This is a genomic window from Actinoplanes sp. NPDC051861, from assembly GCF_040681145.1.
Classification (GTDB): domain Bacteria; phylum Actinomycetota; class Actinomycetes; order Mycobacteriales; family Micromonosporaceae; genus Actinoplanes.
Map to the genome: position 1 here is coordinate 170879 of NZ_JBFAYE010000011.1, position 56565 is coordinate 227443.

General features: G+C 71.4%; 51 protein-coding genes and 5 tRNA genes (2 of these 56 only partly in view). 31 read left to right on the forward strand and 25 right to left on the reverse strand.

Features of this window, described 5'->3' with window-relative positions; translation table 11 throughout:
• A protein-coding gene (locus tag AB0M02_RS27035) for a bifunctional diguanylate cyclase/phosphodiesterase (protein ID WP_364231407.1) crosses the window boundary here: on the forward strand, nt 1-1929 show its 3' portion. 393 nt of this gene lie to the left of the window's left edge; the window shows 1929 of its 2322 coding nt (coding positions 394-2322); its start codon lies off the left edge, out of view; it ends in the stop codon at nt 1927-1929.
• Here AB0M02_RS27035 and AB0M02_RS27040 read toward each other — a convergent pair.
• The 3 genes from AB0M02_RS27040 to AB0M02_RS27050 all read right to left on the reverse strand — a co-directional run bounded on the left by AB0M02_RS27040 (nt 1889) and on the right by AB0M02_RS27050 (nt 4844).
• Nucleotides 1889-2083, reverse strand: coding sequence for a hypothetical protein (locus AB0M02_RS27040; protein ID WP_364231409.1), 195 nt, complete (start codon nt 2081-2083; stop codon nt 1889-1891). The two genes, AB0M02_RS27035 and AB0M02_RS27040, sit on opposite strands and share 41 nt — an antisense overlap.
• A gap of 69 nt (nt 2084-2152) precedes the next feature.
• Nucleotides 2153-3247 carry a phosphotransferase gene (locus tag AB0M02_RS27045; protein WP_364231412.1) on the reverse strand — a complete coding sequence of 365 codons (1095 nt, stop codon included), beginning with the start codon at nt 3245-3247 and terminating at the stop codon, nt 2153-2155.
• A 190-nt stretch (nt 3248-3437) separates the two neighbouring features.
• Nucleotides 3438-4844, reverse strand: coding sequence for an SMI1/KNR4 family protein (locus AB0M02_RS27050; protein ID WP_364231415.1), 1407 nt, complete (start codon nt 4842-4844; stop codon nt 3438-3440).
• A 233-nt stretch (nt 4845-5077) separates the two neighbouring features.
• Between AB0M02_RS27050 and AB0M02_RS27055 the strand changes: the two genes are divergently transcribed.
• Nucleotides 5078-5983, forward strand: a complete 906-nt coding sequence (locus AB0M02_RS27055) for a cation diffusion facilitator family transporter (RefSeq protein ID WP_364231418.1) — start codon at nt 5078-5080, stop codon at nt 5981-5983.
• Between the two features lie 212 nt (nt 5984-6195).
• Here the strand turns inward: AB0M02_RS27055 and AB0M02_RS27060 are convergent, their stop codons facing one another.
• Nucleotides 6196-7047, reverse strand: a complete 852-nt coding sequence (locus AB0M02_RS27060) for a hypothetical protein (protein ID WP_364231421.1) — start codon at nt 7045-7047, stop codon at nt 6196-6198.
• Nucleotides 7048-7149: 102 nt separating this feature from the next.
• Between AB0M02_RS27060 and AB0M02_RS27065 the strand changes: the two genes are divergently transcribed.
• Complete coding sequence (locus tag AB0M02_RS27065; protein WP_364231424.1) at nt 7150-7497, forward strand: DUF488 family protein; 348 nt, start codon at nt 7150-7152, stop codon at nt 7495-7497.
• A 10-nt stretch (nt 7498-7507) separates the two neighbouring features.
• Here the strand turns inward: AB0M02_RS27065 and AB0M02_RS27070 are convergent, their stop codons facing one another.
• Both AB0M02_RS27070 and AB0M02_RS27075 read right to left on the reverse strand, forming a co-directional pair.
• On the reverse strand, nt 7508-8089 hold the full coding sequence (locus tag AB0M02_RS27070) for a hypothetical protein (protein WP_364231427.1): 582 nt from the start codon (nt 8087-8089) through the stop codon (nt 7508-7510).
• Nucleotides 8090-8192: 103 nt separating this feature from the next.
• Nucleotides 8193-8858: an NUDIX domain-containing protein gene (locus AB0M02_RS27075; protein ID WP_364231429.1), complete on the reverse strand. Its 666-nt coding sequence runs from the start codon at nt 8856-8858 to the stop codon at nt 8193-8195.
• 59 nt (nt 8859-8917) lie between these two features.
• On the opposite strand from AB0M02_RS27075, the gene AB0M02_RS27080 reads away from it, so the two are divergent.
• Entirely contained in the window at nt 8918-9940 is a 1023-nt protein-coding gene (locus tag AB0M02_RS27080; protein ID WP_364231432.1) for an SPFH domain-containing protein, read from the forward strand.
• Complete coding sequence (locus AB0M02_RS27085) at nt 9937-10815, forward strand: hypothetical protein (protein ID WP_364231435.1); 879 nt, start codon at nt 9937-9939, stop codon at nt 10813-10815. The genes AB0M02_RS27080 and AB0M02_RS27085 overlap by 4 nt, the downstream gene beginning before the upstream one ends.
• 226 nt (nt 10816-11041) lie before the next feature.
• Here AB0M02_RS27085 and AB0M02_RS27090 read toward each other — a convergent pair whose 3' ends face one another.
• A complete protein-coding gene (locus AB0M02_RS27090) occupies nt 11042-11992 on the reverse strand; it encodes a right-handed parallel beta-helix repeat-containing protein (protein WP_364231437.1) in 951 nt (316 codons plus the stop codon).
• A 135-nt stretch (nt 11993-12127) separates the two neighbouring features.
• On the opposite strand from AB0M02_RS27090, the gene AB0M02_RS27095 reads away from it, so the two are divergent.
• The 3 genes from AB0M02_RS27095 to AB0M02_RS27105 are packed head-to-tail and all read left to right on the forward strand — an operon-like array spanning nt 12128 to nt 14428.
• On the forward strand, nt 12128-12730 hold the full coding sequence (locus tag AB0M02_RS27095) for a helix-turn-helix domain-containing protein (RefSeq protein ID WP_364231440.1): 603 nt from the start codon (nt 12128-12130) through the stop codon (nt 12728-12730).
• Nucleotides 12731-12752: 22 nt separating this feature from the next.
• On the forward strand, nt 12753-13397 hold the full coding sequence (locus tag AB0M02_RS27100) for a DUF4334 domain-containing protein (protein WP_364231443.1): 645 nt from the start codon (nt 12753-12755) through the stop codon (nt 13395-13397).
• Nucleotides 13397-14428 carry an NAD(P)-dependent alcohol dehydrogenase gene (locus AB0M02_RS27105; RefSeq protein ID WP_364231446.1) on the forward strand — a complete coding sequence of 344 codons (1032 nt, stop codon included), beginning with the start codon at nt 13397-13399 and terminating at the stop codon, nt 14426-14428. The genes AB0M02_RS27100 and AB0M02_RS27105 overlap by 1 nt, the downstream gene beginning before the upstream one ends.
• On the opposite strand, the gene AB0M02_RS27110 is transcribed toward AB0M02_RS27105, so the two are convergent.
• Nucleotides 14412-15263, reverse strand: coding sequence for an oxygenase MpaB family protein (locus AB0M02_RS27110; RefSeq protein ID WP_364231449.1), 852 nt, complete (start codon nt 15261-15263; stop codon nt 14412-14414). The genes AB0M02_RS27105 and AB0M02_RS27110 overlap by 17 nt on opposite strands.
• Nucleotides 15260-16273 (reverse strand): LLM class F420-dependent oxidoreductase, encoded by a 1014-nt coding sequence (locus AB0M02_RS27115; protein WP_364231451.1) that lies wholly within the window; start codon nt 16271-16273, stop codon nt 15260-15262. Before AB0M02_RS27115 ends, AB0M02_RS27110 begins: the two co-directional genes overlap by 4 nt.
• A gap of 38 nt (nt 16274-16311) precedes the next feature.
• Between AB0M02_RS27115 and AB0M02_RS27120 the strand changes: the two genes are divergently transcribed.
• Nucleotides 16312-16968, forward strand: a complete 657-nt coding sequence (locus AB0M02_RS27120; RefSeq protein WP_364231453.1) for a GntR family transcriptional regulator — start codon at nt 16312-16314, stop codon at nt 16966-16968.
• Nucleotides 16969-16973: 5 nt separating this feature from the next.
• On the opposite strand, the gene AB0M02_RS27125 is transcribed toward AB0M02_RS27120, so the two are convergent.
• On the reverse strand, nt 16974-18416 hold the full coding sequence (locus tag AB0M02_RS27125; RefSeq protein ID WP_364231456.1) for an aldehyde dehydrogenase family protein: 1443 nt from the start codon (nt 18414-18416) through the stop codon (nt 16974-16976).
• Between the two features lie 53 nt (nt 18417-18469).
• On the opposite strand from AB0M02_RS27125, the gene AB0M02_RS27130 reads away from it, so the two are divergent.
• The 3 genes from AB0M02_RS27130 (at nt 18470) to AB0M02_RS27140 (ending at nt 21442) form a co-directional block, all read left to right on the forward strand.
• Nucleotides 18470-19648 carry an acyl-CoA dehydrogenase family protein gene (locus tag AB0M02_RS27130; RefSeq protein WP_364231458.1) on the forward strand — a complete coding sequence of 393 codons (1179 nt, stop codon included), beginning with the start codon at nt 18470-18472 and terminating at the stop codon, nt 19646-19648.
• A 219-nt stretch (nt 19649-19867) separates the two neighbouring features.
• Complete coding sequence (locus AB0M02_RS27135) at nt 19868-20236, forward strand: YciI family protein (protein WP_364231460.1); 369 nt, start codon at nt 19868-19870, stop codon at nt 20234-20236.
• A gap of 3 nt (nt 20237-20239) precedes the next feature.
• Nucleotides 20240-21442: a DUF6596 domain-containing protein gene (locus tag AB0M02_RS27140; RefSeq protein WP_364231462.1), complete on the forward strand. Its 1203-nt coding sequence runs from the start codon at nt 20240-20242 to the stop codon at nt 21440-21442.
• 193 nt (nt 21443-21635) lie between these two features.
• On the opposite strand, the gene AB0M02_RS27145 is transcribed toward AB0M02_RS27140, so the two are convergent.
• The 8 genes from AB0M02_RS27145 to AB0M02_RS27180 form a co-directional block, all read right to left on the reverse strand.
• Nucleotides 21636-23141 carry a S1 family peptidase gene (locus tag AB0M02_RS27145; protein ID WP_364231465.1) on the reverse strand — a complete coding sequence of 502 codons (1506 nt, stop codon included), beginning with the start codon at nt 23139-23141 and terminating at the stop codon, nt 21636-21638.
• A gap of 140 nt (nt 23142-23281) precedes the next feature.
• Nucleotides 23282-23353: transfer RNA gene (locus AB0M02_RS27150), tRNA-Val, on the reverse strand.
• Between the two features lie 13 nt (nt 23354-23366).
• A tRNA-Glu gene (locus tag AB0M02_RS27155) sits at nt 23367-23441 on the reverse strand.
• Between the two features lie 15 nt (nt 23442-23456).
• Nucleotides 23457-23528 (reverse strand) — tRNA-Asp (locus AB0M02_RS27160).
• A gap of 8 nt (nt 23529-23536) precedes the next feature.
• A tRNA-Leu gene (locus AB0M02_RS27165) sits at nt 23537-23609 on the reverse strand.
• A gap of 140 nt (nt 23610-23749) precedes the next feature.
• A tRNA-Gly gene (locus tag AB0M02_RS27170) sits at nt 23750-23827 on the reverse strand.
• Nucleotides 23828-24076: 249 nt separating this feature from the next.
• Nucleotides 24077-24661: a dihydrofolate reductase family protein gene (locus AB0M02_RS27175; RefSeq protein ID WP_364231468.1), complete on the reverse strand. Its 585-nt coding sequence runs from the start codon at nt 24659-24661 to the stop codon at nt 24077-24079.
• 66 nt (nt 24662-24727) lie between these two features.
• The gene (locus AB0M02_RS27180) at nt 24728-25567 is read right to left on the reverse strand and encodes a helix-turn-helix domain-containing protein (protein ID WP_364231471.1); all 840 of its coding nucleotides are present in this window, start codon (nt 25565-25567) and stop codon (nt 24728-24730) included.
• Nucleotides 25568-25639: 72 nt separating this feature from the next.
• On the opposite strand from AB0M02_RS27180, the gene AB0M02_RS27185 reads away from it, so the two are divergent.
• The 3 genes from AB0M02_RS27185 to AB0M02_RS27195 are packed head-to-tail and all read left to right on the forward strand — an operon-like array spanning nt 25640 to nt 28067.
• The gene (locus tag AB0M02_RS27185; RefSeq protein WP_364231473.1) at nt 25640-26038 is read left to right on the forward strand and encodes a hypothetical protein; all 399 of its coding nucleotides are present in this window, start codon (nt 25640-25642) and stop codon (nt 26036-26038) included.
• A 14-nt stretch (nt 26039-26052) separates the two neighbouring features.
• A complete protein-coding gene (locus tag AB0M02_RS27190; RefSeq protein ID WP_364231475.1) occupies nt 26053-27303 on the forward strand; it encodes an MFS transporter in 1251 nt (416 codons plus the stop codon).
• Nucleotides 27300-28067 (forward strand): enoyl-CoA hydratase/isomerase family protein, encoded by a 768-nt coding sequence (locus AB0M02_RS27195; RefSeq protein ID WP_364231476.1) that lies wholly within the window; start codon nt 27300-27302, stop codon nt 28065-28067. Before AB0M02_RS27190 ends, AB0M02_RS27195 begins: the two co-directional genes overlap by 4 nt.
• Before the next feature lie 45 nt (nt 28068-28112).
• On the opposite strand, the gene AB0M02_RS27200 is transcribed toward AB0M02_RS27195, so the two are convergent.
• The 3 genes from AB0M02_RS27200 to AB0M02_RS27210 all read right to left on the reverse strand — a co-directional run bounded on the left by AB0M02_RS27200 (nt 28113) and on the right by AB0M02_RS27210 (nt 30610).
• On the reverse strand, nt 28113-28889 hold the full coding sequence (locus AB0M02_RS27200; protein WP_364231478.1) for an ABC transporter permease: 777 nt from the start codon (nt 28887-28889) through the stop codon (nt 28113-28115).
• Nucleotides 28886-29833, reverse strand: coding sequence for an ATP-binding cassette domain-containing protein (locus tag AB0M02_RS27205; protein WP_364231479.1), 948 nt, complete (start codon nt 29831-29833; stop codon nt 28886-28888). The genes AB0M02_RS27200 and AB0M02_RS27205 overlap by 4 nt, the downstream gene beginning before the upstream one ends.
• A gap of 138 nt (nt 29834-29971) precedes the next feature.
• Nucleotides 29972-30610: a PadR family transcriptional regulator gene (locus AB0M02_RS27210; RefSeq protein WP_364231481.1), complete on the reverse strand. Its 639-nt coding sequence runs from the start codon at nt 30608-30610 to the stop codon at nt 29972-29974.
• Nucleotides 30611-30915: 305 nt separating this feature from the next.
• Here AB0M02_RS27210 and AB0M02_RS27215 point away from each other — a divergent pair, with 305 nt between their 5' ends.
• Genes AB0M02_RS27215 through AB0M02_RS27250 form a run of 8 tightly spaced genes read left to right on the forward strand, consistent with a single transcriptional unit; the run spans nt 30916 to nt 38590 of the window.
• Nucleotides 30916-31905 (forward strand): hypothetical protein, encoded by a 990-nt coding sequence (locus AB0M02_RS27215; protein ID WP_364231483.1) that lies wholly within the window; start codon nt 30916-30918, stop codon nt 31903-31905.
• Nucleotides 31902-32741 carry a hypothetical protein gene (locus tag AB0M02_RS27220; RefSeq protein WP_364231486.1) on the forward strand — a complete coding sequence of 280 codons (840 nt, stop codon included), beginning with the start codon at nt 31902-31904 and terminating at the stop codon, nt 32739-32741. The genes AB0M02_RS27215 and AB0M02_RS27220 overlap by 4 nt, the downstream gene beginning before the upstream one ends.
• Nucleotides 32738-33676: a DUF3419 family protein gene (locus tag AB0M02_RS27225; protein ID WP_364231488.1), complete on the forward strand. Its 939-nt coding sequence runs from the start codon at nt 32738-32740 to the stop codon at nt 33674-33676. The genes AB0M02_RS27220 and AB0M02_RS27225 overlap by 4 nt, the downstream gene beginning before the upstream one ends.
• Nucleotides 33673-35076: a class I SAM-dependent methyltransferase gene (locus AB0M02_RS27230; protein ID WP_364231489.1), complete on the forward strand. Its 1404-nt coding sequence runs from the start codon at nt 33673-33675 to the stop codon at nt 35074-35076. Before AB0M02_RS27225 ends, AB0M02_RS27230 begins: the two co-directional genes overlap by 4 nt.
• Nucleotides 35076-35795, forward strand: a complete 720-nt coding sequence (locus AB0M02_RS27235; RefSeq protein ID WP_364231491.1) for a glycosyltransferase — start codon at nt 35076-35078, stop codon at nt 35793-35795. Before AB0M02_RS27230 ends, AB0M02_RS27235 begins: the two co-directional genes overlap by 1 nt.
• The gene (locus tag AB0M02_RS27240; RefSeq protein WP_364231493.1) at nt 35785-36699 is read left to right on the forward strand and encodes a hypothetical protein; all 915 of its coding nucleotides are present in this window, start codon (nt 35785-35787) and stop codon (nt 36697-36699) included. The genes AB0M02_RS27235 and AB0M02_RS27240 overlap by 11 nt, the downstream gene beginning before the upstream one ends.
• On the forward strand, nt 36696-37643 hold the full coding sequence (locus AB0M02_RS27245; RefSeq protein ID WP_364231495.1) for a hypothetical protein: 948 nt from the start codon (nt 36696-36698) through the stop codon (nt 37641-37643). Before AB0M02_RS27240 ends, AB0M02_RS27245 begins: the two co-directional genes overlap by 4 nt.
• Nucleotides 37640-38590 (forward strand): UbiA prenyltransferase family protein, encoded by a 951-nt coding sequence (locus tag AB0M02_RS27250; RefSeq protein ID WP_364231498.1) that lies wholly within the window; start codon nt 37640-37642, stop codon nt 38588-38590. Before AB0M02_RS27245 ends, AB0M02_RS27250 begins: the two co-directional genes overlap by 4 nt.
• Here AB0M02_RS27250 and AB0M02_RS27255 read toward each other — a convergent pair.
• Nucleotides 38540-39427 carry a hypothetical protein gene (locus tag AB0M02_RS27255; RefSeq protein ID WP_364231501.1) on the reverse strand — a complete coding sequence of 296 codons (888 nt, stop codon included), beginning with the start codon at nt 39425-39427 and terminating at the stop codon, nt 38540-38542. The two genes, AB0M02_RS27250 and AB0M02_RS27255, sit on opposite strands and share 51 nt — an antisense overlap.
• Nucleotides 39424-40374 carry a polyprenyl synthetase family protein gene (locus AB0M02_RS27260; protein ID WP_364231503.1) on the reverse strand — a complete coding sequence of 317 codons (951 nt, stop codon included), beginning with the start codon at nt 40372-40374 and terminating at the stop codon, nt 39424-39426. The genes AB0M02_RS27255 and AB0M02_RS27260 overlap by 4 nt, the downstream gene beginning before the upstream one ends.
• A 131-nt stretch (nt 40375-40505) precedes the next feature.
• On the opposite strand from AB0M02_RS27260, the gene AB0M02_RS27265 reads away from it, so the two are divergent.
• Genes AB0M02_RS27265 through AB0M02_RS27275 form a run of 3 tightly spaced genes read left to right on the forward strand, consistent with a single transcriptional unit; the run spans nt 40506 to nt 46701 of the window.
• Nucleotides 40506-44186, forward strand: a complete 3681-nt coding sequence (locus tag AB0M02_RS27265; RefSeq protein ID WP_364231506.1) for a helix-turn-helix domain-containing protein — start codon at nt 40506-40508, stop codon at nt 44184-44186.
• 45 nt (nt 44187-44231) lie between these two features.
• Entirely contained in the window at nt 44232-44651 is a 420-nt protein-coding gene (locus AB0M02_RS27270; protein WP_364231509.1) for a hypothetical protein, read from the forward strand.
• A gap of 1 nt (nt 44652) precedes the next feature.
• On the forward strand, nt 44653-46701 hold the full coding sequence (locus tag AB0M02_RS27275) for a DUF4132 domain-containing protein (RefSeq protein WP_364231510.1): 2049 nt from the start codon (nt 44653-44655) through the stop codon (nt 46699-46701).
• Here AB0M02_RS27275 and AB0M02_RS27280 read toward each other — a convergent pair.
• Complete coding sequence (locus AB0M02_RS27280) at nt 46691-47866, reverse strand: ROK family transcriptional regulator (RefSeq protein ID WP_364231513.1); 1176 nt, start codon at nt 47864-47866, stop codon at nt 46691-46693. The genes AB0M02_RS27275 and AB0M02_RS27280 overlap by 11 nt on opposite strands.
• A gap of 26 nt (nt 47867-47892) precedes the next feature.
• On the opposite strand from AB0M02_RS27280, the gene AB0M02_RS27285 reads away from it, so the two are divergent.
• The 4 genes from AB0M02_RS27285 to AB0M02_RS27300 all read left to right on the forward strand — a co-directional run bounded on the left by AB0M02_RS27285 (nt 47893) and on the right by AB0M02_RS27300 (nt 54891).
• On the forward strand, nt 47893-50220 hold the full coding sequence (locus AB0M02_RS27285) for a LuxR C-terminal-related transcriptional regulator (protein ID WP_364231515.1): 2328 nt from the start codon (nt 47893-47895) through the stop codon (nt 50218-50220).
• A 146-nt stretch (nt 50221-50366) separates the two neighbouring features.
• Nucleotides 50367-51539 carry a hypothetical protein gene (locus AB0M02_RS27290; protein WP_364231517.1) on the forward strand — a complete coding sequence of 391 codons (1173 nt, stop codon included), beginning with the start codon at nt 50367-50369 and terminating at the stop codon, nt 51537-51539.
• Between the two features lie 68 nt (nt 51540-51607).
• On the forward strand, nt 51608-53425 hold the full coding sequence (locus tag AB0M02_RS27295) for a dynamin family protein (protein ID WP_364231520.1): 1818 nt from the start codon (nt 51608-51610) through the stop codon (nt 53423-53425).
• The gene (locus tag AB0M02_RS27300) at nt 53422-54891 is read left to right on the forward strand and encodes a dynamin family protein (protein ID WP_364231522.1); all 1470 of its coding nucleotides are present in this window, start codon (nt 53422-53424) and stop codon (nt 54889-54891) included. The genes AB0M02_RS27295 and AB0M02_RS27300 overlap by 4 nt, the downstream gene beginning before the upstream one ends.
• Nucleotides 54892-54896: 5 nt before the next feature.
• Here AB0M02_RS27300 and AB0M02_RS27305 read toward each other — a convergent pair whose 3' ends face one another.
• Nucleotides 54897-55436, reverse strand: coding sequence for a hypothetical protein (locus AB0M02_RS27305; RefSeq protein WP_364231523.1), 540 nt, complete (start codon nt 55434-55436; stop codon nt 54897-54899).
• A 95-nt stretch (nt 55437-55531) separates the two neighbouring features.
• Here AB0M02_RS27305 and AB0M02_RS27310 point away from each other — a divergent pair, with 95 nt between their 5' ends.
• Nucleotides 55532-56565, forward strand: partial view of an Hsp70 family protein gene (locus AB0M02_RS27310; RefSeq protein ID WP_364231525.1) — the 5' portion only. 1009 nt of this gene lie beyond the right edge of the window; only the first 1034 of its 2043 coding nucleotides appear in the window; it begins with the start codon at nt 55532-55534; the stop codon falls past the right edge of the window.

Genomic DNA, 56565 nt, shown 5'->3' on the forward strand with positions numbered 1-56565 from the left:
GGCTCGGACTGGAGCCGGGTGCTGCTCGACGGCGCCGCGGTCGCCGTGGCCGGTGCCCTGTTCTTCGGGTACGTCGTGGTGGATCTGGCGCCGGCCGGCACTCCGCTCACCGACCGGTGGACCTCCGGCATCGTCGGCGTCGTCTGCCTGCTCGCCCTCGTCGTGTTCGGCAAGGCCGCGGTGAGCCCGGCCGGACGCGTGGACCCGTCCGCGCTCGCGCTGCTCGCCGGCGCCCCGCTGATCGGCCTGGGCGCGGTGGGCATCCTGCTCAGTGGGGACGAGACGGGCACCCGGCTGCTGGCGATCCTCGGCTATCCGCTCGGCGGGCTGTCGATCAGCTTGGCCGCGTACCGTCAAAGTCTTGTCCTCACCCGCAAGGGTGACGCACGCGCCGGAGCCCGGCCCCGCTGGTCCGTCGCCGACCCGGTCGTCTTCCTGGCCGTGGCCGGAACCGCGGCCCTGGTGATCACCGTCTCCGCCCGCGACCTGGACGTGCGCGGCCGCGCGGTGATCGTCGGCGCCGTGCTGATCGCCGCGATCGTGGTGACCCGGCAGCTGGTCGGCCTGCGCGAGAACCGCGAGGCGCTGCGCACCGTGCGCCGTCAGCAGGCCGAGCTGGAGCACCTCGCGCTCAGCGACTCACTGACCGGCCTGCGCAACCGCACCGGCTTCAGCGTCGCCCTCGCCGCCCGCCTCGACGAGGGACTGCCCGCCGGCGCCCTGCTGATCGACATCGACGACTTCAAGATGGTCAACGACACGATCGGCCCCTCCGCCGCCGACCAACTGCTCCGCCAGATCGCCCAGCGCCTGCTGGAGACGTGCGCGGACGGCGAGATCGCGGCCCGGCTCGGCGGCGACGAGTTCGCCGTGCTGCTCCCCACCGGCGACCCGGCCTCGGCCGAGGCGGCCGCCACCCGCTTCCAGCGCGCCGTCGGCAGCCCGGTCACCTCGGCCGGCCAGCAGCTGCTGCTGCACGCCAGCGTCGGCATCGCGGTCGCCGACGACGACGAGACCGCCGACGAGGTGCTGCGCAACGCGGACATCGCGATGTACGCGGCGAAGGAGGCCGGCAAGGCGTCCTGGGTCCGGTTCGAGCCGCAGATGCGCCAGGACATGACCACCCACGCGCGGCTGGCCGGCGAACTGCACGACGGCATCGCCGCCGGACAGCTGCGCCTGCTCTACCAGCCGGTATTCGACCTGGTCACCGGCACGATGAGTGGCGCCGAGGCTCTGGTGCGCTGGCAGCACCCGGAACGCGGCTTCGTCTCGCCGGGCGACTTCATCCCGGTCGCCGAGCGCTCCGGCCTGATCGTGCCGCTCGGCGCGTGGGTGCTGCGGGAGGCGTGCTCCCAGCTCGCCCGGTGGCGCGCCGCGCACGGCGACGACGCGATCGAGGCGATCAACGTCAACGTCGCCGTCCGCCAGCTGCGCGAGGCCGATTTCGTTGACTTCGTCGCGGCCACCCTCAGCGAGCACGGGCTGACGCCGGCCGATGTGATCCTCGAGGTCACCGAGTCGTCGGTGGTCGACGGCTGGCAGGTCCGCGACACGCTGCAGGCCCTGCACGACATGGGCATCCGGCTCGCGCTCGACGACTTCGGCACCGGGCAGTCGTCACTGAGCCTGCTGCGCGCGTTCCCGGTCGACGTCCTCAAGCTGGACAAGTCGTTCGTCGACGGCATCGCCGACGGCGCCGACCGGGGCCGGCTCGCCGTCGCCGCGGCGGTCGCCCAGCTCACCGAGCACCTGCAGCTCAAGGCGGTCGCCGAAGGCATCGAGAGCCAGGAGCAGATGGACCGGCTGCGGCAGATGGGCTACCGGTACGGTCAGGGCTTCTTCATGGCCCGGCCGCTGCCCGCCGACGAGTGCGCGGCGATGTTCGTCAGGCCCTTCGCCGGCGCTTCACCAGGTAGGGCAGGGTGAACAGGTACGCCCCGGTGAGGAAGAGCAGGGCCAGCGGCAGCAGCGGGACGTAGGACACCCACACGACCGGGTCCTCCTGCGCCAGCGCGACGATCGTGGCCAGCACGGTGATCGTGAAGAAGACGGCGGTCCAGCGGTGGAACTTGCGGATCATCGGATTCCTCCTGGAGAAGTTCGGGCTGCCCGGCACGTTATGCGCGGCCGGGCAGCCCGTGCTTCTCGATTACTGACCGATCGCGGCCAGCAGATCCTCGTAGGTCCGCCGTGACGGCAGATGGGTCAGCAGGTGCCGAATGCTCCGGTCGTCGCCGGTCTCGATCTGGCCGGCCACGTAGTTCTGGAGCGCGGTCGCCGTACCCCGGAAACTCTCGATGCTCAGCGGCGGCAGCGGACCGTAACCCTCAGCCAGCGCGCGCGGATTCCCCCCGGCCCAGCTGACCAGCGCGGCGCACAACTCCCACGCGGGCGGCAGGCCGGCGGCGTGCTCCCAGCCGCTCACCACGAGGCGGCCGCCGGCGACGCGTACGTTGCCCGGGTTGAAGTTGTTGTGGCACATCACCGGCTCGGCCGCCGGTGCCTCCGCGACCTCCCGCAACTCCAGCAGCGTGGGCACCGCAGCGGCCAGCTCCGGCGCCCACGGCGCGCCCTTCTCGGCGGCGAGCTCGGCGGCCTCCGGCCAGGTGCGACCGGAGAGCACCGTCGAGCTCCACGGGCACAGTCTCTCGCTCGGGTAGCTCAGGCTGTGCAGGACGGCCAGGATCCGGCCGGCCTCCCGGGTGACGGCCGCGTCGACCGGTGCGACCAGCGGCGGTCCGCTGCGCACCCACTCGTACACCCGCCAGCTGCTCCCCTCGATCAGCTCGGTCACCCGGCCGGCCCGGCTGCGCACCGGCGCGGGCAGCGTCACCCCGGCGCGGGCGGCGGCCTCCTGGAAACGGGCGTTCTCCTCACCGTCGGTGACCGGGTACACGTCGTCGACGGTCCGGGCCGTCCATCGCCCACGGTCGGTGATCAGCAGCCAGCGGCGTCCCATCTCGTCCGGGCGCGCCATCGAGCGCATCTCACCGTCGACCCGGCCGAGGCCGAAGCGGTCGGCGATCTGCCGGGCGAGCGCGGGCGCGGCGACGGCGGCATTCCCCTGCTGGCGGTCGACCTCGGCCTTCAGATCGGCCCAGCCGCCAAAGCCGTACTGCTCGGCCAGGCACGTCTGCGCCTCGGCGAGCGTGGCGTCCGGGTGCGTCTCGCGCAGGCCGGCGAGCAGATCTTTCGCCTGGCGGCGAAGGTGATTGATGTCGGGATTGTCGGGCAACGTCTTCACGCGGAACCACCTCACGGTCAGTGACGGGGTGGCTTCGAGCCTTCCGGCGGATCGCGACGCGTACCCAACGCGCTTCCCTCACCCTATCAATCAAATTCCATGGGTACGCGCTACGTGCTCTGCCGCTTCTAGACTCGCGACGGGACTGCGGCGCCAGGCCGCCCGGCGGGCGCCGGGACACGGAGACGGGTCACTCGGTTCGGAGGATCTCCCAGTCGAGGCGGCCCTCGTCGTCCACGGTCGGCCGGTAGCGCCCCTCGTAGGGCCGGCCCGACTCCAGTGACGCGGCGGTCTTCTCCAGCAACTCCGCCACCGACCGCGGCCACCGCTCGAAGCTCGTCCCGTCCTCCGGGTAGAACTCGCCGACCCGCCCGTGCCCGCCCGGCCGCTGATCGGTGAAGATGCTGCCGCCACCACCGTCGACGGCGAACGGGACGAACGACCGGTGCCACCAGGGGCTGTCCCTGCCCCAGTCCCCCGCGTTCGCCTGGACCCCGCAGGTGACCCGCCACTCGGCGAGGATGTCGTCGACGGAGAGCGGCGTGAAGAACGGCGGCAGGTCGAACGCGCCGTTCGACCTCGCTCCGTCGTGCCGGCGCAACGAGGCGACCAGGTCCGGCGGGAAAGAGATCGACATCTGCCTCTGCAGGTTGTCGATCCGGGGCTGCGAGGCCGGTCCCACGAGCGCGCGGGAACTCGTCGGCGCGCGTTCGGCCAGCCACTTCTCGATACGCTTCCAGGCGGCGTTCACCCTGGTCGTGGTCGCCCTGTCGGGCCGGGTGATCGTGGTGCCACGCTGGTTCTCCGGGCATTCGTCCGTGCTCGCTCGCCGCCGCACTGACACGGTTGGGGCCGGCCCGGTCGGCATCCGAGCGACATATCCGGATTTATGCGTTGTGGGGGCTGTAATGCGCTGTTGCGTGATTTCGGGGCCGCCCAGCATCGCCAGCCCGCACACCACCACGACCATCACGGCGAACACGGCCAGCAGTGCGAGCACGACCTTCCTGCCGTTGACCGTCCCGCGCGAGCCGTCGGCGGGCGGTGGCGGCTCGGCACCTGCGCGGAGCCACGGGTGCAGCCACTCCGCCGCCTCCGCCAGATCCTCGTGGTCGGCCGGGATACGCCCGGCGGGCGTCACCGGCAGTGCCGTCTCGTCCACCTCGCCGATCGTCACCACGGACGCGGAGATCCCCTGCCCGGCCAGCGCACCCAGGGCGAGGGTCGTGTGGTTCACCGCGTCCGGGCCCGGCCCGGTCACGACCACCGCCGGCGCCCTCACGGCAGCACCGAGATCAGCCAGGTTCCACCCGTCACGCCCGACCGGCATCAGCAGCCCCGCCGAACCGCCGACCAGCACCACGGGATAGACGCGCACCATCGCGACCACGAGCTGCCGAGCCTGCTCCAGGCTCAGCTCACCGATCTCGAGCAGCGCCGCGAAGTGCTCCCGCTCTGGCCCGTCACCACCCACCACGACCACAGCAACCGGCACCTCAGCCGCCGCCGCGATCACGTCGGCCGCAACCCGCCAGTCGACGTCGCCCGACGTGGCCGTGATCAACCACGGCCCACGACCAGCCCACCCCCGCTCCACAGCGGGACACTCTAGGCTTCTCCCTCCCCCACCGCTTCCCCACTCGTCGCCCCACCCCACTCGTCGCCCCACCCCACTCGTCAAGATCTTGGAGAGTTGTGCCCGTATTCGAGCCGCAACTCTCCAAGATCTCGCCGAACTCCGGGGGGCGGCAACCGCCGGAGATGTGTTGCTGCAGGTCAGCGGCATCTGCAACGTCGAGGCGGAGGCATGTTCTCACCTATGGTGACGGCATGCACAGCCACGGGCACCACCATCACCACGCAGCCCTGGAGAACGACGGCCTGCGCGCACTGTGGATCTCCCTGGTGGGACTGGGCGCGACGGCCGCGGTGCAGGCGCTGATCGTGGCGTACTCAGGTTCGGTCGCGCTGCTCGGCGACACGGTTCACAACGTGACGGACGCGCTCACCGCCGTACCCCTGGGCATCGCCTTTCTCCTGGGCCGCCGGGCCGCGACCCGCGCCTACACCTATGGGTACGGCCGTGCCGAGGACCTGGCCGGCGTCGTCGTAGTGGCGGTGATCGCCGGCTCGGCCGTGACCACCGCGTGGCTGGCCGTCGACCGTCTCCTCGACCCGCGCCCCATGACGCACCTGCCATGGGTGTTCGCCGCCGGACTGGTCGGCTTCGCGGGCAACGAGCTCGTGGCTCGATACCGGATCCACGTGGGCCGGCGGATCGGCTCTGCCGCACTGGTCGCCGACGGTCTGCACGCTCGCACCGACGGGTTCACCTCCCTGGCCGTCGTCCTCGCCGCCGGCGGCGCCCTGGCCGGCTGGACCTGGGCCGACCCGGTTGTCGGCCTGGCCATCACCGTGGCGATCCTGTTCGTGCTCAAGGACGCCGCACGCGAGGTCTACCACCGCCTGATGGACCGGGTCGACCCCGAACTCGTCGACCAGGCCGAACGCGAGCTGCTCGCCGTCGCCGGCGTCCACGACATCTCCGGCCTGCGTCTCCGCTGGATCGGCCACCGCCTGCACGCCGAGGCCGGCATCGTCGTCGACGCCACCCTCTCCCTGGTAGCCGCCCACGAGATCGCCGCCGACGCCGAACACCGCCTGACCCACGTGCCCCGCCTGACCCGCGCCACCATCCACGTGGACCCCGACACCCACCCCCACCCCGCGTGTTGAGTACGGCCCACCCACACACCCAAACTCCACACACAACCGCGCACCCCCCGCGTGTGGAGTTCGGCCCACCCACGCACCCGAACTCCACACGCAACCGTGCACCGCCATCCCGCGTGTCGAGTTCGGCCCACCTACGCACCCGAACTCCACACGCAACCGGTGCACCGCCCGGCTGGCGATCAGCGCCCCGTGGGAGGCGCCGCCGGGGGCTGTCAGAACGGGACGCAGACGAGTTCGCTGTACAGGTAGTCGATCTGGTGGGGCTGCAGGGTGTCGCTGCGGAACATTCGGCGGCGGGCGGTGTGCACGGGGAGGGCGGCTCGGGGGTGGAAGCCGGCTACGCGTGGTTCGACCAGGGTGGCGGGTATGCCGTGCCGGGTCAGCAGGTGGCTGGTGAACGGCCGGAACCGGCGGCGGAACACCTCGGGGTTGCTGACGTGCACGAGTGAGGCGAACAGTGGCAGGTTCTTCGGCCGGTCGCGGCGGAAGATCACGTAGCAGGACTCGCCGCGGGACTCGATCAGCACGTGGTGGGCGGCGAGGGTCTGGCGGTGGTCGCGGTAGATGTCGTGATCGGATCCGGTCAGCAGGCGGTCGAGGCGGCGCGGGTCGGACGTGATCCGGCCGCGTGGTGACGGCCAGGGGAGGTTGGGTACGGCCACCAGGTCGGAGTCGAGGAACTGGAAATCGAACCGTCTATTGATCGGTATGACGTTTCCGCTGGGCGACAGATCGGTGAAGTGATAACCGTCTTGGGCGAGTAGCGCTTTCAGGAGCCGTACACTTTGCAGCCGATATTCAGGAAGCACACACCAACCTCCCAGATTGCAGAATTGCTCGGTTTTTCCGGCGATCACCCGGTCGCAGTAGAACGCCAGGTAGACGCCGACGATCAGAGCGTCCACGACCAGCATGAAACCGTGATTCGGTGCTCGCACCGGCCACGGGACGGCCAGCGAATCCGCCCAGACCTGCGCCGGGAGCCGGGAGTTGAGATGCTGATGCAGGAAACGCGCCACGCCGGGAATGTTCTCGGCGAGAATCGGCAGCACGCGGATGGTCAAGAATCCTCCGTTCCAGCGGTTCCCAAAATGATGCCAGAGAATGCGCGCCACCGATGTCACGGAAAACATGACACGAATTCACGCCCGCAGTAGCATGCGGGAGTGACGATCCAGGTCAAACGGGTACACGAGGGTGCCGAACCGGCCGACGGCTTCCGGGTGCTCGTCGACCGGCTCTGGCCGCGCGGCGTCTCCAAGGGCCGCGCCGCCCTCGACCTGTGGGCCAAGGACGCCGCGCCGAGCACCGAGCTGCGCACCTGGTACCACGCCCACCCGGACAGGTTCGCCGAGTTCACCCGCCGCTACCGCGCCGAGCTGGACGCCAACCCGGACACGGTGAGCCGCCTGCGCCACCTGGCCGACGACCACCACACGGTCACCCTGCTCTTCAGCGTCCGCGACACGACGAACAACCACGCCCGGGTCCTGGCCGAGTATCTGACCGTGTAGGCAGATCCGCTCAGCCCAACCGGCGGCCTGGCCGCCGAGCGGCCCAGGCGGCGGCCGGGCCGGCGAGAGGCTCAGGCGGCACCGGTGGGGGCGTCGGAGGCGAGCCGGTGAACGTGCTGGGCGCGCCGGGACTGCCGGTGCACAGCGGCCAGGAGTGCTGCGGCGGCGGTGCACAGCGGCCAGGAGTGCTGCGGCGGCGGTGCACAGCGGCCAGGAGTGCTGCGGCGGCGGTGAGCAGTGTCAGGACGGTCCAGGCCAGGACGACCTTGCGGCTCTCGAACGAGTAGCGCGGGGTGAAGCGCAGGCCCATGGAGAGCAGCAGCACCGGCCAGACGAACAGGACCGCGGGCCACCAGCCGCGCCGGTCGTCGCGCGTGGTGAAGAAGATGCCCAGGATGGTCAGGATCAGGGCCGCGATGGTGAGGGCCTCGCGGCCGATGTGGCGCTCGGCCGCTACGAGTGATGCCAGCGCGGCTGCCGCGGCGGCGGGAGCGACGACGACGGCCGTGTCCCGCGCGACGGCGAGTGCCAGGACGCCGAGCCCGATCTGGGGCACGAGCAGGAACAGCTGTGGGTGGCGGGAGGCCGGCAAACAAGCGACCGCCTCGATCGCGCAACCCCGCGCCGTGTGCGTCAGGCGCGCTGCGGCCCCGCGCCGCAGTAGCGCCGCGAGTCTAGGAGCGGCAGAGCGCGGGTTACGCGTACCTTTGTCGCATTAAGGGTGGTTGAAGTTGCATAGCCGGACCGCGGCGGAAGAGTTGGGCCGGGCGGCCGCGGTCGCGGATGGTGGTGTGGCCGGTGGGTTCGACGAAGCCTTCGGCTGAGGTGACCTTGCGGTGGAAATTGCGGGGGTCCAGGCGGGTCTGCCAGACCGTTTCGTAGACGGCGCGCAGGTCGGCGACGGTGAACTCGGGTGGGCAGAAGGCCGTGGCCAGCGGGGTGTACTCCAACTTCGCCCGCGCCCGCTCCAACCCGTCGGCGAGGATGCGGTCGTGGTCGAAGGCCAACCCCGACTGGTCGCAGGGACGCCATTCGGCCCCGGCGGCGTCGCTTCCGGCGGTGGGCGCGGGGAGATCGGGCAGGAGAGCGAGGTAGGCGACGGTGACCACGCGATCGCGCGGATCGCGGCCCGGAGCGCCGTAGGTGGCCAGCTGCTCGAGATGGCCGGCCTGCGGATCGAGACCGGTCTCCTCGCGGAGCTCACGTCGCGCGGCGTCGCCGAGGTCCTCGTCGGGCAGCACGAAGCCGCCCGGAAGTGCCCACTGTCCCTCGTGGGGCGGGATGCCGCGACGGATCAGCAGGACCTTGAGCGCGCCCTCCCGGATGGTCAGCAACACAAGATCCACGGTGATTGCCGTCATGTTGACGATAATAGCTTCCCGGCTTTATCGTCGATCTGACGAAAAGGGGAGGGATCATCATGGCTGACGTGACACGGCGGCTGCACCTTCGCCACCTTCGGGCGGCGCCGACCAGCTGGGTCAGTCACACCGTTCGCGGGCGGGAGAAGCGGGCCGGCACCGGGCTCTCGTTCTGGTATCGGCCGCTCACCGCGGCACTGTCCGAGGTGCCGGTCGACGACCGCGAGCTGCCGCTGCTGTTCCACGCCCGCACCGAGGACTTCGCGGACGTGACCGTGCAGGCGACCGTGACCTACCGGGTGAGCGACCCGGCGGCGGCATCGGCTCGGCTCGACTTCTCGATCGACCCGTTCACGGGCGCGTGGCGCGGTCAGCCGCTCGACCAGGTGGCGGGACTGCTGGCCGAGTTGGCCCAGCAGCCGGCGCTCGACCTGTTGGCCCGCCTCCCCCTCGCCGAGGCCTTGACCACGGGCATCGCACCGATCCGGCAATCGGTGGCGGACGCCCTGGCCGCCGACCCGCGCCTGACCGAGACCGGCGTGGCCGTGGTCAGTGCGCGGGTCGTGGCGATCCGCCCGGAACCGGATCTGGAGCGGGCGCTGCAGACGCCGACCCGCGAGCAGGTGCAGCAGGACGCGGATCGGGCGACCTACGCGCGGAGGGCGAACGCGGTCGAGCAGGAGCGCGCGATCGCCGAGAACGAGCTCCAGAGCAAGATCGAGCTGGCCCGGCGCGAGCAGGAGCTGGTCGAGCAGCACGGTGCCAACGCGCGGCGCGAGGCGCAACTCGCGGCGGAGCGGGAGGAGATCGCGGGCATCGCGGCGGCCGAGCAACTGCGGCGGCATGCGGCTGCGGAGGCAGAAGCAGCGAGGGTACGCGACGACGCCCGCGCAACCGGCACCCGCGTCGTCGGTCTCGCCGAGGCGGAGGCGGAGAGCGCGCGGCTCGCGGCGTACCGTGACCTGCCGCCCGCCGTCCTGCAAGCGCTCGCGCTGAAGGAGCTCGCCGCGCACGTCCCGGCGATCGGCGAGCTGACCGTGACGCCGGACCTGCTCAGCAAGCTGGTCGGGCGGCTGGGATGAGCGGCCTCGCCCCACGGGCCGTCGTGGTGTCGCGGCCCAGTGAGCTGTCCTCGCTGCTCGCCCGCCACGGCACCCGCGGGGCGGCGGCGTTCTTCCTGAAGTCACGCGGACGGGACCTCGACGAGGTGACCGCCCGGGACGCGGCGCTGACATCGGCCCTGACCGCGGTCGGTGCGGCGATCCCGGCGGACTGGCGGCGGGGTCATGTGTCGCGCGAGGATCTGCCGCGGTTCCTGTTCGGACCGGAGGACGTGGTCGTGGTGGTCGGCCAGGACGGCCTCGTCGCCAATGTCGCGAAATATCTGGACGGTCAGCGGGTGATCGGCGTCGACCCGGAACCGGGCCGGAACGCCGGTGTCCTGGTCCGCCACCAGCCCGCGGCCGTCGCTGGGCTGCTGCGGGGAGACCTGAGCGGCGAGGCTCGGACCATGGTGGTGGCCAGGCTCGACGACGGCCAGCAACTGTACGGGCTGAACGAGATCTTCATCGGCGACGCCGGCCACCAGTCGGCACGCTACGTCCTGTCCGTGTCGTCGTCCGTGGAGCGGCAGTCGTCGTCCGGCCTGATCGTCGGTACCGGAACGGGCGCCACCGGCTGGTGCGCGTCGATCGCCCGCGACCGCGCCACCCCGCCCCCGATGCCGGCCCCGGCCGACCCCGCGGTGTGCTGGTTCGTCCGCGAGGCCTGGCCCTCCCCCGCTACCGGAGCATCCCTGGTCGGCGGGGTCCTGTCCGGCGCACAGTCGCTGGAGCTGACCAGCGAGTCGGAACGCCTCGTCGCCTTCGCCGACGGTGTCGAGGCCGACGCCCTCCAGATGACGTGGGGCCAGCGCATCACCGTGACCGTCGCCGACCGCCGGCTCCAGTTGATCTGACCGTCCTTCTCCCGCGCCACGCCGGCCCCGCACCACGCGGGCACCGCACCACGCCGGCCTCGCGTCGCGCCGGCCTCGCGTCGCGCTGGCCCCGCACCACGGCGGCCCCGCGTCGCGCTGGCCCCGCGTCGCGCTGGCGCGGGCGCCTGGTGCCGGATTTTTCGGGATATAGCGTGGCAGTGCCCGCCCCGGCGACTGGGGCGGGCACTGCCTTTATCGGGGGGCGCTAGATCTTGCCGGTTCCGGCGCCGGCCACGACCGTGGCCTTCACCGTGTTGTTGGCCTGCGGGGTGTAGGAGTAGGGGATCGCCGCGACGCTTGCGCCGTTGCGGACCTGTTCCGTGCCCGAGTTGACCTTGTAGTTGTTCAGGACCTTGATGTTGCCCGCCGCCGAGTCGCCGGTCTGGGTGACCGTCGGGTTGGCGACGTTCTCGAAGTAGTTGCGCTCGACGTAGACGCCCGCGTTCATGGTCGAGGCCACGCCGTAGGAGCCGATGTTGCTGTAGTAGTTGTTCAGCACGTGGACCGGGTTGGCGAACCGGACGCGCGGGTGCCGCTGGTTGGTGCCGTCGAACCAGTTGTGCTTGTACGTGACCCGCAGCTTCCCGTTGTCCTGGGAGGCGTTCCCGTCGTCGTGTCCGAGCAGCATCGACTTGTCGTGGTCGTGCAGCTTGTTCCACGAGACGGTGATGTAGTCCGAGCCGCGCTTGATGTCGATCAGACCGTCGTACCCGTTGGCCAGGTCGTTGTGGTCGATCCAGACGTTGGTCGTGCCCTCCTGGACGTTGATCGAGTCGTCGCTCGCGTTGCGGAACACCAGGTTGCGGAGGATGACGTTCCGGACGCCGGAGAGGTTGAGCCCACCGCCGGTGATGCCGGAGCCCGAGCCGACGCCGATGACCGTCTTGTTCGACGCGACGCTGTACATGCCGGAGATCGAGATCAGCCCGGACACGCGGACGGTCTGCGAGGTGCCGGAGCTGAGCGCGGACTTCAGGGCGGATGCGGAGGTGACGGTGACCACCGTGCTCGACGAGCCACCGGGCGTGCCGCCGTTCATGCTGGCGAAGCCGACGGGGCTCGACTCCGCGGCGAATGCCGGCGCCGGGTTGAGCGCGACGGCGCCACCTAATGCCAGGACGCTGATGGACAGCGCGGAGACAACCTTCGTACGCATAGGGTGATTCCTCCGTAACGGAGTGGGGGACGGCGCACTCTCGGGCGTGGGGATCGCCCGAGGGTCTCTTGCTGCAGGTAAGCGCTTTCCTGAACCTGAAGCTAGGCCTCCCATCGACGCCTGTCAATCACTTTGATGAACCGGTTCATCGCGCGCGTCAACTATGTTGGTCGCGTGCCAGAGCTCACGGCGGTACGGCGGGATCGGTTCCTGCGCGCCGCGATCAGCTGTTTCAGCCGGTACGGGTACCGCCGCACCTCGATGGAGGCGATCGCCGAGTCGGCGGAGGTTTCGCGGCCAGCGCTGTACCAGTACTACCGGAACAAAGAGGAAATTTTTCGAGATGCTGTGAAATGGGGCCTCGAGGATCTGGCCGCCCGCGCGTCCCGTGAGGCATCCAAGCCGGGCGAGGTCGCACCGCGGCTCTCGGCCGTGCTGTCGGTCGTGCTGATGATGCACTTCCCCCGCGACGGCGCCCGCTTCCCCGCCGAACTCGTCGACGAGACCCGCGCCCGCGCCGGCGACCACTGGCGCGCCTTCGAACACAGCATGATCGACACCCTGGTGACCGTCCTGCACGCCGCCGGCGCCGCCGCCACGTCGCTCGACGATGCCGCACACGTGCTCTTCTACGGCGCCAAGGGCATCGCGATGCAACTGGACGACCGGCGCGAGGCGGCGCGCCGACTGGAGCACCTGACACATGCCGTGACGTACGGGACCCCTGGCCTCCGCTGACACTTTTTGCCATTCTTGTCAGGTGGACATCGATGAGGCTCGTGTGCGCATCGCTGAGATCCGGCGGTCGGGAGGCAAGGTCTCCCCTGATGAGCTCGACGAACTCTGGGCAGCGCTGCCGGTGGTCCGGCCCGAGGAGATCCTCGGTTCCTGGCGGGGCGGCGAGTTCGACAGCGGCCACCGCTTCGAGGGGACGCTGGAGAAGATCGGCTGGCACGGGAAACGGTTCGACTCGCTGACCTCGGTGGCGCCCCTGGTGTGCCGGGCCGGGGACGGCTCGCTCTATGTGAACAGCGAGATGGCCGGCGGCGGCGCGAGCCTGTGGATGGTGGAGTTCCGCGGCGAGGTCACGGCGACGATGGTCTACGACGGCAAACCGGTCCTCGACCACTTCAAACGGGTGGACGAGGAGACTCTGCTCGGCGTGATGAACGGCAAGGGCGTCCGAGACTCGGGCCGCTTCTACTACTTCATCCTGAACCGCGAGCTGTCAACACACGAGGTGTTGACACAGGTTGACTTGACACGACTTGAGTCAACGCAAGACAAGTCAACGCAAGACAAGTCGACTCAGCACCAGTCGACGCCACACCAGTCAACGCAACACCAGTCAACTCAACACCAGCCGACGCCACACCAGTCGACTCGCCGGGACGGCGCCGTCTGATGCGTATTCGAGCGGCAATCGTCGAGGAAACCGGTGGGCCGTTCGTGATCCGCCATATCGACCTCGCGGAACCCCGGGAGGACGAGATCCTGGTGCGCCTCACCGCGGCCGGGATCTGCCACACCGACCTGATCATGCGTAAGCGGTGGCGCGATCCGCTGCTGCCGATGGTCTTCGGACACGAGGGCGCCGGCGTTGTTGAGGCGACCGGGCCGTCTGTCCGTACCCTTGCCGCAGGCGATTCTGTCTGTTTGAGCTACTGGTCGTGCGGCACGTGTGGAGCGTGCCTGGCCGGGCGCTCGGCCTACTGCGCACTCAGCGCGCTCAACATGAGTGGAACCCGCGCCGACGGAAGCAGCCCGCTCTCCTCAAACGGCAAGCCGGTGTTCGGCAACTTCTTCGGTCAGTCGAGCTTCGCCACCCACGTGATCGCCACCGAGCGCAACGCGGTGAAGGTTCCCGCGTCGCTGCCACCGGTCATCGCCGCACCGCTGGGATGCAGTGTCCAGACCGGAGCCGGAACCGTCCTCAACGTGCTCGATCCCGAGCCCGGCCAGTCGCTGATCGTTTTCGGTGCCGGCAGCGTGGGCCTGAGCGCCGTGATGGCCGCCGTCGCCCGCCAGTGCGTGGTCACCGCCGTAGACCCGAACACCGCACGCCTGGCGCTGGCCGACGAACTGGGCGCCTTTCCCGACATTTCGGAAAAATACGATTATGCGATCGACACGACCGGCCGCCCGGACGTCATCTCCCGGGCTCTGCACCGCCTGCACCGGCAAGGCACCCTGGCCCTGGTCGGCATCGGCGGCACGGCCGAACTCGACATCATGACCGTGATGGCCGGCGGCCTGACCGTCCGCGGCGTCATCGAGGGCGACGCCGTACCCGCCGCCTTCATCCCCCACCTGATCGACCTCGGTCTGCCCGTCGACAAGCTGATCACCGAGTATCCCTTCGACGCCATCGAGGACGCCGCCCACGACGCCGCCGCCGGCAGGGTGGTGAAGGCGGTGCTCACTTTCCCGAGTTGACCGCTCCGAGCGACGCCACCTCGTAACCCGCCGGATATCCCGGATATGTCCGGTTACGCTTCGACACCCCTAGGACCGACGTCCGGCGCGGCGGCAGCAACCGCACAACGAACGACCGGACCCTCAGCCCGGCCGAGGACACCCCGCTGACCCATCGCGGAGCGGGCGAGAACCCGAACGCCGTCAGCATCCGCGCGTCGAGCATGGACCGCACCCCGAGGCGGGCCACCGGCCGCAGGAACCCCGGGAACCACCCCGCGAACAGCTCGACCGTGTACCGCCCGATCTCCCGGTTGGTGTCGGAGTAGACGAACTCGCGCTCCTCGTACGCTTCCTTGAACTGCCGGAAGGCCTCGTAGTCCGCGGGGATCTCGCGGATCCCCATCCGCTTGCCCACCTCGCTGTAGTAATGGAACGCGCCGAGCCGCTCATGAGCGTGCAGGCGGCGCCACCCGTACCGGTCGATCCACTCGATCGGGTCGTAGATGAACGTCGACAGCACGTAGAGCATGTCCTCATTGGTGATCGGATAGCGGCCGTGCGCCCGGTTGATCACCCGCAGGGCCTCCTTGCCGCGCGGCGAGTCGTAGCCGTGCGCGGCCACCTCGGCCATCAGCAGCGCGGTGTCGTCGTAGCGCTTCTGGGGACGGTCCCGGAACTCGCCGGTGGCCGCGAGCAGCTTCGAGATGCTGGGCACGCAGTACGTCCGGAAGAGCGCGAACTCCAGCGCCCGCGTGTAGTCCCACGGGAACTCCAGCCCGGCCGAGATCTGGTAGATCTCCAGGTGGTCGCGAACCGGGTCGAGCGCGGCGACGCGGTCGAGGTGTCGGGTCATAACAGCTCCTTGACCTGGGCGAGCAGCCGGCCGGGGTCGTCGCCGATGGGTGTCACGTTGAGCACCGTGACACCGGCCTCCGCGTACGCCGCGATCCGCTCCCGCACATAGGACTCCGGTCCGATGAGGCTGGTGCGCTCGAGCAGTTCGGCGGGGACCGTGGCGGCCGCCTCCGCCTTGCGCCCGGACAGGTACAACTCCTGGATCTTGTCAGCCTCGGCGGCGTAGCCATAGCGGCAGACCAGATCGTGGTAGAAGTTGCGTCCCCGCGCGCCCATCCCGCCGACGTAGAGGGCGATCAGCGGCCGGGCCAGGTCACGCAGCCCGGTCACGTCCTCGCCGATCGCCAGCGCGCCACCGGCCACGATGTCGAGTGGCGCCATCCCCGCGGGCCGGGCGGCCAGCGCCGCGCCCCACACGTCGGCGGCCTTCTCCGGCACGAACAGGAACGGGTGCCAGCCGTCGGCCACCTCCGCGGTCATCCGCACGTTGCGCTCGCCGAGTGCGGCCACGTGGATCGGGATGCGGTCGCGGACCGGGTGGGTCAGCATCTTCAGCGGTTTGCCGAGGCCGGTGCCCTGATCGGCCGGCAGCGGCAGGGTGTGGATCCCCTCGTGGGTGACCACCTCACGCCGCCACACCGCGCGGCAGATCTCGATCGTCTCGCGGGTGCGGGCGAGCGGCCGGTCGTAGGGCACCCCGTGCCACCCCTCGATCACCTGTGGACCGGAGGCGCCGAGGCCGAGGATGGCCCGGCCGCCGGAGACCGCGTCGAGGCCCGCAGCGGTCTGTGCCAGCAGGGTGGGTGTCCGCGAGTACAGCGGGAGGATCGAGGAGCCGATCTCCACCCGCTCGGTGCGCGCGGCCAGGTAGCCCATCACGGTCGGGGCGTCGAACCCGTACGCCTCGGCGACCCAGACGACGTCCAGCCCGTACCGCTCCCATCCGGCCACCTGATCCGCCGCCGCCCGCGGATCGCCGGAGTACGTCAGACTGGTTCCGAGCCGCATCCCACTCGCCCCCTATTTGATATTTGATACCGTAAGTCGTGCCTGGAGATCGTCCGCAACTGTCCGAGGAGGTCGCCGGAGAGCTGCGCGGCCGGATCATGTCCGGCGAGCTGCGCCCCGGCACCCGGGTCCGCCTCGAAGAGGTCGCCGCCCAGCTCGGGGTCAGTATCACCCCGGTGCGGGAAGCGCTGCTCACCCTGCGCGGTGAGGACATGGTCGAGTTGGAGCCGCGCAAGGGGTACGTGGTCGCGCCGCTGTCCAAGCAGGACGTCCTCGATCTCTTCCAGCTGCAGGGCAACATCGCCGGCGAGCTGGCCGCCCGGGTCGCCGAGCGGATCACCGGAGCGCAGCTCGACGAGCTGACGATGAACAACCTTCTGCTGATGAAGGCCGTCCGGGCACGCCGGATGGCCGACATCGAGCATCTGGAGTACCTCTTCCACCGCAAGATCAATCTGGTGGCGAGCGCCCGCAAGCTGAGCTGGTTCCTGCACACGGCCACCCGGTACACCCCGGCTCGTTTCTACGCCGCGGACCCGGGCTGGCGCGAGGACGTCCGCGTCGACCACGAGAAGCTCCTCGATGCCTTCGGCACGCACGACCCCACCGCCGCCCGGGACGTGATGACCCGGCATTTCACCGACGGCGCTCAGCTGCTGGTGAAGCATCTCGACGACCTGGGAATCTGGGACTGACGGATCTAGCGGGCATGCCGCAGGCGGAACAGCTTGCGGGCCCGCTCCAGCGCCGACGGGTTCCGGTCGAGCCGCATCAGATCGATCGGCGCGGCGAACCGGCGCCACGTGACCGACTGGGCACGGCTGAACTCGCGCAGCCCGTCGGCGCCGTGGATCCGGCCGAACCCGGAGTCGCCCACCCCGCCGAACGGCAGCGCCGGGATGCCCGCGAAGCCGAGCACCCCGTTGATCGAGACGGCACCGGTGCGCAGCCTCCGGGCCACCGCGCGCGCCGCAGCCTGATCGGCCGAGAAGATCGAGGCGGCGAGGCCGTAGCTGGTCGCGTTCGCCAGCCGCACCGCCTCGTCCAGGTCGCCGACCGGGTTCACCACCAGGACCGGCCCGAACGTCTCCTCGGTGACGGCACGGCTGTCCGCGGGGACCTCGGCGAGCACGACCGGCGAGACGAACGGCTCCTGGATCGACTCGGCGCCGCCGACCACCGCCCGGCCGCCGGCGGAGAGCGCGTCCTTGATGTGTGAGCGGACCACCTCGGCCTGCGTCGGAATGGTCATCGGCCCGTAGGCGTCGCGGGTCACCTCCTTGGTCAGGGCGGTCACCCTGGCCAGGAAGTCGTCGTAGACCCCCCGTACGCAATAAACGCGCTCGACCCCCGCGCAGGTCTGGCCGGCGTTGCCGAAGCCGCCGAAGACCGCCGCGCGAGCGGCGGCGTCCAGATCAGCGTCCGCCGCGACTATCATCGCGTCCTTGCCACCGCCCTCGACCACGATCGGGGTGAGCGTCCGCGCGCAGGCGGCCATGACCTTGCGCGCGGTGGCGGCCGACCCGGTGAAGGCGACCTTGTCCACGCCGGAGGTGGCGAGCGCCGCGCCGGTCTCCCCCGCACCGAGCACGACCTGGAGCACCGGCTGCGAGGGAACCGCCGCCGACCAGGCGTCCGCGAGCCACTGACCGACGCCCGGCGTGAACTCGCTCGGCTTGAAGACGACCGCGTTGCCGGCGGCGAGCGCGTAGGAGACGGAGCCGAGCGGCGTGTAGACCGGATAGTTCCACGGCCCGATCACACCGACCACGCCCAGCGGCCGGTATTCCAGAGCGGCGCCCTGGTCGGCGGCGAGCATGCCGCTGCCCACCCGCCGTCGGCCCAGGATCTTGGCAGCGTGACGCGCCGCCCAGTCCAGGTGCTCGACAGCGAGCATGATCTCCAGCAGCGCGTCGCCCCGCGGTTTCCCGGTCTCCGCCGCGATCAGCTCGGCCAGCTCGTCCGAGCGCCCGGCGATCTCTCGCTTCCAGCGCAGCAGATGACCCTTGCGCGGCTGGTCCGCCCACCACGACGCGGCCGCGCGCGCACGCGCGACGGCCGCCAGGACGGCCTCGGGACCCGCGATCTCATATTCCCCCAGCACCTCGTCGGTGGCCGGGGAGAGGGAACGAAGCCGGCTCATCACGCCTCCCAGATTTGATATTTGATATGCTACGGTCGCTGTCAATCCCCGCCATGACCTGCACTCTCATGCTGGAAGGGATCGACATGATCCTTGATTTGACCGACGAGCAGCGCGCTTTCGCCGAGGCCATCGACGACTTCTGCCGCCGCGAGGCCGGCACCCGGGAGCGGCGCGACGCGCTCACCGGCGCCGGGCGGCACGCGCACCATCAGGGCACCTATCAGAAGCTCGCCGACCTGGGCTGGCTCGGCGCCAGCGTGCCCGAGCAATACGGCGGAGCGGGCGGCGGCATGGTCGACATGTGCCTGTTCCTCGAGCGCATCGGTTACGGCATGCTCCCCGTCGGCGGTTACGCCACCTCCGCCATCGTCGCCGCCGCGGTGCAGCGCTCCGGCTCCGAGCAGCAGAAGAAGACGGTGCTCGGCGGCTTCACCGCGGGCCGCACCTACTCCATCGCGATGTCCGAGCCCGAGGCCGGCTCCGACGTCGCCGCGCTCAACTGCCGCGCCGAGCCCGGCCCCGACGGCGGCTATGTCATCAACGGGCAGAAGACCTGGTGCTCCAACGCCCATTTCGCCGACGCGATCCTGCTGGTCGCCCGCACCGCCGGCAGTCCCGGCGAGCACGAGGGCCTGACCATGTTCCTCGTCCCCACCGGCACGCCCGGCCTGCGCATCTCCGGCATCGAGACGATGGGCGGCCGCGAGGTCAACGACCTCTACTTCACCGACTGCACACTCCCGGCCGACGCCGTGGTGGGCGCGGTCGGCGGCGGCTGGTGGCAACTCATGGCCGGCCTCAACGTCGAACGGCTGATCCTGGCCGGCCTCATGCTCGGCACCGCGCGACGCGCTTTCGACGACACCCTCGGCTACGTCCGCGACCGCCGCCAGTTCGGCCGCCCGATCGGCAGCTTCCAGGTGCTGCGCCACCGCATCGCCGACCTGGCCACCGAGATCGAGTGCAGCGCCCTGCTCGTCCACCGCACCGCACAACTCGTCGACCGCGAGCCCGGCAAGGTCCTCCCCCGCGAGAGCTCCATGGTCAAACTCAAGGTCACCGAGGTCGCGCGCGAGACCGCCCTGGCCGGCATGCAGATGATGGGCGGCTACGGCTACGCCACCGAATACGACATGGAACGCCACGTCCGCGCCACGCTCGTCTCCACCATCTACGGCGGCACCAGCGAGATCCAGCGGGACATCATCGGCAAGACCTACGGACTTTAAAAGAAAAAGAAGGGGTACGCGACTCGCGCTCTGCCCAGCCCAGACCCGCGACGGGGCGGCCGCGCCAGGCCGCAGCGCGCCTTTCGCGCCCAGTCGGTGGTCCCGGGCCCGAAGTTCTCTGGAAAAGTTCTCCGCGGGCATGTCAAGACGGCGCCGGCGGCTCCGACCACTGGGCGAAAGGGCCCGATCGGGGCCGCGCGAGTCTGCGGAGGACCAGAGATGAAGTTCATCATCAACTTGCACATCAACCCGGCCGTGCTGGAGTCGCTGACCGACGAGGAGAAGGAGGCGATCGGCGACGGTCACGGGAAGTTCATGGAGGCGCTGAAGGAGTCCGGTGAGCTGATCACCACTCTCGCGCTGGTGGACCCGTCCCAGGCCGCCGTCGTGACCGTGCGCAACGGGCAGACAGTCGCGACCGACGGGCCGTTCGTCGAGGCCAAGGAGCATCTGGGCGGCTTCTACCTGGTCGACGTGGAGAGCCGGGAACGCGCCGTCGAGCTGGCCGCACAGATCCCGGACGCCGCGATCGACGGCCTCGGGGTCGAGGTGCGCCAGGTGATGTTCTTCGCCGGCGACCTGGACTGACCGGTGCCCACATCCGCCGTCGAGGATCTGCTGCGTGAGCTCACTCCGCAGGTCCTCGGCGCGCTGGTGCGCCGGTACGGCCAGTTCGACGGCTGCGAGGACGCTGTCCAGGAGGCGGTCCTCGCCGCCGCCCTGCAGTGGCCGTCCGAGGGCGTGCCCGGCAACCCACGCGGCTGGCTGATCACGGTCGCCTCGCGCCGGATTATCGACCAGATGCGCAGCGACCACGCACGCCGTCAGCGCGAGTCAGCACTGATCGACACCACCGAGCCGCCCGAGGTGCCGGACACCGACGACACACTCGACCTGCTCTTCCTGTGCTGCCACCCCACGCTCACCCCCGCCTCCCAGATCGCACTGACCCTGCGCGCCGTCGGCGGCCTCACCACCACCGAGATCGCCCGCGCGTTCCTGGTACCCGAGGCCACGATGGCCGCCCGCATCAGCCGCGCCAAGCAGCGCATCAATGCGGTAGGGAGAACGTTCGTTCTCCCTAGAGGAACCGAACGTCTCGAGGCCGTCCTGCACGTCCTCTACCTGATCTTCAACGAGGGCTACACCGCCTCCTCCGGCGCCGAGGTGCACCGCACCGACCTCGCCCGCGAGGCGATCCGGCTGACCCGCATGGTCCACGCCCGGCTGCCCGACGACAGCGAGGTCACCGGCCTGCTCGCGCTGATGCTGCTCACCGACGCCCGCCGCCCCGCCCGGACGACACCCACCGGCGACCTGATCCCCCTGGCTGATCAGGACCGGACCCGATGGGACCGCCGTCTGATCGGCGAGGGCACCGAACTGGCCAAGACCTCCCTGGGCGGCCCCGCGCTCGGCCCCTACCAACTCCAGGCCGCCATAGCCGCCACCCACGCCGACGCCGCTGAGGCCACCGACACCGACTGGCGCCAGGTACACGCCCTCTACCTGATCCTGGAACGCATCGCCCCGAACCCCATGGTCACCCTGAACCGCGCGATCGCCCTCGCCGAACTCGACGGACCCGCCGCCGGCCTGTCCCTGCTCGCCACCCTGGATGCCGACGAACGGATGGCCGGCCACTACCGCCTGCTATCGGTCCGAGCCCACCTCCTGGAGAAGTCCGGCGATCCGGCCGCCGCCCACGGCCTCTACCTGCGGGCCGCCCGAGGCACCGCCAGCCTCGCCGAACAGCGCTACCTCCAGGCCCGAGCCTCCCGCCTCCCCCACTGACGCGCCCATGACGCCGCGCGCTGGGCGAACCCGCACGGTCGCGCGAACCCACACGGGCGCTGGGGCCGCACGGCCGCACGAACCCGCACGGCCGGGCGAACCCGCGCGGCCCTGGGGCGGCGCACAGGGCGGCGGCCCGCTCAAGGCTCTGAGCGGGCCGCCTGAAGGATTTATCGGGAAATAGGGGCTTTTGTCAGGGGTTGCTGTAACCCAGGCCGTAGGTACCGGAGCCGCTGTAGGCGTGTACCCGCCAGCGGTAGTACCCGGCGGTGCCGGAGTAGCTGACTGTCTCATCGGCTGCGGGCGTGGTGCCGGAGGCGACCGAGGTCCAGGCGCTGCCGCTCCACTTCTGCAGGTAGAGGTCGAAGTCGGTGCCGGTCGGGCCGTCCAGGCAGGCGCGGTGGGTGCCGGAGACCGTCGACTGGTAGTAGCTGTTGTTCGGCTGGTAGGCGCTGCCACCGCTGGAGAGCGAACCCGTCACCGAGAACTCGTGGCCGGAGCAGCCGGTCGGCGGCGTGGTGGGCGGCGTGGTCGGCCCGCCGCCGCCGCTGGTCACGAGCGTACGGCCGTACGCGCTGAGGATCTCGTTGACCGGCTGGAAGTACGTGGTGCCGCCGGAGGTGCAGTTGCCCGAACCGCCGGAGGTGACGCCCTGGGCCTGCTGGCCGCTGAGCCAGGAGCCGCCGGAGTCGCCCGGTTCGGCGCAGGCGTTCGTACGGGTCAGCCCGGAGACGGAACCCTGCGAGTAGTTGACCGTCTGGTTGTAGGCCTGAACCGTGCCGCAGCGCCAGCCGGTGGTGGAGCCGGAGCGGCAGATGGCGGCGCCGATCGCGGCGACCGTGGAGCCGGCGACGGTCACGTTGCCGCCGGAGTAGTTGTTGACCCACGGCTGCGGGGTCCAGTTGGAGTTGACCGCGACCCACGCGTAGTCGTTGCCGGGGAACGAGGAACCCTGGAACGTGCCCTGGGCGACCTGGTTGAACCCGGTGGTGCTGTTGCCGCTGGATCCACAGTGCCCGGCGGTGACGAAGCCACCGTTCACCGAGAAGCCGACCGAGCAGCGCCCGCCGCCGATGTAGTAGGCGTCGCCGCCGCGTACGTCGTAGAGCAGTCGCGGCTGCTCGCTGGTGGTGACCAGCCGGACCGCCGACGCGTCGGCGCCGCTCGCCTTGATGAAGGCCTTCGCCGCCGCGGTGCCGCCGCGCGCCTGCACGACCACCGTGTTGGTCTTGACGTCGACGTACCAGCCGGGCACCGAGGCGGCCGGCGCCTTCGCGGCGGCGGCGTCCAGGGACTCCTTGATCGCGTCGAGTTTCTGCGCGCTGCGGCCGACCACCGTGGGCGTGGCACCGGCTGCGGTCACCTCGGCGGCCTTCCCCCCGTCGGTGACGGCCACGATGAGCGATTTGGCGTCGGCCGCGAGCCACGCGCCGGCGTAGGCGGAGCCGAGCTGCTTGCGCAGCGCCAGGTCGGTGCGCCCGGCGGCGTCGTCGGAGGCGATCCGGGCCCGCGCCGCGTCGGCGTTCAGGCCCAGGTCACGGTGCATGGCGGCGAGCATCTCGGCGGAGGCGGCGTCGCCGGCGGGCGAGACCGGGGTCGGGCCGGAGGGTTGTGCGCCGGCCGGACCGGCGATAAAAAGAGCGGCGAGACCGGACGGCAGCAGGATCGCTGCCGCCGCGCCGGCTAGGACTCGGTTCATCCGGAAACTCCTTCGGGGGTACGCGGAGCCGCGGTTTCGATTGCGCGTAACATAGAACGCCGCCTATGAACCCCGGTACATAACTCCTGGCTCATACCGCCGCGCAACCCCCGAGGTCAGGCCTCTGGCGAGCTTCACAGTGCCCACACCAGGATTCGAACCTGGGACATCCCCTTTGTAGGAGGGGCGCTCTTCCTCTGAGCTACACGGGCGAAAATCAACACGTGGCGCGGACGGGACTCGAACCCGCAACATGTCCCGGGTGAAAGCCGGGCGACTCTCCCATTCGTCCACCGCGCCGTGGAAATACATGCGCGCCCCGTACCGGGATCGAACCGGCGACCTCGCGCTCGACAGGCGCTTGCTCTCCCACTGAGCTAACAGGGCAGGAAAAGTACCCGGAGCGCGATTTGAACGCGCACTGGCGCCGTTCTGGGCGGCGTGCCTCTGCCGTTGGGCTACCCGGGCTCGGGCCGGCCGGCGAGGTGATGACTCTCGCCGGCCGGCGTCAGCGCAGGGACAGCGCGACTGGGACGCGCGCCTCGGCCAGGGCCGGTAACCCTGCGCTGCTCGTGGCCGCCGGCGGGCGGCCACGGTGGGTGAGAATCTGGAGCGGCAGGCCGGCCTCGAACCGGCGACCTCCACCATGGCGAGGTGGCGCTCTACCCGAACTGAGCTACAACCGCGTGTCTCACTTGCCATCCGCTGTGGAATTGTCGAGGGAAAGAAAAAGCCGCCGGTCCCGGATCGGGGCGGCGGCTCAAGCCTGCTAACGCTGTTAGCAAGGGCGATGCCACCGCTGACGGTGCCGGCCGAATTCGTCGTGACCGGAAAGCAGGACGAGCGCTTGCACCAGCATCGGCCTTCCCCTTTCCGTTCCGTCGTGTTCGGTGTGATAACTACGGTAGGCACCACCCGGCGAACCGGCAACGCATTTACGAGCGGCGTACCTGATAGCGCAGGTGAATCACCCGGTTGCCCGGAATCACCACGTCCGGGTCTTCCAGCAGGTGCTGCGCGTCGACCGACCCGAAGAAGCGCTTGCCGGACCCGAGCACGACGGGTGCGACGTCCATGCGCACCTCGTCGACCAGGCCCGCGGCCAGAGCCTGGCCACCGACGTCGCCGGCGGCGACCTCGACCAGGCGGTCACCAGCGAGTTCCCGTGCCTTGGCCATGGCTGCCTCGACGCCGTCGACGAAGTGGAACGGCGACTCGGGGTCCCAGCCCTCGGGCGCCGGCCGGTGCGTCACGACGACCACGTGGTCGATCCCGCTCGGGGGTTTCCCGTCCCAGCCGTCGGTCAGGTCGAAGACGCGGCGGCCGGTGATCGTCACGCCGACCTGGTCCCAGTACGCCCGGGTGTAGTCGTAGGACGTCTGCGACACCTTCAGCACCCCGCTCTCGTCCAGCGGGACGTCACCGCTGGTCAACCAGTCGAACAGCGGTCCGGGCTGGTCGTTGTCGTCGGCGATGAAGCCGTCCACGGACACCGAGCTGTACATGACCACCTTGCCCACGGCGCTCTCCTCTGCTGGGGTATGGCCCCAAGCTAGCGTGCCGTGAGCTGTCGTTCTTGTAAGAAATCAATCGGCCGGCAGCGGCCATCCGTCCAGCGCGTGGCCGGGATGTTCGCGCAGGAACCGCCGCCGGACTTCGGCGTACCGGGTCGGCGTGAGCCCGGTGAACGCCCGGAACTCGTGGCCGAAGTGGGCCTGGTCGAAGTAGCCCGCGCCACCGGCGACATCGCCCCAGTCGATCGGCCCGGCGAAGTCGATCGCCAACAGGGTGACGGCGAAGCGCTGGCTGCGGGCCAGCCGCTTCGGCGTGACACCGACGAGGTCCTTGAAACGCCGGGCCAGATGGGTGCTGCTGACACCGGCCGCCACGCTGAGGTCGCCGATCGCCACCGCCCCGCAGGTCGCCGCGATGACGCTGCTCGCATGGCGGACCAGCCCCAGACCGGCGGTCTCGCACAGCCGACGCGTCAGCTCCTCCTCCAGCAGCGTCAGCATCGCGTGCGGCCCGTCCGCCATGGCCAGCCGGTCTCGCAGTTCGGCGACGGCGGGCCGGCCCCAGACCTGCTCGATCGTCACCGGCCGGTCGCACAGCTCGGCCGCGGGCATCGGCAGGAACGGCGCCAGCCCCCACGGCTTGACGTGCGCGCCGATGGACCGGGTCGGGACCGGGTAGCCGAACTCCAGCGCGCGGGTGGGCGTGGTGATCACGCAGCCGTCGGCGTACTCGGCCGTCTCGATGTCGATGCCGGCGCGGATCCGGAACGGCGCCCCGAGGTTGACGATGAGCAGCGCGGACGGCGCCGGCGGGAGCATCAGCCGGGCGTACGGCGGCGTGCCCTCCAGGTAGTAGATGTCGTCGATCAGCCCGTCCAGCGGCGGTCGCGGCACTCTGGACACGTACTCCATGCCCACAGCATCGCCGATGCGCCGCCGCTGTCACGATCGGGTGGCCTGTCTCGTCCCTCCGGCGTGACCATGATGTTCAAGCGAGCGATCCTCGCGGTGCTCGCGTTCACCTCCGCCGTCGTGGGCGTGTGGGCCGCGGCGTTCCCCGTCTCCTTCTACACCGATTTTCCCGCGCCCGGGCGCCACTGGGTGTCCGCGCTCGGCCCGTACAACGAGCACCTGGTCCGCGACGTCGGCGGTCTCTATCTGGCCCTGCTCGTGCTCAGTGTCTGGGTGATCCGGCGGCCCACGGCCGGCACGCTGCGGATGGCCGGTGGCGCCTGGCTGATCTTCAACGCCGAGCACTTCCTCTGGCACGCGCTGCACCTGGGGGTGTTCCCGACGGTCGACAGGGTGGCCAGCATGGTGGCGCTGGGCGGTGTGCTCCTCCTCTCGATCTTGCTCCTGACGCCCGACAGGAAAGAAACCTAAGTAAAAATCGGCGGATGTGGACCGCCGACTTCATCCGTTACTTCATCGCCCGCGCGGTCTCCGTCTTCGGCGACACGATGCTCACGGTGGCGGCGGCGCTGGCGATCGGGCAGATCTACGGCGCGACCGGCGTCGGGGTCGTGCTCGCCGCGTGGATGCTGCCGTTCCTCGGGTTCATCCTGTTCGGCGGGGTGTTCTCGGACCGGATCGGCGCCCGTCCGCTGATGCTCGGCGCCGACCTGGTCCGGCTGATCGCGCAGGCGGTCGTCGCGATCGCGTTCTTCACGGGCACGCCGTCGATGGTGCTGCTGGTCGCCTGCTCGGCGGTCAGCGGCGCCGCGGCCGCCATGTTCCAGCCCGGCGTCAACGGGATCGTGCCGCTGGTCAGCGACGACCCGCACCGCGCCAACGCGGTCATCCGGATGGCGAACGCGATGGCCGAGCTGCTCGGCCCGGTCACCGCCGGCCTGGTCTTCGCGTTCTTCGGCGCCGGGCCGGTGTACGCCCTGGACGCCGCCACCTTCGCCATCAGCGCCCTGTGCCTGGCCGGGCTGCGCCTGAACAAAGCGGCCGGACAAAAAGCGGCTGGACAAAAAGCGGCCGGACAAAAAGCGGCTACCGGGCAAAACACGGCTACCGGACGAACGACGCTGAGCGACCTGCGTGAGGGCTGGCACGAGTTCCGGGCCCGCCAGTGGATCTGGAGCGTGATCCTGGTCTGGGTGGCGTACGGCATCTTCCTGTTCGGCCCGCTGATCCCGCTCGGCGCGGTGCTCGTCGGGAACGAGATGGGCGCGTCGGCGTACGGATGGATGCAGTCGGCCGTCGGCGCCGGAACCGTCTGCGGGGGTGTTCTGGCCCTGCGGCTCAAGCCGCAGCGTCCCCTGGCCGCCGGCGCCGTCGCGATGTTCGGCTTCGTGCTGCTGCCGCTGGCGATCGCCACCCACGCCGAACTGCCGCTGCTGATGGCCGCCGCCTGGGTGAACGGCCTGGTCTGGGCGTTCTGGTCGATCATGTGGCAGACCAGCGTGCAGACGCGGGTGCCGCCGGAGATGCTGAACCGGATGACCTCCTACGAGGTGCTCGGCTCGACCGGCAGCCTGCCGATCGGCCAGGCTCTCGCCGGCCCGGTGGCGGGCGTGGCCGGGGCGGAACGGGTGCTCGGCACGTCGGTGGTGGTGGGCCTGCTCGGCTGCACCGCGTTGCTGCTGATCCCGGCGGTCCGAAATCTGCGCCGGGCCGAGCCCGTTACGCTCCCCCGGTGAGCACCGATCTTTCCGTCACCGTCGAGGACCACGTCGCGCTGCTGGAGATGCGGCGGCCGCCGGCCAACCACTTCGACGAGACGCTGATCGGCGCGATCGTGGACGCCGCCCGCGCGCTGGACGACGACCCCGCCTGCCGGGTGATCCTGCTGGCGTCCCAGGGCCGCCACTTCTGTGCCGGCGCCGACTTCGGAAACGGCGAGTTCGCGCAGGACCATGTGGACGCGGCGGCGCGTCTCTACCGCAAGGCCGTGGAGCTGTTCGACGTGCGGACGCCGATCGTCGCGGCGGTGCAGGGCACGGCCGTCGGCGGCGGTCTCGGGCTGGCCTGCGCCGCTGACTTCCGGGTCGCCGAGGAGTCCACCCGGTTCGTGGCGAACTTCGTGCGGCTCGGGTTCCACCAGGGCTTCGGCCTGAGCGTCACGCTGCCCGAACTCGTCGGGCGGCAGGCGGCGGCCGGGATGCTGCTCACCGGGCGCCGGGTGGGCGGCGCGGAAGCCGTACAAATGGGTCTTGCTGACCGTCTGGCAGCGCCGGGGACGCTGAGGGTGACCGCCCGCGACCTGGCCCGGGAGATCGCCGCGGCCGCGCCGCTGGCGGTCCGCTCGATCCGCTCGACGCTGCGTGCGGGTCTCGCCGATCGCGTCCGCGCGGCGCTCGACCACGAACTCGCCGAGCAGAAGATCCTCTGGGCGACGAAGGACAGCGCCGAGGGCATCGCCGCCAGCCTGGAACGCCGCACCCCGGTCTTCACCGGCGAGTAGGAGGCCGCCGGGTGGAGCCGCGACGCGGGCCCCACCCGGCGGGGATCAGACCGATTTCTGGTACGCGCGGAACGTGCCGGTGGACAGCAGCACCATCACCGCGGCTGCGGCCAGCAGCCATCCGCAACGGCTCGCCACCAGGCCCCAGTCCGGCGCGGCGCTCATCGCCGACCGGATCGCGTCGAGGGCCCAGTTCACCGGGTTCGCGGCGGCCACCGTGCGCATCCACGACGGCATCAGCGACTCGGCCATGAACGCCGAGGACAGGAACGTCAGCGGTAACAGCAGCAGCGTGTTGATCCCGATGATCGTCTCCCGCTGCCGGGCCAGCATCCCGATCGTGTTCGACAGCGCGCTGAAGATCGTGCCCAGCAGCAGCGCCGCGACCAGCATCACCAGCAGCCCGGCCGCACCGCCCGGATAGGACGCACCGGCCAGCAACCCGAGCAGGATGATCGCGGTGACCTGCACGGCCGTGCTGATCGCCTGCTCGGCGACCAGCCCGTTCATGATGGCCGCCCGGGACACCGGCGTGGTGAGCAGGCGGTTCATCGTGCCCCGCTCGATCTCCTCGAGGACGCCCATGCCGGCCCACATGTTCGACGACACCGCGGTCATCACCACGACGCCGGGCACGATGTAGTCCAGGTAGTCGCCGGCGCCGAAGCCCGGCAGCTCCACCACGCGGCGGAACAGGTTGCCGAACAGGAACAGCCAGATCGCGGGCTGCACCAGCATGATCACGATGAAGGCCGGCTGCTTCGCGAGGACCTTCAGCCGCCGCCCGGTCATCCACCAGGTGTGCAGTACAAGGGTGCTCATGCCGCGAACCTCCGTCCCGCGTGGCGCAGGTAGACGTCGTCGAGGGAGGGCCTGGCCACGGTCACGGTCGCCACGCCGATGCCGGCGGACTCCAGCGCGGCGAGGGCTGCGGGAACCGCCGCGGCGCCGTCGTCGGCACGCGCGCTCAGGCGCTTTCCCTCCAGTGCCACGTCACGCAAGCCGGTCACTCGCCCGATCGCCTGCCGCGCCTGCGGCTCATCAGTGGGTTGCGCCAATTCCAGATGTACGGCGTCCCCACGCAATTCCCCCTTGAGCTCCTCCGGTGTCCCGGCCGCCACGACCCGTCCGCCGTCCACGATCGCCAGACGTGCCGCCAGCCGGTCCGCCTCGTCGAGGTAGTGCGTGGTGAGCAGGATCGCCATCGACTCGTCCGCGGCGAGGCGGCCGATCTCGGCCCACATCGCCGCGCGGCCCTCCGGGTCGAGGCCGGTGGTCGGCTCGTCCAGGAACAGCACGCCGGGGCGGTGCACCAGGGCGAGTGCCACGTCCAGGCGGCGCTGCATGCCACCGGACCAGCCACGGACCACTCGATCGGCGGCGCCGGCCAGGTCGAAGCGGTCGAGGAGTTCGTCGACTCTGCGGTGCAGTGCTTTACCCCGTACGCTGAAAAGCCTTCCTTGAAGAGTGAGATTGTCGCGGCCGCTCGCCATCGGATCCAGCGCGGAACGCTGGGCGACGACCCCGATCTCGCGGCGCACCCGATCGGGGTGACGCAACACGTCGTGGCCCGCAACCACCGCGGAACCGGAGTCGGGCCGGGCCAGCGTGGTGAGGATCTTGACGGTGGTGGACTTGCCGGCGCCGTTCGGGCCGAGCAGGCCGAACACCTCACCGGTACGGACGGTGAGGGACAGCCCGTCGAGGGCCCGGACCTCGCCGGGATAGGACTTGTGCAGGGCGTCTGCCGTCACGGCATCGCTCATGGTGATCTCTCCAGATCCCCGCGGCACCTGCCCGGATATCCTTGTTGCTGCTACACGCCTCGGATGCCGGACCGTTCCCGCGGTCGGTGATGGGGTTTGCGGCCCCGGCCGGTGTTCCCGCACCTGCCGGGGCCGTGTCTACTTCTCCTCCTCCTTGAGGAAGTCGGCGAGATCGGGCATCTCCCCGGTCTCGTGGACCTGGCGCCAGGCGCTGATCCCGGCCATCGAGCCCGCGCGCAACTCGGCGAGGAACCCGCTGACCCAGGTGGTCTCGGCCTCCCGGACGGCAAGGGCGAACTCCGCCTCGATGAGAAACAGCCGGGGCACTGTCCGCCCGGCCACCTCCAGAGCCTGGCGTGCTGCCGAGTTCTCGGCGGTGAGCAGATCGAGCCGCTGCTGGAGCAACCCGATCATCTCGTCCGGCGGGAGCACCCCGGCGACCGACAGCGCCGACCGGAGTTTCGGGAACTCCGGCTCGGGGACGCCGATCAGGTCACGCATCCAGTCCGTCATCTCCTGACGGCCGTCCTCGGTCAACCGGTACACCGTGCGCTCCGGACGACGGCCTTCCCGGACCGTCTCCGCCGCCTCGATGAATCCGTGCTTCTCCAGGTTCTGCACGACCGTGTAGAGCGACCCCCACTGGATCTTGATGTCCTGATCCTTGCCGAAGGCGCGCAGCTGAGTGGCGATCTCGTAGGGGTGCGCCGGCTGCATGCTCAGCGTGGCCAGGATGTGCAGCCCGAGCAGGTTGGACACCTTGCGCCGCCTGGCCATGCACCCTTCCTCTCACTCGCTGCCGGATGCTCGTCTACGAGTATTATGCACACGAGTGCGAGATCAGCGCGAGCCCGCCAGCAGCCGCAAGTGGGCGCCGACCTGCCGTAGCACTCCACGCCTATGGGCGTCCCGCAGCACCGCCGTCGTCCGCCGCACGGCTGGACCTCCCGACGATCCGGCAACCGAAGCCCTCCCATGGAGCCCACCGGACGGAACAGACGGCGATCCGAACGTGTACGGACCTGTACGGGTGACCTCCCCGGTCCTTGCCCGCCACGGCGGTGAGGCGCTGCCATGGGCGCATGAACCAACTCGACGCTGTGGCGTCCGCGTTCCGTGACGGGGGGTTGCGCCGTGCGCTCGCTGTCCATCGGCTCCAGCGCCGGCGCAGCCTCAGGTACGCGATCGCCAGCGCACCGATCGAGGCGGTCGTCCCGCTCGACGACGTCTGTGCCGAGTTGGTACGCCTGGGTGACGACGTCGCCCGGCTGGGCATCGGCGGCGCCTGCCGAGCGGCGATGCGGCGGTGGGACCTCGAACCCGTCGTCGTGGCACATCCGCGGGTATGGGAGCTGATGGAGACAGGCCCGTTCCTGGCGGTCGGCAATCACGCCACCGGCCTGGAAGCGGGCCTCTTCAGCTCGCTGGCCGACCGCTTCGACTTGTATCACCTGGCCGGTACGTTCGTGGCCACGGCCAGTCCGGGACTCTCCTCGGTGCTGCTCACGCTGGACAACCCGGCAGTGGACGCGCCGGTGGCCAAGTGGCCGCTGCGAGAGCGGATGCTCCGGACCGTCGAGGGGGCGGTCTGGCCCGGCGATCCGCACGGCGGCGGGTCACGCCGGAACCTCGCCACGCTCCGCCGTGCCGCCGACCTGATCAATGGCGGCGCCGGCGTACACATCTTCCCAGCCGGATCCATGCATCCGGGGAGCCGATGGCAGCCGGGCGTGGGCTGGCTTGTCCGCCGTCTGCAACGGGCCGCTCCGGGCACGGTGCCGCACGTCGTCGCGGTTGTCTACGGCGTGACCGACGCCCACCTGGCCGCGTCCGCGCTGTTTCGCCGGCGCCCATGGATCCGCGCGCTGGCCCGAGCCGTCGTGGGGTTGTCCAGCCCGTTGTCGCTCTACGCCCCGGCGCCGGTACGGGTGGACCGGCTGGGCATCGGACCGCACAGCACCAGCCGGGAGGCAACCGCGATCCTGCACGAGCTGTGGCGAACAGCGCATGCCGAGGCAGCACGGGCTGTTCCCTGCTGGCGGCGCGCACCGGCCGTGTTGGGTGCGCGATGAACCCGATCCGGCTCGCGGTGCGGATCCACGGCCGCCCTGAGCCAGAAATGGTGGACTTCTCACCGGACCAGCCGGGTGCGTCCGGAATGATCGGCTACGGCGAGGGGCCGGCTGGCAGGTACGTGCTGAAGGTGCTGAAGGTGGCCGACCTCCGGGAGGCCCTGCGCGGCCGGATGCGGGAGCCGCTGTACGTCACACTGTTGCGCCGGCTGCCGCTGGCGGACAGCTCGTTCGCGCCCACCCGGTCGCTACGGTCGCGCATCGGCCGGTTCCACGACACGTGCCACCTCTGGTTACGGGACATCGATCTGGTCCGTGCCCGCGCCCTGCTCGCCGCCGAGTTGCCGCAGATCGGCCCCGCCCGGCGCGACGTGCTGCTCGGTGGGTTCTACGCCGAGCGGACGGCGCTGCAACTCATGCCGCGGATGTCCCGGCTGGTCGACGTGGACTTCCCGCAACTCGGCCCGGCCGACGTGCCGGCGCTCTGGCAGAGCCGGGTCGCCGGCACGGCGTACCGGCTGCCGATGGGACGAGGCCGCTCGCTCGAGCGTGCAATCCCGCTCCTGCTCCTGCTCGCCACGGCACGGCGATTGGCACGGACGCATTCGGTCGGCCTCGACATGAGCTGTCGGTTCGACGTCCGGGACGGGTGTCTCGTGTTCCCGAACGTCATGGCGCCGAGTCACACGAACGGTCTGGCCTACGTGGACTTCTTCGGGTGGGGCACACCGCTCGGCAACCTCGCCGAGCGCACCGGTTACCGGCTCGGCTACGGCGAGCGCGGGCCGGGGCGGTGGCTGCTGCGAACGGTCGTGAGGCGGGTGTCGCCGCCGTGACCGTCACGCCAACCCTTTCCCGGCGCGTCTTCACCCGGATGAACATGATGCTCAGCCCCATCGCGTTCAGCATCACGCTGGACGATCACCGTACGGTGTCGCAGGCGCTGCGGCCGCTGCCGGGTGACCGGATCCTCTGCCTGGCGTCGGCCGGGGACACCCCGCTCAACCTGCTCATGCACGACCCTTCGGAGGTCGTCGCGGTGGACCTGGCCCGTCCACAGCTGCATCTGACCGCGCTCAAGGTGGCCGCGGTGGCCGCTCTCGAACGCGCGGACCTGGAGCACTTCCTGGGCGTGCGAGGTCCCGGCCGGGACCCGGCGGGAACCCGGCTGGCGATCTACGAGGTCCTGCGCGGGGATCTGACCGCTGCCGCCCGCGAATTCTGGGACGGCCACCCCGGCATGATCCGGCGAGGCGTGCTGTGGCAGGGCGCCGTGCAGAGGATGGCTCCGTTCGGCAGCCCGCTTGTGCGCCTCGGGCGAGTCCTGCACGGCCGGCCCTGGTCGGTGGCCGCCAATCCGTACCTGCTGCCGCTGCTCTGCCGCCGGATGCCCCGGACCGATCTGTTGCCGCCCTACCTCGCGCCGCGCACCAACCCGGCCGTACGTTCACGGACCGGATTGATCCGGCTCGTACACGGCGAGGTGAGGGACGTCCTGCGGGACGATCCCGGCTTCGACTGCGTGGCGCTGTCCAACGTGGCCGACTGGCTGTCCCCCGAGCAGGTGGACGACCTGCTGACCGACGTCGCTGTGGGGACCCGCGGTAACGCACGCGTGCTGATCTGGTCGCGGCGCCGCCGGATGCGCCCCGCTCGGCCGCTCCCGAGCGCGTTCACCGCCCATCCGGCTCTGCAGCGGCAACTGCGCCGGCGCGACCGGATCGGCTATCTGCGGACCGTTCTCGTGCTTCGGCGCCGGGAGTACCCGTGACTGCGCCCCGCATCGCCGGGCCCCAGCCGCGTGGCCCGCTCCTCGACTGGGTGCACCGCACGCTGCGCGAGGACCGCGCGCTCTCGCCCCGCACCGCCGGCGAGCTCGCCAGGGCGTACGACGAGGGTCGGCTCCTGGTGATCGAGCGCCACGGTGTGCCGGCCGGGTGGGTGCTGCGCATCCCGCACGGTCCGTCCGTCCAGGAGATCGCCGGCGCCTACGCACGGCCCGAGTCGCGCGGCGGGATCGTCGAGGTGGTACTCCGCGAGGTCCTCGACGCCGCACCGGTCACGTTCTGCGCCACCGGTGAACCAGGGCTGGCCCGGCACCTGTCCACCGTGTGGGGTTTCCGGCGGTGCTCACCGGGCCGGCTGATCAGGCTCACCGGTGGCCGGGTCCTGGCCGATCGACTCCGCCCCGGGCGGCTCCGGTACGCCCGGGGCTACCTGCGATCCGCACCACCGAGACTGCTCTACCGCGACCGGAGATGGCCGGTGTGCCCGGCCTGCCGGGTGGCCGGCCCGGCGTCCGTACTGAACGCCAGGGACATCGCCTTCGGTAGCGGCGTGCCCGCCGTCTATCGGCGGTGCACCTCGTGCGGTCACCTCGCGCGAACCGGCGAGATGGACCTGCCCGAGCCCAACCTGCCCTTCGTCGAGTCGGTGATGGACCATCCGGTGGTCCGTGACCTCGTCTACGCGCCGCGGCTACGATGGCTGAGCCGGCACGTCGCGATCACCGGTCGCACCCGGCTGCTGGACGTCGGCTGCGGTACCGGCGGATTCCTCGACCTGGTCAGCCGCCGCCACGGCGCTCGGTGCACCGGTGTCGAGCTGGATTCCACCCTGGCCGCCAGTGCCTCCCGGCGAGGGCTGGATGTGACGGCCGGCGACTTCGGCCACCTGCCTCCGCGCGAGTTCGACATCGTCACGATGTTCCAGGTGCTGGAGCACCTGCCGGATCCCCGTGCGGCCCTGCGACACGCCTTCGGCCTGCTTCGGCCCGGCGGCGTCCTGTGCGTCGAGATCCCGATCGCGGACTGTGTCGCTCGACGGCTCTTCGGGCGTTACTGGTTCCCGTTGCTCCCGCCCTACCACCGCCACATCTGCAGCCGCCGCTCGCTGGCCGCCCTGGCCCCGCCGGAGGCCCGCGAGGTTGCCGCGGGGCCGGTCTACCTCCCCGGCGAGTACCTGGTCTCGGCAACCCTGCCGGTCGCCGCGTTGCTTCCCCACCCGCATCAGCGACACCGGCCGTCGCCGACCGCACAGACGGCCGGCGGAGTGCTGGCGGTGTGCGCGGCGGCCGCGGTGCTGCCACTGGAGGTCCTCTCCGGCGTGGCGCACCGCGTGTTGCCGATGGCCGGCCACTGGCGCGTTCTCTGGCGCAAGGAGGTCCTCTGATGGGCGCCGACATCTCGGTGGTCGTGCCCGCCTACAACGAACAGGCCCGGCTGTGCCGTTCACTGAGTTCGCTGCGGCATGCCCGCCTCTACCTGGCCGACACCGTCCCGGCGGCCACCAGTGAGCTTCTTGTGGTGGACAACGCGAGCACGGACGCGACCGCCACGACAGCCACCCGATTCGGCGCGATCGTCGTGAGTGAGCAGCGGCGGGGCGTCGCGATCGCCCGCAACACCGGCGGCCGCCGCGCGAACGGTGCGCTGCTGGCCTTTGTGGACGCCGACTACCGGGTTCCGATCGACTTCCTGACCACACTCGTGCGTCGGTTCGCCGCGGACCCCGGGCTGACTGCCGCAGGTGCACGGGTGGTGCTGGAGCCTGGCGAGATCGATCCGGTGCGGCGGTGGTGTGCGGCACACGCCCTGGACACGCTGCGCAAATTCAGATCGATGGCGTTCGGCGTGTTCGTCATGCGGCGGGACTGGTTCGACCGGTGCGCGGGTTTCGACGAGAGCCTTTTCGCGTACGAGGACGTGGAACTGCTCAGACGCGTGCACCGGGACCCCGCAGCCCGTTACCGCGTGTTGCCCGACCTGAAGGTGTACGCGTCGGCCCGCGGTTTCTACCGCGGCGGAATGCTGCGGACGTACTGGCGAATGGCCGTTTCACCCAGCTCGCGCACGCGGTTCGACCGATGCGGGTACTGGTATGACCGCTGAGGCCGCACACCTCCTGCGGTGCCTGGCGACCGCCGTCCCGGTGGCCCGGCGCACCAACCGCGACTGCCGCGATCTGCGCCACGCCTTCTGCACCGTGGTCGCACCGCTCGTCGCGGACGACACGCTGGCCGTGGCGCTGCAAGCCTGGGGCATCAGCGGTGGCGTACTGCTGCGCGCCTACGCCCGGATGGTGGGCCTCGCCCCGAACGCGGCGGTGGAGATCCTGGCCGGAGCCTGCACCCGGCTCTACGACGACCTGCTGGACAACCGCGCCACCGACACACCGGACCTTCCGGCGCGGATGGCGGTGATGTTCGAGGGCGGTTCGATGGAACCGCGTGACGGGCACGAGCGGACGTTGGCCGCACTCTTCGGCGCGTTGCGCGAGCGAGCCCCGCGGCACACCCATCCGGTCGCGCATCGGGCACTAGCCACCCTCCACGCGCGGCAGGTCCAGTCGCTGCGACAGACCACCGGCGATCTCGGCCTGGCTGAGCTGCATGAACTATCGACAGCCAAGGGCGGCCTGGGAATGCTCGTGCTCGGCGGCCTGGTCGACCCACTGCCGGACGAGCCTTTCCTCGTCGCACTCGGCGGCTTCCTCCAACTCGTCGACGACTACCAGGACCGGGCGACCGACCGGCTCGCGGGCGTACGGACCTGCGCGACTGAGGACGCGCTGCCGTTCCGGGACCTGCGCGCCGCCCTCCACCGGGTGGCCGCCTCCCTGCCCCCGGGCACGGACCGGACGCGCGGCCGCCAGTTCCTCGACAGCCTGCACTTCTGGCTCTACGCCGCGGCCGCCGGCCGGGCGCTGAATCCACGCCCGCCACGCGGCACCGGACCCGCGCCGCAACGGATGCCGCTGCGAGGCCTGATCGTCCGACGTGAGGTGACGCGATGACCGTCCTGTTCTGGCAGGAGGCCGGCCGGGAATGCCGGCGGGTGGCCCGGGTACTCGGTGAGCTGATCACCGGTGAGCTGGCCGAGGTGGTGACCGTGCTGCCGCCGCACGAGGTACGGCATCTGAGGCACACCGTGTTCCGGATCAACTCGCTGCTCTACCTGTACGCGAAGCTGCTGCGCCGGCCGCACCGGACGGAGCTCGGTGTGCTGCTGGGCGCCATCACACACCTGCTGGACCACGTCTACGACCAGCCCGGTGCCGCCGGCGGTGACGTGCGGGCCTTCGAGGAGGTGGTGTTCCAGCGGCGAGAGCCTGATCCCGCACAGCCCATCCAGGTGGCGCTGGCAAGCCTCGCCCGCGAGGCGTGGTGCGGCGTCGCCGATCGTGCGGAGTTGTCCACCCGGCTCGCGGCCATGCTGCACACCCAGCGGTGTTCTCAGGCGCAGGTGGGCCCGGCCGTGGCCGGCCCGGCCCTGTGGCAGCTGACGAGCGACAAGGGACACCATTCGCTGTGCCTCTACTTCGCCGCGGTGAACCCCCGTTTCGGCACGGCCGAGGCCCAGGCGCTGCGCGGCTTCGGCAGCTATCTGCAGTACATGGATGACCTCGAGGATCTGCACGAGGATCGCGCCGAGTGGCGGCAGTCGCCGGTCCGGGGCGTGCTGAGCGGCATCGTGCGGGGCACCGTCCTGTTGACCCGAGCGCTGCGCGACATCCGGTCCTACTATCCCCGACCACGTCACAAGACCGGCGTCTTCGTCGCCTGGCTGCTGCTCTTCCACGCCGGCATCATGGTCGGGGCTCTTGTCCGGGAGATCACCTGCCGACTGCCGGTACGCGTGCAGGAGGGCCTCGATCGCCGGCAGGAACGGCTCGGCAGCAGGATCCCGTTCTTCTACGTGGCACCGCTCAGTTTCGCCAGACGCCCAGGCAACTCGTGACCGTCCGGCACTACCTGCGCCTGAGCCGGGCTGGACTCGCGCCGTTCACGGCTCTGTCATGGGTGGTGGGCGCCGGCACCGCGACCGAATTCGTGCTGATGGGAGCCGGCGGCCTGCTCCTGCACGCGTACGCCTGCAAGGTCAACGACCTCGCCGACCTGGACGCGGACCGCTGGGCTCCGGCGCGCCGAGACAGCCCCCTGGTTACCGGGGCCGTGACGCCCCTCCGGGTGACCTGGTGGGTGCTGGTCGAACTTCTCGTGCTCGCGGCGGGATGTGCCGCGCTGCCGCGCGATCGGTGGACGGCGGCCGGCCTGCTGGCGGTCCTGGTGCTGACCACCTGGGGCAATCTGTTCCAGAAAAGGTCACGCGCGGTGTCGCCGTTGGTGGTGGACCACCTGTTCGGCATCGCCGTGGCCGCGCCGCTGGCGCTCGGCGGCGGGCCGGTGCCGTTGGCGATCGCCCTCTGGCTGCACATGGTCATCCTGAACGTCACGGTGGGCGGGATCAAGGATCTCGACGTCGACGTCCGGGCGCGGGCACGAACAAGTGTGCAGGTCCTCGGCGTCAGACGGGTGGACGGCCGCCTCATCCGGCCCCCGCTGTACCAGACGTACGTGCTGGCCGTGCAGGCCGCGTCGGCGGCGGCGCTGTTCATGGTCGGGCCGGTGCCTTTCACACTGGCGATCGCCTCGACCGGCGCCCTCGTCACGGCCCTGCACCGGCAGCCACGTGATGTGCGGACAACGGTGCGGCGGGTGCTGCGGGAGGCCGGATTCGTGGTGGGAAACGCCGCCGCGTTCCTCGCCGGCGTGCTGGTCGTCATGCCGCCGCGGTGGGGCGTCCCGGCAGTGGCGGTGGTCGTGACGGCAATCGCCTGGACCGCGTGGCGCCGCTCAGCCGGGCAGCACGCTTCCTCCCCGCACCACCAGCACACCGAGCGGTGACCGTGGTGGGCGCAGTCCACGCCGCCAGATCCGGCCGATCCGGGCGACGATCAAGAAGAGGTAGATGTCGGTGAAGAACTCCCGTGTCGCCGCCCGTCCGTACCGGCCGGTCGCCGCCCGCTCGATCGAACGCAACCGCCGGAGAATCGCCGACCAGCGCAAGCTGCCAACCGTCGCCAGAGTGGGGATGCCCACCCGGCGGTCAGCGTCGCGGTCCTGGTAGTCGTCGATCATCTGCAAGCAACCACCGAGGTCGAAGACCAGATCGCGGTCTGCCGCCGCCATCTCGCGTTCGGCCAGGCTGAAGAGCACGAACAATGACAAGCCGCCCTTGCGCATCGTCCTCTCGTGCAAGGTCGCCGCCGACGTGCCCGGGCGACTGAGCAACTGATAGCGGTGCAGTTCGACGAGGGCGAGCCGAACCGGATGGGTCCGGTCGCCGCCGAGCCGCGTGCTCAGTTCGGAGTACAACGAACTCAGCACGCGCTCCAACGACGACCGCGCTACGAACGGACCGCCGCCGAGCAGCAAGGTGAAACGCTCTCCGACGGCCGGGTCGGTCCCCCGGGCATCCAGCACGTCGTCGTAGATGCGCGCGAAGCAGCACCCCAGCACCGCCGTGCCGGCCGGGAACGGCAGCCCGGCCAGCTTGCACCAGGCCGCGATGAGGTGCGCGCCCTTGACGCTCCACGGCGCCAGCGCCGACGCCAGCGCGACATCGCCGATCATCGGCCGTGCCGTCCGGTCGAACGTCGCCATCGCATGGACGGCGTTGGCCCGTGCCCGCCGCACGGCAGCCGGTGCGCCGAAGAGAGCCAACGCCAATCGCGCGATCACGGCGCCACCCGTGAGCCGGGCGTCACACGGTCGAGGAGCCGGCCCGGCAGCTCCGTCAGCCGGTCGCGTACCGGACCGGGCGGAAGGGCGTCGGCGCCGCGCTCAGCCACCGCGGCGTAGCGCCGGGCGTAACCGGCCACCTCGATCAGGACGTCCTCCCGGGTGGCCATGTCGCGCGCCACCGCAAGACCGTCCGGCCCCCGGCCGAGGTGTCTGGTGAAGGCACCGCCGTACCGTCGGGAGGCGAGCAGCGCCGGAAGCGTGTAGACCCCGTTTGCCAGGTCCTGGCCGACCGGTTTGCCGGTCTCCGCCGACGTCGCGCACAGGTCCAGCAGGTCGTCCACAAGCTGGTAAAGCACTCCCGCTGCGAGCCCGAACCGGCCGGCCCGGGCCACCTTGGCACGATCCAGCCCCGCCAGCCGCGCACCGATCAGGCAGGCGGCACGAAACAGGGCGCCCGTCTTGCCTGCGATGACCCGGAGGTAGTCGTCGACGTCGAGTAGCCGGTGCCGGCTCGCGGTCTCCATGGCCTGGCCCCGGCACATGTCGGCGTACGCCCGGAGGCCGGCCGCAGCCGGCCGTCCGTCGTCGGCCGAGGACAACGCACCGATTCCCGCCGCCACAAGGAAGTCACCCGACACCACGGCCATCGCGGGTCCGTGAGCGGCGTGCACGGCCGGAGCTCCGCCGCGCGCCGGCGCCTGGTCCATCAAGTCGTCATGGATGAGCGAACTCAGATGCAGCAGCTCCACGCCGGCCGCACAGGTGATCGCTGGTGAGCCCGCCGCCTCACCAGCGATCGCCAGCAGCAGCCGCGGGCGCAGCCGCTTGCCACGCCGGCGTAACACCGGGTCCAGTACCTTTCCCAACACCGGCCCGGACGTCTGGACGATCTCGTCGAGACGCTTCTCCAGAGCCTCGGCGCGCGGGGCCTCGACCAGGTCCATGCCAAGTTCCTCTCTGGACGGTTCGCGGAGGGGTGCGCCGCACCCTGTCCATAGAGAATCGGGCGTGGGGTTGAACCCGCCAGAGGGAATCGGTTGCCCGTACAAGTTCGTACACCCCGGACGGAGGCGGCATGCTGGTAGATCCTTCGCTCCCTCGCACGCCGGAGTCCGTCACCGACCGGGACGAGTTCGCCGCGGCACTGACCGAGCTGCGGGAACAAGCCGGGCGTACCGTCCGGGACGTCGCCAAACTGAGCGGTCTGCCGACCAGCACGATAGGGGGTTACTTCGGTGGCCGTCACCTGCCGCCGCTCAAGCCGCCGGACGTGATGCCCCGGTTGCTCGCGGCGTGCGGTGTGTCCGACCCGGACGAGGTGTCGGCCTGGGTCACCACCCTGAACCGGATCCGCCGCGCACCCGGGCCGCGGCCTGCCGGAGCCCCCGTGCCCTACCAAGGTCTGGCCAGCTTCCAGCCGGAGGACGCCGACCGGTTCTTCGGCCGCGAGGAGCTCACCGCCACCGTGATTCAGCGTCTGCGCGAACCCGGCCCTCCGCGGCCGATGATCGTGGTCGGCGCGTCGGGCGCAGGGAAGAGTTCGCTGTTGCGGGCCGGTGTCGTGGCCGGCCTAAGGCGGGACGGCGAGCCGATCGAGTTGCTCACTCCTGGCCCGAATCCGATGCGGCGGCTGGTCGTGCCGGGGTCGGGTGTGCTCGTCGTGGACCAATTCGAGGAGGTGTTCACGCTCTGTTCCGACCCCGGCGAGCGTGCCGCGTTCATCGGCGCTCTCTGCGAGACCCGCGATCTGCGGATCGTGCTCGGGTTACGCGCCGACTTCTACGCCGAGGCGCTGCGCATACCTGTCCTGGCGGACGCGCTGGCCCGCAGTCAGGTGATTGTTCCGCCGATGACCCTGGACGGATTGCGGCGTGCGATCACCGAACCTGCCCGGGGCAGCCGGATCGATGTCGAGGACGGCCTGGTCGAACTGCTGCTCCGTGACCTCGTGCCTACCGGCGGCGAGGGGGTGCACGAGGCCGGCTCCCTGCCGTTGCTCTCACACGTCCTGCTGGCCACGTACGAGCTCGGGCACGGTCGCCGTTTGACCGTCTCCGACTACCGGGCCGCCGGTGGTCTGCACGGGTCCGTCGCCCGTACCGCCGACAACCTCTACGCGGAATTGGACCAGGACGAGCGGGAGATCGCGCGACAGCTCTTCGTGAGCCTCGTGCAGGTGTCCGAGAACGGACCGGACACCCGCCGTCAGGCCTCCGCCGGTGAGTTGGAACGAATCGGCACGCCGCGGGCTGCGGTGCTGGACAAGTTCATCGCACGCCGCCTGATAACCGTCGAGCAGGACACGATCGGGATCAGCCACGAGGCGCTGCTGCACGCGTGGCCCAGGCTGCGCGAGTGGATCGAGGCCGACCGGGCCGACCTGGTGACCGCCCGCCGGCTGACCGAGGCAGCCGACGTCTGGCACCGCGAGCACCGCGATCCGGCCGCGCTCTACCAGGGCGCCCGCCTGACCGCCGCGCGGGACTGGCTGGCCGGCGGCAACGCGGCCGGACCGCTGGTCACCGAATTCGTCGAGGCCGGGCTGCGGCGGGGGCGCAAACGCACGATCCGGCTGTACCAGACGGTCGTCGTACTGGTGGTCCTGCTGGCCGTCGCGGCCACGGCCGGAATCGTGGCGGTGCAGCAGCAGCACACCGCCGAGACCCAGCGCAATCTGGCGATTTCGCGCCTGGTGGCCACCCGGGCCGATCGGGTACGCGAGACCGACGTGGCGCTGGCCGCACAGCTCAGCCTCGTGGCCAAGCGGATCGGCGACACACCCGAGGCACGGGCGAGCCTGATCGATGCCTCCGCCACCGTCGCCGCAACACGGATGCTCGGTGGCAGCGGAGTGATGCAATCGGTCAGCTACAGCCCGGGCCGCCAGCTGGTGGCTGCCGGAAACGCCGATGCCACCGTACGGCTGTGGGACCTGTCCGACCAGAATCGGCCACGGCAGATCGGCGTACCGCTCATCGGGCCCTCCGACGTCGTCTACAGCACCGCCTTCAGCCCGGACGGGACGCTTCTGGCGGCCGGCAGCGGAGACCGGCTGATCCGGATCTGGGACGTCACCGATCCGGGCGCCCCGCGCGAGGTGGCCACCCTGGACGGCCCGTCCGCTCTCGTCTACTCGGTCGCGTTCAGCCCCGACGGACGCCTACTCGGTGCCGGCAGCGGCGACAACACCCTCCACCTCTACGACGCACGCTCCTTCCGGGCGATCACCAGGATCACCGGGCTGAGCGGCTTCGTCCAAGCCGTCGCGTTCCGCCCCGACGGCCGGGAGGTCGCGGCCGGGCTTGCGGACGGCTCCGTCCGGTTGTGGGACCTCGCCGACCCGGACCGGCCCGCACCACGCGACGCGACGTTGACCGGGCCGGCGGGCAAGGTGTTCGGGGTCGCGTACAGCCCCGACGGCGACACTCTCGCCGCCGGCAGCGCCGACAAACGCGTCTATCTGTGGCGGCGCGACGGCGGCGGCCCGTTGCTGCCCGCGGGCGCCCCGCTCGCCGGCGTGGACAGCTGGGTCAACGGCGTCGCGTTCTCGCCCGACTCGCGCCGGCTCGCGCTGGCCAGTTCGGACGGAACCGCCCAGGTGTGGGACCTGAGCCGGCGGGTAGCGGTCGCCCGGCTCACCCATCCCGGCCCGGTGACCGCCGTAGCGTTCAGCGGAGCACGTCTGCTGACCAGCGCGGCCGACGGTGTGGTGCGGTTGTGGCGCCTGCCCGGCCCGGTTCTGACCGGCATGCCGGACGTCATCAACGGTGTGGCGTTCCGGCCTGACGGCAAGGTGCTCGCGGTCGCCGGCGGCGATGTGACGTTCTTCGACCCACACAGCCACGAACGGCTCGGCGCATCACTGCCGGCCCTCGGTGGCGCGGCCGGCGCGGTGGGATACAGCCCGGACGGCAACATCCTGGCAGTGGGTCACCGGGACGGCAGCATCCAGTTGTACGACGTCACCGACCCACTCCGCCCAACGCGGTCAGGTCCCCCGCTGCCGGCGCACGACCTGCTCATCGAGTCTCTGGCGTTCAGCCCGGACGGCCGTACCCTCGCGACCGCCGGCGACGACAACCTGGTCAAGTTGTGGAACGTGAGTGACCCGGCCAGACCGGCTCCGCGCAGCACGGCCGCGGTCTTCAAGTCGTACGTCTACGCCGTGCGGTTCAGCCCCGACGGTTCGATCCTGGCCGCCGGCAGCGTCGACAAGACTGCCCTTTTGATCGACGTCCGGGACCCGGACCACCCGGTTCCGCTCGGCTCGCCGCTGCGCGGACCCGATCACTACGTGATGGCACTGGCGTTCAGCCCGGACGGCCGATTGCTGGCCATGGGCAGCGGCGACCACACCGCCCGCCTCTACGACATCGCCGATCCCGCCAACCCTCGCCGCGTCGGCCCGGTCCTCGAAGGCCCGGCCAACTACGTGTACGCGCTGTCCTTCGCGCCCGACGGCCGTACCTTGGCCGGTGCGGTCACCGACGGGACGGTGTGGCTGTGGAATACCAGCGACCCGGCCCGCCCATCGGTGATCGCCACCCTGGTCGTTCCGGAGAAGGCGCTGTACACCGTCGCTTTCGCCCGGGATGGCCGCACTCTCGCCGCCGGGGGCCGGACCGCGACGATCTGGATGTGGGACACCGACATGGCGGCCGGTTCCGCAGCGGTGTGCGAGGTGAGCGGTGACCCCCTCAGCCCCTCGGAATGGGCACGTCACGTGCCCTCGCTTCCCTACCGGCCACCGTGCTGACGCCGAACACCGACGTTGTCGTACCCGTGCTCTACGGTGGCCGCCATGCCTGACATCGAGGTGCGCAGCCGGGTGACCGGCACACCCGACGACCTGCCGACCGTCCTGGTCCGGCTCGCCGAGGAGCGGACCACCGCGCGGGAGCTGATCGGACGGGCCGTCGCGGAGCAGATCCGCCTGGCCGGGGCCGGTGCGGAGCGCAGCCGGCGGATCCTGGACCGGCAGTTCCTCTCCGGCGACGACCTGCGGGCGCAGGCCGCCACCGGGCGCATCCGGATGCCGTCGCCGCCACCCGCGGCACCGGACCCGGCCGAGGAGACGGCCCGTGCCTGCCACGCCTTCCAGCGCGGCACGTTCGTCATCGTCGTCGGCGGGCGGCAGGTGACCGGCCTCGACGAGGAGATCACGGTCCGGCTGGGCGAGCCGGTCGTCTTCCTGCGCCTGGTCGCGCTGGCTGGTGGCTGAGATGGACCCGCGAGCCGAGCGCCTGCTCGTTCTCGACCCGCCGGGCCGGCTCCCCCGCGAGCAGGTCGCCGGCATTCTGGACCGGCTCGACGCGGCCGGTCTGCTCGACGCGGAGGTGCTCGATCGCGCGTTCGCCGACGACCGGCACCTCGGGCGGGCGTTCGCCGGGCGGCCCGGCGGAGCGGTGCGCGATCACGTGGACGCGATGACCTGGCGCCTGCTCACCGCGCCGGAGCCGGCCGGGTGGGACGACCTGCCCCTCGGGCTCGCGCCGCGCGGCGTGCGGTTCGTGGAGCTGGCGCTCGGCTGGACCGGAGACCCGCGGGTGGCCGAGCACCTCGGCGCGGCCGAGGTGGCCGACCCTTCCGCGCTGCTCGCCCTGCTGAGGGACCGGCCGGTCGAGGACCAGCGGCGGGCGTTCGGGTGGCACCCGCACGCTCTGCTTCCGCTCTTCGGCCTGGAGAGCGCCGGGCCGCTGCTGGAGCTGATCCGGGCGATGCCGGAGCACGAGGCGTTCCGTCAGGACCGGGCGGTGCTGCTGGCCGCGATCGAGCACGCCGGGCCGGAGAACGCCCGGCGCCTGCTGGCCCTGGTGCCCAGCGAGATGGTCTCGGCGGTGCTCGGCGACAACCGCGCCGCGGTGCTGAAGCGGGTGAGGAACAACGCTCTGCAGGGCATCGCCGCGTTCGGGATGCTGCCGCTCGCACCCGGCGAGACCGTCCTCGACCGCTACCTGGCGCTGCGCGACTCCGCGAGGAAGGGCCCGAAGCTCGGGCCGAACAGGCGGCACAGCCATGCCGCCGCGATCGCTGTCGCCCTCGACCACCTGGCGCAGGTGGTGGGAACGGATCCGGGCCGACTCGAGTGGGACTGCGAGGCGCAACTCGCGAGCGAGGCACCGGCCGAGGCGACCGCCGGCGACTACCGGATCGCGCTGCGCCTCGACGGCGCCGAGCCGGTGCTGACGGTGAGCCGGGCCGGGCGCGATCTGCGGACGCCGCCGGCCGCGGTCCGCGCCGACCCCGCCTACGAGATGATGCGCGAGCATCAGGAACAGCTGCGCGACCAGGCCCGCCGGATGCGGACCGGGCTGATCGAGCGCCTGGTGGCCACCGGCGCGACGCTGCGGCCCGACGAGTTGGCCCGGTTGCGCTCACTACCCGCGGGCGCGGCGATGCTGCCGGCGCTGCTCTGGCGCGACGGCTCCGGCCGGGTCGGCCTGCTGGACGAGGTTTCCGGTCCGGTCACCGCTGTGCACCCGGTCGAGCTCCTGCACTCGCAGTCGCTGGCCGCCTGGCAGGCCGAGATCGTGCGGCGCCGGCTGCGCCAGCCGGTCAAACAGGCTTTCCGAGAGGTGTACGTGCTGACGCCGGCCGAGCGCGAGGCCGGCGACGTGTCGCAGCGCTTCGCCGGGCACACCGTCGACGGCAAGGTGGCCGGGCAGCTCCTGTCCACGCGCGGCTGGTCCACCCACCACGAGTATGCGGACCATCAGGCGACCCGCCCGGCCGGCGACGGGCTGACCGCGGCGCTACAGTGCGACCTCCACGGATACTTCGGCCTCGACGACGTGGTCGTCGGTGAGGTCCGCTTCCTGCGCGACGGCCGGCCGGTGCCGCTGACCGAGGTGCCGCCCGTGGCGTTCTCCGAGGTCATGCGCGACCTGGACCTCGTGGTCTCGGTGGCCGGCCGGGAGGAGTTCACCTCGCCCGCCCAAGCGGCGAGCCGCGCGGAGGTGCTGACGGCGCTCATCGCCGATCTCGGCCTGACCCGGGTCACAGTGGACGGGACAGCGGCGGTGGTCCGCGGCGACCGCGCCACCTACCGCGTGCACCTGACCAGCGGCAGCATCCACGTGGAACCCGGCGGCTACCTGTGCGTGGTGCCGGCCGGGTTCGGCGCCAAACCACACCAGCGGCTGTTCCTCCCGTTCGCCGACGAGGACCGGATGACCGCCGTCATCCTCAGCAAGGTCCTCCTCCTAGCCGAGGACGCCAAGATCACCGACCGGTCCATCCTGGCCCAGCTGGAGGCGCTCGTCAGCGGCTGACCCCGGCCTTCGCCGGGTCGGCGAGGAGGGTGGCGAAGCCCCGGTCGGCGGCGCCGATCAGGGTGGTGTCGTCGGCCAGGCCGGAGAGGCGCAGGTGGGCCCGTTCGCGGGAGACCGGCATGGCGTGCTGGGCGATCCGGGCCTGGACGTGGGGTGCGGCGGCCGGGTAAAGGTCGCGGAGCATGCCGCCGAAGATGACCGCGCCCGGGTTGAACAGGTTGATCAGGTTGGCGACGCCGATGCCGAGCCAGTCGCCGATCGCGGCCACCGCCCGGAGCGCGTCCGGGTCGCCCGTTGTCGCGTCCTCGGCGACACCGCGCACCGCGTCACGGCCGGACTGTCCGGTGCGGCCAGCCTCGGCGAGCAGTGCGTACTCGCCGGTCTCCGCCTCCAGGCAGCCGCGCGAACCGCACAGGCACGGCCGGCCGCCGAACGGGTTGACCAGCATGTGCCCGACCTCGCAGCCGTAACCGCCCTCGCCGCCGAGCAGGTCGCCGCCGACCAGGATCCCGCCGCCCACGCCGACGTCGCCGTGCAGGTAGATCAGGTTGGAAAAGCCGATGCCGGCGCCGCGCGCGAACTCGGCCTGCGCCCCCAGGTGCGCCTCGTTGCCGACGGCGACCGGCAGGCCCATGCCGAGGGCCCGTTCCAGCTCGGAGCCGAACGCCTGGTCCACCCAGCCCAGCTCGGGCCCGTAGCGGACCATGCCGTCGCCGGGCCGGATCATGCCGCAGTAGGAGGCACCGATCCCCACCCACGTGGTCCCGGCCGGTGCCGCGTCCACGAGCTCCCGCCCGAGCACGGCGAGCTTGCTGACCACAGTCTCCAGGTCGGCACCGGCGCGGGGGCGCGTGGTCTCGCGCCGGTCCAGCACCGGGCCGCCGAGGCCGACGCGGGCGGCGGTGAGCCGGTCGACCGCGATGTCGAACGCCAGCACACAGATCCGCTCCGACTCGGGCGTCACCACCAGCGACGGCCGGCCCGCGCCGACGGTCCCGGCCGGCCGCTCCTCACGAACCAGACCCGCTCCGACCAGCTCGGCGGTCAGCGCCAGGATGGTGCTCCGGTTGACACCCATCCGCTCAGCGAGGGCGGCCCGGGAGAGCGGGCCGCTGGTGTGGACGTGGTTCAGCAGCGTTCCCAGGCTGGATCGGGTCTTGTGCATGACACCGTCCAACCTATCGTCAAGTCATGAGCGTGACCGTCGTCGTGGGGGTCGACGGCTCCGGGCGTACGCATCGGCTCCGCGGGCTCGCTGAGGCCGCCGGCGGTGTGGTGCGCTGGGCCGCCGGGCCGGTCGACGGCGCCGGTCTGTTGATCGTGGACGACGCGCACCGCCTCGGCGCGGCCGCGCTGCGGGAACTCGCGGTGGCGGCGCGCGGTGGCAGGCCGATGCTGATCTCGCGGCGGCCGACGATCGACCGGCCGGAACTCGCCGAACTCGACGAGGCGGTCGCCGCGCGGGGCGAGGTGGAGATCCTCGGGCCGCTCGACCGGGACGGGGTGGCGCGGCTGGTCGCCACGGTGACCGGGCGGCCGGTGTCACCGGAGACGGTCGCGCGGGTCCTCGAAGCGTCGGCTGGTGTTCCGGCGGTGGCTGCGGCGGTCGCGGTCGCGCCGGTGGGAGCGGCGGCGCCCGCGCTGGTGGCGCGGTTGCAGCGCCGGTTCGCTGTGCTGGATCCCGCCGTCGTGAACGTCGCGCGAGTGCTGGCACTGGACCTGGGGTTCGCCGACGATGTGCTCGCGGCGGCAACCGGAACCGGCCCGGACGGGCCGGCGGCGTCGCTGCGGAAGTTGCGGGACGAGGGTCTTCTCGTGCCGGGGGACGATCGCATGATTCCCGCGGTCGCCGCGGCGGTGCTCTTCGAGGTGTCGGCGGCCGAGCGGCGCCGGATCCACGACGCCGTGGCCGGTGCGCTGATCGCCGCCGGCACCGATCCGGTCGCCGCCGCGGTGCAGCTGCGGGCGGCCCGGGCGGCGACGCCGACCGCCGCAGTCGTCTATCGCGACGCCGGGGAGCGGCTGCGGTTCGCCGATCCCGCCGCGGCGGCCGGCTGGTTCGACGACGCCGCCGACGCCGGGGTGGATCCCGCTACTACGGCGGCGGGCCGGGCCGAGGCCAACGCGCTACTCGGGCTGCCGGTCGAGGTGGATCCGTTCGCACTCGGGCTCGCCGACCAGTCGGCTCGCGAGCGGCTGGCCCTGGTCGCCGGTGCGGTCGCCGCGCATCAGGGCCGGACCTCGCGGGCGGCCGGGCTGCTGGCCGAGGCCGTCGCGCCGGGGCCCGTCCTCGCCGTGCCGGGTCTGGTCGGCATCGGGCGCCTCGACGAGGCCCGGGCTGCCGCACGCGTCGCCGCGCCCGCCGCTCTGCACCGATTCGCCGAGGGCGCCCTGGCCGCCGCCGACCCCGAGGCCGCGCTGCCGCTGCTGATCGAGGCCGCCGAGGAGCTGGAGCAGGCCGCGCCCGCCGTCGTCCTGCCGGACACCCCGCACGCCGTCGCCGCGGTGGTCGCGGTGGCCGCCGGCGACGTCGCCTCCGCCGAGCACCTGCTCGGCCGGGCCGCCGCGACCGGTGCCGGTGGTCCGGTGGCCGGCGACCGGCATCGGCTGCTGCTCGCCTGGGCGAGGATGCGCACCGGCCGCTACGACACCGCACTGCACGAACTCGAGCAGCCGGCCGGGCCGCAGACGCCGGGCCGCGAGCGGCTCCTGCGGGCCGCGCTGGCGGCGGGGATCGCCCGGCGGCGCGGCGACATCGCCGGGCTGCGGGAGGCGTGGACCGGCATCGAGCCGCTGCTGGCCCGGCGGACCGCCGACCTGTGGCTGGTCGAGGCGGTCGAGGAGCTCGCGGTGGCGGCGGCCCGGCTGCGCCGCGCCGCCCGGGTGGAGCCGGTCCTCGGTCTGCTCGACGGGATCGTCACCGCGCTGGGACGCCCGGTCACCTGGTCGGTCTCGCTGGACTGGGCGCGGCTGCACATGGCCATCGCGACCGAGGACGTGGAGGCCGCGGCCGAGATCGCCGAACGGCTGGCCAAGCAGGCCGCCGGCGCGCCGGGAACCGCCGGTGCCCGGCCACTCGCGCAGTGTGCCGCCGCCACCCGCTGGGCCACCGTGCTCGCCGGCCGGGTGGAGCCGGACGCGGTGCTGGCCGCGACCGAGGATCTGCACGCCGTGCAACTGCCGTGGGAGGCGTCGCGGCTGGCCGGGCAGGCGGCCATCCGCACCGCCGACCCGACCGCCGCGCGCCGGCTGCTGGAACGGGCCCGGGAGCTGTCCGAACCGGACGACCCCGGTCCGGGAGCCGCGGGGCAGGCGCAGAGCGGAGCCGGCGGCCTGTCCGAGCGCGAGGTGACCGTCGCCCGGCTGGTGCTGGCCGGCAGCACCCACCGCGAGATCGGCGCGCAGCTCTACATCGCCCCGAAAACCGTCGAGCACCACGTGGCCCGCATCCGGGGGAAGCTGGGTGCGAACACCCGCGCCGAACTACTGGCCATCCTGCGTGAGGTCCTCGCCGATTAGGCGGATCTAGGACACGAGGCTGGATCCCCTAATCCACCCCGGATACCACGGGGGACATCCCGATGCCCGGACAGGGCCGCGGGTCGCACGCTGGTGCCGTGTCCGGGTCACAAGAGACGGAACGCTTGCCTAGCGAGGAGAGAGCCATGACCACCAACGCTGTAGACGTACTCAAGGAGTTCGTCACCAACCTGCTCACGGATCGGGAGTTCGCCGCGAAATATGCCGAGGACCCCAACGGCACCCTGACCGCCGAGGGCGTGACCGACGTCGACCTGTCGACCGTGGACGTTCCCGCGGTCGTCTCCGAGGCGGCCACCGAGCCGGACGTGCCGGCCGAGGCGCGCTCAGCACTGCAGAGCTACACCAGCGGCGGCTCCAGCGGGTCCGCCGGAGCGGCACCGCCGCCACCCGCGGCCGCCGGCACACAGTCGGTCGAGCACGTGGTGCAGCACCTCAACTACGTCACCTACGCCACGTACGAGGGCGACGACTTCATCACCCAGAACCTCGACCTCAGCGTCAGCAACGTCACCGACAACAGCCTGGACGTGGACGTCGACGGCAACGTCTTCGGTGACCTGGACGCCACCAACGTCAGCGCCTCCGGCGACGGCTCGGTGGCCAACGCCGGCGACGGCGACGTGAACGCGGCGACCGGCGAGGACGCGGTGGCGGTCTCCGGAGACGGTGACGTCAACGCGGCCACCGGCGACTTCTCGTCGATCATCGACGGCGACGTCACGTCGCTCAGCGGCGACGGCGCGCAGCTCATCGACGGCGACAACTTCGGGCAGGCCAACACCGGCGACGGCGCGGTGCAGGCCGGCGACGACATCTCGGGTGCGGTCAACACCGGCGTGAACACCGGCATCGTGGCCGACGACCTGGACGACGCGGTGGTCGGTGACGGCAACCAGACCGTGCAGGCCGACGGGGACATCGACGAGTCCGCCTTCGGCTTCGGCGAGGGCGACGTGGCGAACCTGCCGGACGCCGAGATCACCGACAGCGCGGTGTCGTTCGGCGGCGGCAACGCCGCGAACGCCTCGAACAACGAGGCCGAGGAGGGGTCGGCGATCTCCGCGGGCGGCGACGCAACCGGCAGCTTCGAGGACAACGACACGACGGTCAACGACAACGACACCACCGTCACGACAGTCACGACCGTCTCCGACGACGACACCACGGTTTCCGACGACGACACCACGATCAGCGACAACGACACGACCGTCACCGACATCGACACCACGACGACCACGACCAGCGACGACGACAGCATCGTCAGCGGTGACGACACCAGCGTCGTGGGCGCCTGACGTCAGGCCGGGGTCACGACAGCGGGCCGGGACACACCGGCCCGCTGGACGATTCAGAGGGAGGAGCCGTGACCGAAACCGGCCCAGCCGCGAAGGCGGTGGCCCTGGTGGACCTGGGCCTGCGCGCCTGCGAGGCGTACGACCGGCCGGACGCGGCCGTCCGCCTGACCGCGGCACGCACCGCCCTGGCTGACCCGGTCCTGCACGTCGTGGTGGCGGGTGAGTTCAAGCAGGGCAAGAGCTCACTGGTCAACGCGCTGGTCGGGGCGACGGTCTGCACGGTCGACGACGACGTTGCCACCGCCGTGCCGACGTACGTGCGGCACGGCGAGGAGCCGCTCGCCACCGTACTGTGCGAACCGCCCTCCGCCGAGCCGGCGCCGCCCCGCCGCGAGGTGATCCCGATGGCGGAGGTCCGCCGGTACGTCCTCGAGGGCGGCAACGCCGAACCGCCGGCCGGCGGCGCCCGGGTGACCGGCGTCGAGGTACGCATCCCCCGCAAGATCCTGGCCGGCGGCCTGGTCCTGGTGGACACCCCCGGTGTCGGCGGGCTCGCCTCGCCGCACGCCGCCGCCAGCCTGGCCGCCGTCTCGATGGCCGACGCGGTGCTGTTCGTGACCGGCGCCGCTCAGGAGCTGACCCGCAGCGAGGTCGAGTTCCTGCAGCGGGCCCGGGCACTGTGCCCGGTGGTGGCCGTGGTCGTCACGAAGACCGACTTCTACCCCGCTTGGCGACGGATCAGCGAACTCAACGAGCGGCATCTCGCCGAGCACTGCCCGGTGCCGCTCATGCCGGTGTCCTCGGCCCTGCGCACGCGCGCGATCAAAGCCGGCGACACCGGGCTGAACGCCGAGTCGGGCTTCACCCACCTGGTCAAGTTCCTCACCGACCAGATCGGTGGCTCGGCCGCCGACCGGCTCGCCGGCGACGCTGCCGCCGAGGTGGTCGCGCTCTGCGACCAGCTCGACGGGCACTTCGAGGCCGAGCGGGCGGCGCTGGCCGACCCCGAGGCCGCGCGGCGGGTGGTCGGCGAGCTCACCGAGGTCAAGTCCCGGGTCGAGGCGCTCAAGAGCGCGGCGGCCAAGTGGAACCAGTCCCTCACCGACGGGATCACCGACCTCACCTCGGACGTCGACCACGACCTGCGCGCACGGGTGCGCACGGTGATCGCCGAGGCGGACACCGCGATCGAGGAGTCGGACCCGGCCGACACGTGGCCGGAGATGGAGCCGTGGCTCCAGTCCCGGATGGCCGACGAGCTGCTCGCCAACTACGAGCTGCTGCGGCGCCGGGCGAGCGAGCTGAGCGTCCGGGTGGGCGACCACTTCCACGAGAGCGCGACCACGCTGCAGACCCGGTCCTCGATCCACGACCCGGCCGGGCTCGCCGAGGTCGCCGACTTCCAGCACAAGATCGACCTCAAGCGGATGCGGATGGGCAAGCAGGCGATGGTCGCGCTGAAGAACGCGTACGGCGGTGCGCTCATGTTCATCATCCTGGGCAGCCTGGTCGGCGTCTCACTGGGCCCGATCGGCATCGGCATCGGTCTCGTGATGGGACACCGCGGCCTGCGCGAGGAGAAGAAACGTCACGTGCAGCGGCGCCGCGCCGAGGCCCGCAACGCGATCCGGCGCTACTGCGACGAGGTCACGTTCGTGGCCGGCAAGGACTCGCGGGACACCCTGCGCCGCGTGCAGCGGCAGCTGCGCGACCACTACAGCGCGCTCGCCGAGGAGCTGAACCGGTCGAACGCGCAGGCGCTCGCCGGTGCGACCGAGGCGGCGAAACGGTCCCAGCTGGACCGGGAGCAACGACTCAAGGACGTGGACGCGGAGCTGGCCCGGGTACGCCAGCTGCGGCAGCGCGCACAGGCGGTGGCCGGATGAGCCTCATCGACCGCACGAGGATGGTGCTGGACCACGCGGTGCCGGTCTACCGGGGAACCGAGCACGCCGCCCGGCTCACCGCCGTACGGGAACGCCTCGACGCCCCGCTGCGGGTGGCCGTCGCCGGCCGCGTCAAGGCCGGCAAGTCCACGCTGCTCAACGCCCTGGTCGGGGAACGGCTCGCGCCCACCGACGCGGGCGAGTGCACCCGCATCGTGACCTGGTACCGGGACGGTCACACGTACCAGGTGGAGGCCGCACCGAAGCAGGGCCCGCCACGGAAGCTGCGGTTCACCCGTGAGGACGGTGTCATCGACATCGACCTCGGCGGGCTGCGCGCGGACGAGGTGAGCCGGCTGGTGGTGACGTGGCCGGCGCAGTCCCTGCGCACGGTCACCCTGATCGACACGCCGGGCATCGGCTCGCTCTCCGAGGAGGCGTCCGCGCGGACCTGGGGGCTGCTGGCACCCGACGACGAGGAGACTCCGGCGGACGCGGTCGTCTATCTGCTGCGGCATCTGCACGCGGGTGACGTCGAGTTCCTCCGGGCGTTCCACGACACCGAGGTGTCGCGGCCCAGTCCGGTGAACGCCATCGGGGTGCTGTCGCGCGCCGACGAGATCGGCGTGGGACGGCTCGACTCGATGGCTTCGGCCCGGCGGATCGCGGCACGGCTGGGCACCGACACCAACGTGCGGCGGCTCGTGCAGTCGGTCGTACCGGTGGCGGGTCTGCTCGCGGAGACCGCGGTGACGCTGACCGAGACCGAGGTCGGGCATCTGCGGCGGGTCGCCGGGCTGCCGGTGCGGCAGGCCGAGGAACTGCTGCTCTCCGCCGACCGGTTCCTCAACTCGATGCCCGAGCTGGGGCTGACCGGGTTGGAGCGGGAGGCGCTTCTGGCACGGTTCGGGGTTTTCGGGGTACGGCTCGCCGGCACCCTGCTTCGACGTGAGGTGGCCACGACCGCCACCGAGCTGTCCCGCGAACTGGCCGAGCGCAGCGGGCTCAACGAGCTCCGGGAGATCATCGGATCGCTGTTCCTGGAGCGGAGCGACGTCCTCAAGAGCCGCTCGGCCCTGCTCGCGCTCGCCGAGACCACGCGCGTGTGCGCCCGGCCCGGCAGCGAGGCGGTGGCCGCCGCCGTGGAGGAGATCCTGGCGTCCGCCCACCCCTTCAACGAGCTGCGCGTCCTCTCCAGCCTGCGGGCCGGGTGGATCACCGGCAAACCGGACGTGGTGACCGATCTGGAGCACCTGATCGGCGGCGCGGGCAGTTCGGTGAACGACCGTCTGCGGCTACCCGCGGACACGACCGGCACGGCGCGGTCGACGGCCGCCCGGGACGCCCTGGCACGGTGGCAGCGCCGGGCGGAGAACCCGATGACCAGCTACGAGATGACCGTCGCCGCGCGGGTGGCGGTGCGGTCCTGCGAGGGCATGCTGGCCGCCCTGGAGCGGGTCCGATGAGCCGCTCACCCCGGCAGGTCGAGATCCGGCTCGTCGAGATCCGGCTCGCCGTCGCCCGGAACATCCGGCATTTCCATGACGTCGCTGGTCCAGGGCTCGGTGGCACCGTCCAGGTCCGCGGGATCGAGATCGGCCGTGACCAGATCGACCGGCGCGTCCACGAGCTCGTCGCCGAACTCGTCCAGCGGCTCGGCACCCGTACCGAAATCCAGATCGAGGCCCGGAGCCGCGTCGCCGGACGCCGGGACGACGTCGTCGAACTCCTCCGGTGCCGGCCCGGCCGGCGCCGTGGCGAGCAGATCGAGCCAGCCCGGACCGGCGTCCGCGGGGGTCGCGGCCACGCTGTGCGCCGTCACGTACGGCGCCAGGTGCTCGGCCACCTCGGCGGGTGCGGTGTCCGCGTAGCTGACCACCGCCTCGGCCACCAGGTCGTCCGGCAGTCCGGGGTGTCCCTGGTCGCGCAACAGCTCGGCCGGGTCACCGCCGGCGGAACCGGAGCCGGTGAGGTCGGCGAACACGTCACGAAGGGGGCGGGCGGAGTCCATGTCCCCACCTTAGGAGCGGCACGGGCCGCTCCGTCTCGGGGAAACCCCCCGCACGTCCCCCCAATCCATTCACGAGAGGCAACGGAGCGTCCTCGATGTACGCACTCGGCATAGACCTGGGCACCACCTTCACCGCGGCGGCCACGTGGCGCGACGGGCGTTCCGAGATCGTCGCGCTGGGCAGCCGGGCGGCGGCGATACCGTCCGTCGTGCTGCTGCGCGACGACGAGACCTTCCTGACCGGCGAGGCGGCGGCCCGGCGCGGGCTGACCGAGCCGCACCGGGTGGCGCGCGAGTTCAAGCGGCGGTTCGGCGACACCACGCCGATCCTGCTGGGCGGCGTACCGCAGTCGGCGGAAGGGCTCGCCGGGCGTCTCATGCGGGCCGTGGCCGACGAGGTGATCGGGCGTGAGGGTGGGGCACCGTCGGCGACCTGTGTGTCGTACCCGGCGAACTGGGGGCCCTACAAGACGGACCTGATGCGGCAGGCCGTGTCGATGGCTGACCTGCCGGGCACGGTGGTCTACACGACCGAGCCGGAGGCGGCGGCGGTGAGCTACGCCCAGCAGCAGCGGATCGAGGCGGGTGCGATCGTCGCGGTGTACGACCTCGGTGGTGGCACGTTCGACGCGGCGGTGCTGCGCAAGACGGCCACCGGGTTCGAGATCCTCGGCCGGCCGGAGGGTATCGAGCGGCTCGGCGGCATCGACTTCGACGCGGCCGTGTTCGACCACGTCCGGTCGGCGCTCGGCGGCAAGCTCGCGGAACTCGACGAGGAGGACGCGGCGGCGATCGCTGCGGTCGCCCGGCTGCGGGAGGAGTGTGTCGAGGCAAAGGAGGCGCTGTCGTCGGACACGGACACGACGATTCCGGTGCTGCTGCCGAACGTGGTCACCGAGGTGCGGCTCACGCGTACCGAACTCGAGGCGATGGTCCGCCCGGCCCTGCACGGGTCGGTGGAGGCGCTGAAGCGCGCGATCAGGTCGGCCGGGTGCGCGCCGGACGACCTGCACTCGGTGCTGCTGGTCGGCGGCTCCTCCCGGATGCCGGTCGTCGCGCAGCTGGTCGGCTCGGAGATCGGCCGCCCGGTCGCGGTGGACGCGCACCCGAAGCACGCGGTCGCGCTCGG

Coding starts and splice junctions, on each gene's coding strand:
- AB0M02_RS27040 (WP_364231409.1), bottom strand. CDS start 2,083: ATGATCCGCAAGTTCCACCGCTGGACCGCCGTCTTCTTCACGATCACC.
- AB0M02_RS27055 (WP_364231418.1), top strand. CDS start 5,078: ATGCACAGCCACGGGCACCACCATCACCACGCAGCCCTGGAGAACGAC.
- AB0M02_RS27075 (WP_364231429.1), bottom strand. CDS start 8,858: ATGACGGCAATCACCGTGGATCTTGTGTTGCTGACCATCCGGGAGGGC.
- AB0M02_RS27080 (WP_364231432.1), top strand. CDS start 8,918: ATGGCTGACGTGACACGGCGGCTGCACCTTCGCCACCTTCGGGCGGCG.
- AB0M02_RS27085 (WP_364231435.1), top strand. CDS start 9,937: ATGAGCGGCCTCGCCCCACGGGCCGTCGTGGTGTCGCGGCCCAGTGAG.
- AB0M02_RS27090 (WP_364231437.1), bottom strand. CDS start 11,992: ATGCGTACGAAGGTTGTCTCCGCGCTGTCCATCAGCGTCCTGGCATTA.
- AB0M02_RS27095 (WP_364231440.1), top strand. CDS start 12,128: ATGAACCGGTTCATCGCGCGCGTCAACTATGTTGGTCGCGTGCCAGAG.
- AB0M02_RS27105 (WP_364231446.1), top strand. CDS start 13,397: ATGCGTATTCGAGCGGCAATCGTCGAGGAAACCGGTGGGCCGTTCGTG.
- AB0M02_RS27110 (WP_364231449.1), bottom strand. CDS start 15,263: ATGACCCGACACCTCGACCGCGTCGCCGCGCTCGACCCGGTTCGCGAC.
- AB0M02_RS27115 (WP_364231451.1), bottom strand. CDS start 16,273: ATGCGGCTCGGAACCAGTCTGACGTACTCCGGCGATCCGCGGGCGGCG.
- AB0M02_RS27125 (WP_364231456.1), bottom strand. CDS start 18,416: ATGAGCCGGCTTCGTTCCCTCTCCCCGGCCACCGACGAGGTGCTGGGG.
- AB0M02_RS27130 (WP_364231458.1), top strand. CDS start 18,470: ATGACCTGCACTCTCATGCTGGAAGGGATCGACATGATCCTTGATTTG.
- AB0M02_RS27135 (WP_364231460.1), top strand. CDS start 19,868: ATGAAGTTCATCATCAACTTGCACATCAACCCGGCCGTGCTGGAGTCG.
- AB0M02_RS27145 (WP_364231465.1), bottom strand. CDS start 23,141: ATGAACCGAGTCCTAGCCGGCGCGGCGGCAGCGATCCTGCTGCCGTCC.
- AB0M02_RS27180 (WP_364231471.1), bottom strand. CDS start 25,567: ATGGAGTACGTGTCCAGAGTGCCGCGACCGCCGCTGGACGGGCTGATC.
- AB0M02_RS27185 (WP_364231473.1), top strand. CDS start 25,640: ATGTTCAAGCGAGCGATCCTCGCGGTGCTCGCGTTCACCTCCGCCGTC.
- AB0M02_RS27190 (WP_364231475.1), top strand. CDS start 26,053: ATGTGGACCGCCGACTTCATCCGTTACTTCATCGCCCGCGCGGTCTCC.
- AB0M02_RS27200 (WP_364231478.1), bottom strand. CDS start 28,889: ATGAGCACCCTTGTACTGCACACCTGGTGGATGACCGGGCGGCGGCTG.
- AB0M02_RS27205 (WP_364231479.1), bottom strand. CDS start 29,833: ATGAGCGATGCCGTGACGGCAGACGCCCTGCACAAGTCCTATCCCGGC.
- AB0M02_RS27210 (WP_364231481.1), bottom strand. CDS start 30,610: ATGGCCAGGCGGCGCAAGGTGTCCAACCTGCTCGGGCTGCACATCCTG.
- AB0M02_RS27215 (WP_364231483.1), top strand. CDS start 30,916: ATGAACCAACTCGACGCTGTGGCGTCCGCGTTCCGTGACGGGGGGTTG.
- AB0M02_RS27220 (WP_364231486.1), top strand. CDS start 31,902: ATGAACCCGATCCGGCTCGCGGTGCGGATCCACGGCCGCCCTGAGCCA.
- AB0M02_RS27235 (WP_364231491.1), top strand. CDS start 35,076: ATGGGCGCCGACATCTCGGTGGTCGTGCCCGCCTACAACGAACAGGCC.
- AB0M02_RS27240 (WP_364231493.1), top strand. CDS start 35,785: ATGACCGCTGAGGCCGCACACCTCCTGCGGTGCCTGGCGACCGCCGTC.
- AB0M02_RS27245 (WP_364231495.1), top strand. CDS start 36,696: ATGACCGTCCTGTTCTGGCAGGAGGCCGGCCGGGAATGCCGGCGGGTG.
- AB0M02_RS27260 (WP_364231503.1), bottom strand. CDS start 40,374: ATGGACCTGGTCGAGGCCCCGCGCGCCGAGGCTCTGGAGAAGCGTCTC.
- AB0M02_RS27265 (WP_364231506.1), top strand. CDS start 40,506: ATGCTGGTAGATCCTTCGCTCCCTCGCACGCCGGAGTCCGTCACCGAC.
- AB0M02_RS27270 (WP_364231509.1), top strand. CDS start 44,232: ATGCCTGACATCGAGGTGCGCAGCCGGGTGACCGGCACACCCGACGAC.
- AB0M02_RS27275 (WP_364231510.1), top strand. CDS start 44,653: ATGGACCCGCGAGCCGAGCGCCTGCTCGTTCTCGACCCGCCGGGCCGG.
- AB0M02_RS27280 (WP_364231513.1), bottom strand. CDS start 47,866: ATGCACAAGACCCGATCCAGCCTGGGAACGCTGCTGAACCACGTCCAC.
- AB0M02_RS27285 (WP_364231515.1), top strand. CDS start 47,893: ATGAGCGTGACCGTCGTCGTGGGGGTCGACGGCTCCGGGCGTACGCAT.
- AB0M02_RS27290 (WP_364231517.1), top strand. CDS start 50,367: ATGACCACCAACGCTGTAGACGTACTCAAGGAGTTCGTCACCAACCTG.
- AB0M02_RS27300 (WP_364231522.1), top strand. CDS start 53,422: ATGAGCCTCATCGACCGCACGAGGATGGTGCTGGACCACGCGGTGCCG.
- AB0M02_RS27305 (WP_364231523.1), bottom strand. CDS start 55,436: ATGGACTCCGCCCGCCCCCTTCGTGACGTGTTCGCCGACCTCACCGGC.